Raw genomic sequence first — 57,671 nt, 5'->3', positions numbered from 1 at the left:
GACACTGCTTGTAACCACACCATCCTTCGCTTTTAACATGACAATGGTAGGGATAAAGAAAAACAGCATCACACCAATAACAATCGGATGATAGGAGATCCCCTCAAAAAAAACGGCAGAGAAGGGCATTGCTAATACACAAGCCAAAAAACGATCCCATGCTGTTCGAAGCGATCTCCTTTTGGTCACTTGGATACAAAGGATTGTTAGAATGCCTGCAGAAGCGAAATTATGTAATCCCAGCTGTTGAGCAATAAGAATGGCAATAGCCGTGCCAACAGCCGTTTTTAGTGTCCGATACCCAATGCGAAATTTCATTACAGTTCTCCTTAAAAAAAAATAAAAGATGATCTTTAAGATCATCTTTAACATATCCCTATTTAAGCATGTTTTGCAAGTAATCATCGTTTTAAGCACTAAAGTACTTTTTCTAAAAAGTCCTTTGCTCTGCCTGTGCGAGGACTAGTAAAGAACTCATCCGGCGTGCCTTCCTCTAAGAGCACCCCTTCATCAAGAAACATAATTCGATCAGAAACCTCTCTTGCAAATCCCATTTCGTGTGTGACGATTGCCATGGTCATTCCTGACTGTGCAAGGTCCTTCATTACATTTAGTACTTCCTTAACCATTTCAGGGTCAAGTGCTGACGTAGGCTCATCAAATAACATTAATTGCGGTTCCATTGCAAGAGCCCGCGCAATGGCAACCCGTTGCTTCTGTCCGCCAGAAAGGTTATTTGGATAAGCTGACTCTTTTTCACTAAGGCCCACTTTAGCAAGTAGTTCCCGAGCTTTTTTCTCTGCAGTCTCTCGACTTTCCCCTTTTACTTTCATCGGGGCATATGTTAAATTCTCTAATACTGTCTTATGAGGAAACAAGTAAAAGTGTTGAAAAACCATACCGATTTGCTCACGAACCTTCATGATGTTTGTTTTAGAATCGGTAATCTCTTGGCCATTGATCCATACTTTCCCTTGCGTTGGTGTTTCTAGCAAATTTAAGCAGCGAAGAAAAGTGGATTTACCAGAACCTGATGGACCAATAATGGACACCACTTCTCCACTATTAATACTAGTATTTATATTTTTTAATACTTCATTTTCCCCGAATTTTTTATGGAGGTTTTCAACTTTAATCACTATATTTCATCCTCCTTTCAACCCGCTTACCAATTAACGTTAGCACCATGACTAATACCCAATAAATTAATCCAACAAATATTAATGGTTCGAAGTTTCGATACGTATCCGCTCCCACAACTTGGGCACGTCGCATTAAATCTAAATAACCAATGGTTGAAACGATAGCAGATTCTTTTGTTAAAGTAATAAATTCATTCATAAGTGCTGGTAAGATATTTTTTAAGGCTTGCGGTAAAATAAGATCCTTCATCATCAGACTATATGGAACACCAAGTGCCTGGGCTGCTTCTGTTTGTCCTTTATCAACCGCTTGGATTCCTGCGCGAATGATTTCAGAGACATAGGCTGAAGAGTTTAATCCAAAGGCTAATATTGATGATAAAAATGGTGAAATATCATAGCCTGTTAATTGTGGAATCGCAAAATAAATCAACATTAATTGCAAAATCAAAGGTGTCCCACGGAAAATAGATGTATAAAAATCGCCGAACCAATTTAATACCTTTATACGTGAAATTTTAAGTAAAGCTATAATTGTCCCGAGGACAAATCCAAAAACAATAGATATAATAACAAATTTTAATGTAACCCATATTCCTTCTAAGATAAAAGGAATATAAGGCACAATTTGGCTAAAATCCAAATTCATGCCTTACACCTCACTTCAATATTTTGTTTATATTCCTGTTGTGAAAATTACTGCTGGTCTTTTAACCACTTATCCTTTAATTCTTGAAGTTTTCCGTTTTCTTCTAACTTTTTAAGAGCTTTATTAACATCCTCTTTCAGTTCACTGCCTTTTGGGAATGCAACAGCCATACCTGGAGAACTAGATGTTGGATCATCAAATCCTGCTAGTCCTTGTTCCTTAATATATCCAGTTGCAACTGATTTATCTAAATAAGCAACTTGAACGCGGTCTGATAATAGCTCTTGAATTAACGTAGTTGAGTTATCTAATGGCTTAAGAGTGAAATCAATTTTTTCTTGTATTTTTTTGGCACCTTCTTCTTGAATCGTACCAAGCTGTACGGCAACTGTTTTTCCTTTAAGGTCATCGACTGTTTTAACAGTAGAGTCTTTTTTTGTAATAAACATTTCCCCAGAGTGGTTATAAGCAGTAGAGAAATCTACATTCTTTTGGCGTTTTTCTGTAGCTGACATACCAGCAAGAACCATATCTACACGCTTTGCTTGTAATGCACCGATTAAACCATCAAATTTCATGTCTTTAATTTCAAGCTTATACCCTAATTCATCAGCAATCGCTTTAGCTAAATCGATATCGAAACCAATAATTTTTCCTGCTTTATCTCTTGATTCAAATGGTGCAAAGTCAGCAGATGTTGCCATTGTTAATACCTTTTTGTCTCCGCTTGTTGCCCCATCCTTATTGCTTTGTCCGCATGCAGACAAAACTACTAATGTAAAAATAATGGATAATAATAAAATAGACTTTTTCATGTTGTTTCCCCCTGTTTAGTTTACATATGTTTTTGATTCGTATTTGAATTTTTATTCAACAAAACGAATAATAACACATGCGTATGCATTTGAAAAGATATTATTTTAATATAAAAATATTCTAAAAATTTAGATATATTAAAAACAAGACTCTGTTAAACTTGCCTGTTGATTTCCGCTCCAGGCACAAGCGGTTCGTGGGTGTTTCGGCGAGCCTCCTCGGCGCATGCGCCTGCGGGGTCTCCCCTGAACCATACTCCCACAGGAGTCTTCGTGCCTTCCGCTCCAATCAACAGGGTGTAAAAATCAACACTGTTCTTTAACACAGTCAAAAACAAAAAGTACCTCTAAACGAACAGAGGTACTTTTTTGTCAGTCTTATCTTAATACATTTTGACGGAATTCATTCTTCATTTTTTCAAATTCCTCTTTATTGGTAATTAAATCATAGCCCGTCATAGCAAGGGCCAGTGCACCTCTTGCCAGAATCTGATGAGAGTTGTCTGTGATGGTTAAATCTGCAAACTCTCTTGTATGAGCAATTAACCCAGGTGAATCGAGACCAATATAAGGATGAATAGCTGGAACCACATGACTCACATTTCCCATGTCAATGGAACCGTAAGAATCTTTAGCTTTCTCAACCTTCTTAACACCGGTGGATAATAGATTATTTGAAAAAAGCTGGGATAAAGTATGATTCGTGACCATATTGTCATAGCTCAATTCATAATTTTCAATATGCACATCTGCACCAGTCATCATAGATGCACCTTTAGCGATACTGATTACCTTTTGAACAACTTCGTTTAAATAGGTACGGTCCTTTGCACGAACATAGAATTGAGCAACTGCTTTATCTGGGACAATATTGGCTGCAACCCCACCCTCCTTAATAATTCCATGAATTCTTACGTCAGATGTTACATGTTGACGAAGGGCATTGATCCCGTTAAATAATTGAATGACGGCATCCAGTGCATTGATCCCCTTTTCAGGAAACGCAGCAGCATGACTTGTTCTGCCACGGAAGTCAAATTGGATGGCATCCATAGCTAAAGAGTCCCCGCTCTCATACGATTCATCTGCCGGGTGCAAAATCATCGCAGCATCAATGTCATCAAAAATTCCTTGTTCAGCCATCGGAACCTTTGCTCCATTCGTTTCTTCTGCTGGTGTGCCTAAAACTACCACACGGCCTCCAATTTCATCTACTACTTTACTTAAGAGAACCCCTGCTCCCGCACTCATCGTTCCAATTAAATTATGCCCACATCCATGCCCAATCTCCGGCAACGCATCATATTCAGAAAGATATGCGATTGTTGGTCCCTCCTTCTTACTGTCATAAACAGCTTTAAAGGCTGTAGGTCGATCTACAATTCCTTTTTCAACAGTAAAATGGTGCCCCTCCAAAAACTCTACTAAGAGTTTCATTGATTCGTATTCTTGATCACCCAGTTCTGGGTGATGATATAGCTTGTCACTTATATCCCATAACTTGCTTTGAATAGTTTCTGAATAGTTATTTAAAAATTCTTTCATGGTCAAAACTCCCTTTAAAATGATTAAAGTTACGATTTAATTAATAAATATACACGAAATTCTGTGTTTCGACAATAAAAAAGAGCCAAATCATAATGAATTGGCCTCTTAACGAATGTATACTTTATAGTTCTTCACAATGCTTTTCAAATTCATTTTGAAGCTTTGCAACGACTGATGCAGGGTCAAAGCCCTCAATTTGGTGTCTCTCGACCATTGTAATAATTTCCCCATCCTTTAATAGGGCAAAAGATGGAGAGGAAGGAGGGTAGCCAGTGAAATAGCTTCTAGCTGTCTCAGTTGCTTCCTTATCTTGCCCGGCAAACACAGTAACTAAATGATCCGGACGTTTATCGTAATGAAGGGCATGTGCAGCAGCTGGACGAGCAACCCCACCTGCACAACCACAAACAGAATTAATCATCACTAAAGTTGTACCCTTTTGTGCAAATGCTTCTTCCACTTCAGTTGGGGATTTTAATTCCTTATATCCAGCTGACACAATTTCTTGTCGTGCCTGGTTAACAACATCATTCATAAAAAAGTTGAAATTCATACTCACTTACATTCACTCCTTCTTGTTTGTTCATAACTACATCATAACAGTTAAAATGTGTTTTTTCCAAGCGAACTGCAATAAAAAAGCTGCAAAAGGTCAGCAGCTATTTTTCTTTTCCTGATAAAAAAACATCAAACAAGGTTCCTACAGCGGAAGCAGCTGTCTTTGTCCCAGCCATTACTTCATTCTCTAATTGTGGGAGCTTTTGTTTTACAACTGGATGGTGAAAGAAGCTGTAATGAAGCTGGTCAGAAATTAATGAATAGATCCAGTCTCTTTGCTGTCCCTTTCTTCGTTCTGTAAAAACGCCTGTCCCTTTTCCAGTCTCTTCGAATTTTTGAATCAGGCCCCAAATCTCATTAATGCCTTCCCCGTTTACCGATGAACAGGTATAAGCTTTTGTTGTCCAACCTTTAGTAGCTGGCTGAAGAAAGTGCAGAATCCGGTTATATTCATGTTTGGTCTGTTCTGCTCTTCGTTTATTGTCTCCATCTGCTTTATGGACAATGACTGCATCCGCAAGCTCCATAATTCCCTTCTTCATTCCTTGAAGTTCATCTCCAGCACCTGTCAGGACGAGCAGCATAAAAAAATCTACCATATCTCTAATGATAACTTCACTTTGTCCCACACCAACGGTTTCAATTAAGATCACATCAAATCCGGCAGCCTCACACAGCAACATGGCTTCTCTCGTTTTTCGATGAACGCCGCCTAGCTTCCCTGCTGTGGGTGAAGGTCGGATAAAGGCTTTCGGGTTTTTGGATAGGTGTTCCATCCTCGTCTTATCTCCAAGGATGCTTCCACCACTTAACTTTGAACTTGGATCAATGGCTAAAACGGCAACACGATGTCCCAAATTACAAAGGTACATCCCGAAGGCCTCAATAAATGTGCTTTTTCCTGCCCCTGGGACACCTGTAATTCCGATCCTAATAGACTTACCGCTTTTGGGCAAGAGTTTTTGCAGAAGCTCCTGGGCTTTTTGAAAATGCTGGTCGGCATTACTTTCAACAAGTGTGATGGCTCTAGCTAATAGACTCCTGTCACCCTTTACTACACCCTCATAAAGTTCATCCGTTGAGAGATCTGAGATTTTGCGTTTCTGAAAGCGGATATTTTTTTGAATGGATGCTGGTTGACCTTCCTGCTCTTGACCTTTTCTTACAATACTTGAGCATTTATCAGGTTCGTTTGGATCGCTCCATTCCGGTTTTTTATCAGAAGTCATTATTGTGACACTTCCTCATAACCGAGTTGTGCATAAATCTCCTTTATAACCTTTTGAGCAGCCACTGGAATAATAGTTCCTGGACCAAAAATGGCTGAAGCACCGTGATCATATAGAAATTGGTAATCCTGAGCAGGAATGACTCCGCCAATTACCACCAAAATATCTTCTCTTCCTAATTTTTTTAACTCCTCCACTAATTGAGGAAGTAACGTTTTATGCCCTGCAGCAAGTGAACTCATTCCAACCACATGAACATCGTTTTCTACTGCCTGCATTGCCGTTTCTTCTGGTGTTTGGAATAACGGACTAATATCGACATCAAAACCAAGGTCAGCGAAGGCGGTCGCAATTACCTTGGCACCGCGATCATGTCCATCCTGACCCATTTTAGCAATGAGTATTCTGGGCCGTCTTCCTTCATTTTCAAGGAATTCATCTGTCATTTTTTGAACTTCTACAATCTCTTCCTCATTGCTAAAAGCAGTACTATACACTCCGCTAATTGAGCGAATCACTGCTTTATGTCGGCTAGCAACCTTTTCAATAGCATCAGAGATTTCTCCCAAGGTTGCTCTTACCCTTGCTGCTTTTACTGCCAGCTCTAATAGGTTTTGTTTACCAGTTTCCGCTGCGATTGTTAACGCATCTAGGGCTGCCTTCACTTTATGGTCATCGCGGCTTGCTTTTAATCCCTGTAATTTTTCAATTTGTTTTAGGCGGACTGCCGTATTATCAATATCTAAAATATCAATTGCTTCTTCCTTTTCAAGACGGTAACGATTGACGCCTATAATCGTTTCCTTACCTGAATCAATTTGAGCCTGTCTTCTAGCTGCCGCTTCTTCAATTCGCATTTTCGGCAAGCCCGTTTCAATCGCTTTGGCCATCCCGCCAAGTTGTTCAATCTCTTCAATATGTGTCCAAGCACGTTTAACTAATTCATCGGTAAGCTTTTCAACATAATAGGAGCCTGCCCATGGATCGATCACCTGTGTTATTCCTGTTTCTTCCTGTAAGAACAATTGGGTATTACGAGCGATACGTGCAGAAAAATCCGTTGGTAATGCAATGGCTTCGTCCAAGGCATTTGTATGCAGTGATTGAGTATGCCCCATTGCTGCCGCATGAGCTTCAACTAGAGTACGAGTAACATTATTAAACGGATCTTGCTCTGTTAAGCTCCAACCAGATGTTTGCGAATGTGTCCTTAATGCTAAAGATTTTTCATTTTTAGGATTGAATGATTTCATCATTTTTGCCCAAATTAATCTCGCTGCCCGCATTTTGGCCACTTCCATGAAATAATTCATCCCAACGGCCCAGAAAAAGGACAACCTTGGAGCAAATGAATCTATTTCAATACCTGATTTTAGGCCTGTTCGTACATATTCCAAACCATCTGCCAGTGTATAAGCTAACTCTAAATCTGCAGGCGCTCCTGCTTCTTGCATATGGTAACCTGAGATACTGATACTATTAAACTTTGGCATGTATTTTGATGTATATTCAAAAATATCAGCTATAATCTTCATTGACATTTCTGGCGGATATATATATGTATTTCGAACCATATATTCTTTTAAAATGTCATTTTGAATAGTTCCAGCGAGCTTCTCCTGACTTACACCTTGTTCTTCGGCTGTTACAATAAAAAAAGCGAGAATCGGCAAGACCGCCCCGTTCATGGTCATGGATACCGACATTTGGTCTAAAGGTATCCCATCAAAAAGTGTCTTCATATCAAGGATAGAATCAATAGCTACCCCTGCTTTTCCCACATCACCGACCACACGTGGATGGTCAGAATCGTAGCCACGGTGGGTGGCTAAATCAAATGCAACCGAAAGTCCCTTTTGACCCATTGCTAAGTTACGGCGGTAAAAAGCATTACTTTCCTCGGCGGTTGAAAATCCTGCATACTGTCTGACTGTCCATGGTCGATTGACATACATCGTTGGATAGGGACCCCTTGTGTAAGGGGGGAGCCCAGGCAGGTGGCCAATTTGTTCAAGATCTTTACGATCTTCTTTTGTATAAAGAGGCTTTAAACTAATTTGTTCATTTGTTTCAAAAAGTAAATCATCAATGGAAACATCCATTTCTGTCTGTGCGCTCTCCTGCCATTCTTCCTTGGTCATGAATGTTTGATTGCTAAATAAAGAAATGTTTTGAAAATCAGGCTTTTGTTTCTTCAACCGTGCTCACCTCCAACTCGTTAAAAATGGCATCGAGAGTTTCATAACAATTGCTTTTCATATGAATAAACTGCTTAATTCCTTCAGCCGTCCACTTGGACTGCTTGTCTTTTTCAGGGAGCCCAGCAAGGTAAAATACTCGATCGGGGAATTCCGTTCTTAGGCTAGTTAAAATCTCATGCCCGCCCCTTTCATACTGTTCATTTGTACCACAGATGCAAAAACATTTCGTAACAGGAAGAGTAGAAACAAATGATCTAGCATTCTCAAAAGAAACAATAGAATCACTTTCAACTGCTTTCACCCCACCCGCAGCTAGAAAACCTTTCATAAAATCCAGCCTTGCCTTATGCTCTTTTAACTCGCCAAGACAAATCATGCCTACAGATGGCTTATAGCCTGCTGTTTCTTCATAACTCCTTGCCTTATTTCGCAATTCTTCAAATGACTCTGACAGTCTTCGTTGAGGAATAGCAGTAATATTTATTAATGAATTTCCCTTTTTTAATACATATGATTCTTTATTTTGAGATTTAAGATTAGGAACGTTTTCATCAAGATTGGCATAAACATTCGTGCCAATCATACTTTGCTTCCTTGTCTGACAATCCTTATTTCTTTTATCATACACTGTCGCTATTTCTTTCTGCAGCCAGTTTGATTTTAATCCCTCAATGATGCCGTCATGGGCTTCAATTTGTTGAAAGAATTCCCAAGATTTCTCGGCAAGTTCATTGGTTAAGTGTTCGACATACCAAGAACCACCAGCAGGATCAATCACTTGTTTTAACTGAGCTTCTTCTTTAAGTAGGAGTTGTGTGTTCCTTGCCATTCTTTCCGAAGCGGAAGTGGAACCCGAAAGATTATTGAAAGGATCCACATGTAAATATTGTACGCCCCCAATAACTGCTGCAAAAGCCTCATTACCTGCCCGTAGGAGGTTGACATGGGGGTCCTGTATAGTTTTTGTGAATCTAGAAGTTTCCGCAGAGATATGCATCCCTTGATTATTCACTTTAGTTCCATAAACTTCAGCCACACGATTCCATAGAATTCTTGCTGCCCGGAGTTTGGCCATTTCCATAAAAAAGTGGCCGCCAATAGAGAATTGAAAAATCATTTTGGAAAAAATATCTTCCAGTTCCATTCCAGCTTCCTGAAGCTTTTCAAGATAATAGATTCCTTCAGCCAATGCAATACCAAGCTCTTGAACAGCATTTGCTCCACCATTATGATATGGCGATGTATTAATTAATATGGTTCTAAGATTAGGTAATTTCACACTTGATTGGACAATGGTCGCCATCCATTCATTGAAAAACTCTTCTGAAATACTGCCTTCTTCAGCAAAAAGAGCAACTGGATCAGAACCAATATAACCACAAATCGTGTCGCTGGTTCCTTTTTTCTCTCCAATTGTTTCTAGAGATGCAAGTAATTTAGGGTGGAGACCCTTGGCGTTAATGGAGAAGGGGTGTTGATGACTGTATTCTCCAAGAATAGTTTCAAGCGTTTCATTCTCTTCAAATAAAGACTTTGATACTTCAAAAGAAATGGCAGTTTGCCCTTTATCAAAGTTTTGCTTGAGCTTTTCTTTCAATTCATCCAATGTTTGATAGGTTAAACGCTGTGCTACTCTCCATTCATTAGTCAAATATCCGAGTGGATGAATCCCTCTTCTATAATCTGTGCCACCTGGATAATCTGGAACTGCCTGTTCATCTTCCTGAGAATAAAGCGGTTTCAAAATAATTCCTTCATATGTAGCCGTTTGTAAGGACTCAACGGTTCTTCCTTTTAACGATTTTTCTGCTTTTTCTTTCCATTCATCTTTCGACATAAATGGAAAAGACTGATTCTTTATTTTTTCCAAACTCCTCATCCCCCTTCCATAAACATAATTGAAATAAAATTCAATTAATTCTACTAAATACTATTTTATGGTACAAACAGAATTCAGGCAACTAAACAAATAACCGTCGCCATCAATTTGGCAACGGTTATTGTTATTAATAAATGGAAGTTGTAGATTTTGATGTATTTTCAAGAATTTCCTTCACACGTTGTAAGAAACGTCCGCAAACAAGGCCGTCAAGTACTCTGTGGTCAAGAGACATACATAGATTAACCATGTCACGCACAGCAATCATTCCATTATTCATCACTACAGGTCGCTTAACAATGGATTCCACTTGAAGAATGGCAGCTTGCGGATAATTGATAATTCCCATGGATTGAACAGATCCAAATGATCCTGTGTTATTCACTGTGAATGTTCCACCCTGCATATCTTCAGATCGTAATTTTCCGGTTCTTACCTTAACTGCAAGCTCCGAAATTTCACGGGCAATTCCTTTAATCGTTTTTTCATCTGCATTTTTAATGACAGGTACGAATAAGGCATCATCTGTTGCAACGGCAATCGAAATATTAATGTCTTTCTTCTGAATGATTTTTTCTCCCGCCCACATAGAATTTATTTGTGGGAACTCTTTTAATGCTTGGGCTACAGCTTTTACAAAGAAAGCAAAGAATGTTAGATTAAAGCCTTCTTTTTTCTTAAACTCATCTTTAAGAGAATTACGATAGTCAACCAAATTGGTTGCATCCACTTCCATCATAGTCCAAGCATGTGGCGCTTCATGCTTGCTGCGAAGCATATTGGCAGCAATTGCTTTTCGAATGCCAGTAACCGGGATTTCTATGTCACCAGCTTCCACTGGAATATGAACCGGTTGTGCAGATGGTGTCTTTGGTGTGGATGTAGATACAGGTTGTGAAACCTCTTGCTTTTGAGGTTCAGGCTGAACAACTGCTTCTACTTTTACAGCTTCCATCCTTTGGCCAGCAACAGGGATATTTCCAGATTCAATCAATTTCAGTAAATCTTTTCTTGTGATTCTTCCACCTGCACCGGTGCCTGACACTTGCGTTAGGTCAATTCCATGTTCTTGAGATATTTTTAAAACTGCTGGAGAATAACGCGCTTTGTTTCCTTGGTCATCTGGAGCTGTAGTTTCCGCACTGCCGGATGATGCTGGAGCTACGGCTTCTGTTTTAGCCTGAGGACTTTCGCCACCCTCAACTTCAATTGTACAAATGATTTCTCCAACCGCTAGGGTATCTTCTTCGTTAGCAATTAGTTCTTTAATCACACCTGTAAAGGAGGATGGGACTTCTGCATTTACTTTATCTGTCATAACCTCTGCAAGGGGATCGTATTTATTTACTTTATCACCAACAGATACTAACCACTTACTGATCGTACCCTCGGTTACACTCTCCCCTAGCTGAGGCATTTTAATTTGTTCAATTACCACTATTCCGTACCTCCTTAATACTCGGCTAGTTCTCTCATTGCTTTTTCGACTTTATCAGGGTTTACCATAAAGAATTTTTCCATTGTTGGAGCATATGGCATGGCTGGTACCTCAGGTCCAGCTAGACGCATTATTGGAGCATCTAATTCAAACAAGCAATTTTCGGCAATAATAGCTGATACTTCACTCATAATACTGCCTTCTTTTGTATCCTCGGTAACAAGCAAGACTTTACCTGTTTTTGAAGCTGCTTCAATAATAGCTTCTTTATCAAGAGGGTATACTGTTCTCAAATCAAGAATATGTGCAGAGATTCCATCCTTCGCTAATTTTTCAGCCGCTTGGAGGGCAAAATGTACACATAGACCGTAGGTAATAACGGTAATGTCATCTCCGTCACGCTTCACATCAGCTTTTCCGATTGGCAATGTGTAATCATTTGTAGGGACCTCTCCCTTAATTAAACGATAAGCCCTTTTGTGCTCGAAAAATAAAACCGGGTCATTATCACGAATGGCTGCCTTTAACAAGCCTTTCGCATCATATGGTGTAGACGGCATTACAATTTTCAATCCCGGTTGATTAGCAAATACAGCCTCAACTGATTGAGAATGGTACAACGCACCGTGAACGCCGCCGCCATAAGGAGCACGTATAACAATTGGACAGCTCCAATCATTATTCGAACGATAACGGACTTTCGCTGCTTCTGAAATAATTTGATTGACAGCAGGCATGATGAAATCAGCAAATTGCATTTCGGCAATTGGGCGCATTCCGTACATTGCTGCACCAATTCCAACCCCTGCAATGGCAGATTCAGCAAGAGGTGCATCGATGACGCGTTCCTCGCCAAATTGTTCATACAGGCCTTGTGTAGCTTTAAACACGCCGCCTTTTACCCCTACATCTTCGCCTAATACAAAAACCTTAGGATCCCGTTCCATTTCTTCCCGAATGGCCATAGTTATTGAATCAATATATGAAATAATCGCCATGTTATATCCCCCTTACTCCTGTGCATAAACATACTTCAACGCTTCTTCTGGTGCAGCATAAGGCGCATTTTCAGCATAATCTGTAGCTTCATTCACCAGCTTCATCACGCGGTCGTTTATTTCTTTTTCCAACTCATCATTCAAGATACCTGTTTCCTTTAAATACGCACCAAATGTAATAATCGGATCTTGCGTTTTTGCTTTTGCTACTTCATCAGGTGCCCGGTAAGAACGGTCATCATCATCAGATGAGTGTGGAGTAAGACGGTAAGAAACTGTTTCAACAAGCGTTGGCCCTTCTCCACGACGGCCACGATCGGCAGCCTCTTTCACTGCTTTATAAACTTCTAATGGATCATTTCCGTCAACAGTGATTCCTGGCATACCATAGCCGATTGCACGGTCAGATACCTTTTCACATGCTAATTGTTTCTCAATTGGCACAGAAATGGCATATTTATTATTTTCACACATGAAAATGACTGGAAGTTTATGCACGCCCGCAAAGTTAGCCCCTTCATGGAAGTCACCTTGGTTGGATGATCCTTCACCAAATGTTACAAACGTAACAAGATCTTTTCTTTCCATTTTCCCTGCAAGTGCAATTCCTACTGCATGTGGAACCTGAGTAGTAACTGGAGAAGATCCTGTTACAATTCGGTTCTTCTTTTGCCCAAAGTGACCTGGCATTTGTCGTCCGCCTGAATTTGGATCTTCCGCTTTCGCAAATCCTGAAAGCATTAGTTCTCTTGGTGTCATACCAAACGTTAACACTACACCCATATCACGATAATACGGAAGAACATAATCCTTTTCTCGATCGAGTGCAAATGCAGCTCCTACTTGTGCTGCTTCCTGTCCTTGACATGAGATGACAAATGGTATTTTACCAGCACGATTCAATAACCACATCCGTTCATCAATACGACGGGCTAGAAGCATTGTTTCATACATTTCTAAAACTTTTCCATCGCTTAATCCTAAAGCTTCATGACGATTTTCAGTCATTTATTTCTTACCTCCCATTTGTTCGCTAAATAACCTTAACTTACTTATGAATGTATTGCCTTCCCGTCAACCGCTAGTGCGGCTTCACCAATTGCCTCTGAAAGACTTGGATGTGGATGAATGGTATGAGCAATTTCCCACGGTGTCGCATCTAATACCATAGCGAGTCCTGCCTCCGAAATCATATCTGTCACATGTGGACCAATCATATGCACCCCTAGAATATCATTGGTCTCTTCATCAGCAACAATTTTTACAAATCCATCTGATTCTCCAAAAACAAGGGCCTTCCCAATCGCCTTAAAGGAAAACTTTCCAATTTTCACTTTATGCCCATTTTCCTTTGCTTGTTCCTCTGTTATTCCTACACTAGAAACTTCTGGATTACTGTAAATACATTTTGAAACTAGATTATAGTCAAATGGTGACGGATCCTTGCCAGCGATATGCTCAACAGCAACTATACCCTCGTGAGAAGCAACGTGTGCTAACTGTAAACCACCAATTACATCACCAATGGCATAAATATGTGATTCCTTCGTTTGGAAAAATTCATTTGTAACAACAAAGCCTTTTTCAACTTGAATTTCGGTATTCTCAAGTCCGATTCCTTCCGTATTCGCTTGACGTCCCACAGATACAAGAAGTTTTTCAGCCTTAAATTCCTTCTGTTCACCTTTCACTTCAGCGCTTATGCGCACACCATTATCCTTTACGAGTGTTTCTGGAAGTACTTTCGCACTAGTTACCAGTTTAACTCCTTTTTTCTTCATTAAACGTTGCATCTCTTTGGAGATTTCTTTATCTTCAGTCGGAATAATTCGATCAGCATACTCAATAACCGTCACTTCTACTCCGAAATCAGAAAGCATAGATGCCCATTCAATTCCGATGACACCACCGCCGACAATAACAATTGAACTTGGAAGTGCTTCAAGCTGTAGCGCTTCATCTGAAGACATTACATATTCTCCATCAATTTCAAGTCCTGGAAGTGTTCTAGGTCTTGAACCAGTTGCTACAATCACGTTTTTAGGAAGTAACATTTCATTGTCGTCACCATTGTTCATCTCAACCGAAATCGTTCCAGGCATTGGTGAAAAAATAGATGGACCTAAGATGCGGCCTATTCCATGAAAAACATCAACCTTGCCTTGTTTCATAAGATGTTGAACACCTTTATGAAGCTGGTCAATAATTTTATTTTTTCTTTCCTGTACTCTTCCAAAATCAACAGACACATCGCCAGTAACTACTCCAAAGTTTTCGCTATGTTTGGCTGTAGCAAAGACTTCTGCGCTACGAAGTAGTGCCTTACTTGGGATACACCCTTGATGCAGACAAGTCCCACCAAGCTTTCCTTTTTCTACTATAGCTGTTTTTAGTCCGAGCTGTGAGGCGCGAATGGCAGCAACATAACCGCCAGTTCCCCCGCCAAGAATGACTAAATCGTATTCTTGTGCCAATTGTATTTCCTCCCCATTTTCCCTAGATTTTTGCTGTTGAAAAATTTTCTGGGTACGTTTTCACTTCTTCTTCTCCGCGAAGGACTCGAAGGGCTCCTTCTGCAAGCGCTTGGAGTTCATTCTCACCTGGTTGGACAATGACGTCCGCAATCCAATTAATCCGATCGGTGATAGATTTCACAAAGCCTTTTCCATATGCAAGACCGCCCGTTAAAATAATTGCATCTACTTTTCCTGATAGTACTGCACTTGCGGCACCAATCTCTTTTGCCACTTGATAGGCCATAGCATCATAAACCAGCTTCGCCTCTTGGTCTCCAGCTTCAATTCGCTGTTCTACTTTTATGGCATCGTTTGTTCCAAGGTAACCTACTAAGCCACCCTGCCCAACAAGTTTTTTCATTATCTCTTCACGATAATGTTCTCCTGAGAAACAAAGGGCAACTAAATCACCTGCAGGCACTGTTCCGGCACGTTCAGGACTAAATGGCCCATCCCCGTGTAGACCGTTGTTCACATCAACTACTCTCCCCTGTTTATGTATACCAACGGTGATACCGCCTCCCATATGGGTAACTATTAAGTTCAAATCTGTGTACTTTTTCCCAAGATCCTTTGCTACTCTTCGAGCGACTGCTTTTTGATTTAACGCATGAAAAATACTCTTTCTTTCAATCAATGAGAAGCCGGAAATTCTAGCAATCTGATCGAGTTCATCTACAACGACAGGATCTACAATAAAGGATGGAATATTTAATCCTGATGCAATTTCATAGGCAATAATTCCACCCAAGTTTGATGCATGCTGACCTGAAAAACCAGCCCGCAGGTCTTCAAGCATTCGATCATTAACAGCATAGGTGCCCCCTTCAATAGGGCGAAGCAATCCACCACGACCGCAAACGGCGGATAATTTAGAGATATTTATTCCTTCTTTATCCAGTGTTTCCAAAATCGTATTTTTTCTAAATTCATATTGATCAATAATATTAGTATAGGAAATAATTTCTTCTGCATCATGACGAATGGTTTTTTCAAAAATTGAAACTTCGTTATCGAAGACTCCGATCTTAGTGGATGTTGAGCCTGGGTTGATGATGAGAATTCGATATTCTTTATCTAGCACGTTGTTACCTCCATTTTAGACATCTATCTAAAGGCAAAGACGCTGAATATCGTATTCAGCGTTCTGCCCCTAATCTTATTCCACGAATGTGTTTATCTTGAGATTCTGCGACTTAAAATGTGATGTCCGTTCTGAAGGAACTGGCTTCTTGAATTACGCATTCTTTCAATTCTCTCTTCAACCATACGATCGGCAGCCAGATAAGTTGGAATACCATCGCGTTTGGAAATTTCGATTACCTTTTCAATACTTGTATAAAGCTGCTCAACTTTCTTTAATGCCCGTTCACGGTTATATCCATAAAGTTCATCTGCAACGTTAATGACTCCACCCGCATTGATTACATAGTCAGGTGCATAAATAATGCCCAATTCATGAATAAGATCACCATGACGAGTTTCTTTTAATTGATTATTTGCAGCTCCAGCAATTACTTTCGCTTTTAATTGTGGAATTGTATCGTCATTGATTGTTGCACCTAATGCACATGGTGCATAGATATCACATTCAACACTATAAATTTCATTAGGATCAACTGCACGAGCTCCAAATTCTTCAACCGCACGTTGAACTGCTTCTTTGTTAATATCAGTTACAATTAACTTTGCCCCTTCTTCGTGCAAGTGGCGGCATAGGTTATAAGCGACATTCCCAACACCCTGTACGGCAATTACTTTTCCTTCAAGAGAATCTGAATCGAAAGCTGCTTTTGCTGCTGCCTTCATTCCTCTATATACACCATAAGCAGTTACAGGTGATGGGTTACCTGAAGAACCAAATGCTGGAGAGATACCTGTAACATAATCTGTCTCTTCATGAATTAAATCCATATCAGCAACAGTTGTACCAACATCTTCAGCAGTAATATATCTTCCATTTAGCCCTTGAATGTAACGTCCAAAAGCTCGGAACATTTCTTCGTTCTTATCTTTTCGAGGATCACCAATGATAACTGTTTTTCCTCCACCAAGATTTAATCCTGCTGCAGCATTTTTATAAGTCATCCCTTTTGCTAATCGAAGTGCATCTTCAATTGCTGCATCCTCTGACTCATATGTCCACATGCGTGTCCCACCCAAAGCAGGTCCAAGTGTAGTATCATGAATGGCAATAATTGCTTTTAACCCAGATTGTTTATCTTGGCAAAACACCACTTGCTCATAATCATAAGTCTCTAAATACTTGAAAATTTCCATGTTCGTATTCCTCCTCGAATTTTAAGAATCTCTATTTTGCAACACAACATAACGCTAATGCGAGTGAATAAAGCTTACTTTCTGCTGAGTCTGCTCGTGATGTTAAAACAATTGGCGCCTTAGCCCCAGCAATAACAGCCCCCACCTTCGCTTTAGCAAAATAAATTAATGATTTATATAATACATTACCAACCTCAATTGTCGGAACCAACAGAATATCAGCGTGGCCGGCAACTTCACTCTGGATTCCTTTATGTTCTGCCGCTGAAACCGAAACTGCATTATCTAAGGCAAGAGGGCCATCAACGATGCAGCCAGGAATTTGACCACGCTTATTCATCATGGTTAGTGAGGCTGCGTCAACTGTTGCCTGCATCGCTGGATTTACCACTTCTACAGCAGCTAATGGAGCAACCTTTGGTGTTTCAATTCCTATACATTTTGCTAAAGAAACAGCGTTATTAATAATTTGTGCTTTTTGTTGGAGATCAGGTGCAATATTCATAGCAGCATCGGTAACAATGGTAAACCGCTCATATCCTGGAATCTCAAAAAAAGCAACATGTGATAGCACATTTCCCGTTCTCAAACCAAATTCCTTATTTAAGACAGCTTTTAAAATGAAATTAGTAGGGAGATTCCCTTTCATCAAAACATCGGCTTCTTTTTGAAAGACAGCCTTAACAGCTAATGCAGCTGAATCCATTGTTGAATTTGTATGAACGATTTTTAACGAGTTATTTCCCCGATCATCATACTTTTTCATTTCTAGTAAAGATTTTATTTTATTTTGGTCGCCGAACAGGATAAAACGAGCGAGGTTTCGATTGACTGCATCTAAAATTGCTTCAATAACCTCTACATCCTCTGCGGCAGCAACTGCAACCGTATTAGTGCCTTCCCGGGTTGCTTTTTCAATTAATGAGTCTAGCAACAAGTTGTTATCAACCCTTTCTCCTTTTCCTGCAACTCCATTTTAATAATATGCAAGTTTCGTGCCAACTTTTAAATATGAAAACGCTTCATTTTACTTAAAATCACTCTGCAATAATTTTCATACTATGAAAATTATTGCATGCTATTTTTTTCAATATTGTATTTATCAAGCTTGTAATATAAATTCCTTACTGATAAACCTAACGTTTTTGCCGTTACGGTTTTATTGCCATTTAATCGGGTAAGTGTTTGTTGGATAATCTTCGCCTCATAATCCTCTAATAGATCCGATAAGGATTGTCCTAATGTGAAAGATTCTTTAGAATTTGTTTGGGAGTGGACCGTACCTTTTTTATTTTGTAATTCAGGTAAATGATGTACATCAATTAATGTCTCATTGTATTTCATAAAAATAATAGCTCTGCCAAGTATATTTTCTAATTCCCGAACATTCCCTGGCCAATCATATCCCATTAACTGAAATAACGCTGCAGGAGTAACTCCTTCAACATTCCTACCATAATCACGATTAATTTTTAAAATTAACCTCGCACAGAGAACAGGAATTTCTTTCTTTCGTTTTCTTAACGGCGGAATATGAATAGGCATTCGATTCAAACGATAGTATAAGTCTTCCCTAAAGGAACCACTGGCAATACCTTTTTCTAAATTAACATTGGTGGCCGCAATGACTCTGACATTAATAGAAATAGGCTTCGTTCCACCTACACGAGTAATTTCATTTTCCTGCAGTACCCTTAACAGCTTTGCTTGTGTATTGGCAGAAAGCTCACCAATTTCATCAAGAAAAATACTTCCATTATTCGCTTCTTCAAAAAAGCCTTTTTTTCCACCTCTTACCGCCCCAGAAAAAGCACCTTCTTCATAACCAAATAACTCGCTCTCCAATAACGTTTCAGAAATGGCAGCACAGTTCACACGAATAAACTTGTTGTATTTTCGATCACTCGCATTATGTATAGCATGGGCGAATAATTCTTTCCCTGTCCCTGACTCTCCTCTAAGGAGGACTGTTGCAGGTGTTTTCGCTCCAAGCTTCGCTTGCTCAATCGCCAGCATCATTTCTTCTGAATGACCGATAATATCCTCGAAGGTATATTTTGCCTCCAATTTACGAATCAACTGTCTAGCACGATTTAATTCCCGATTCAGAGATTTAATTTCAGACATGTCATGGATAACCCCAACGCTGCCCTTTAATTTTCCCTTAACAATAATTGGTGCAACGTTTACAATCACTTCTCGTTTATTTGGGCCAACTCTCATTGGGGTACCACGGACCGCTCTTCTGGTTTGAAGTACCTTCATATGCATACTTTCTCCTTCAGAAATATCTGCAGTCGCAGGTTTACCAATTACTTGCTCTTGTGTTAGTCCGGTAATACGAGTGTAAGCAGGATTGATCAGGATACCTCGTCCATTTTCATCAACAACGGAAATGGCATCGTCACTAGAGTGAATAATAGCTTGAAGCATTGTTTGAATTTCCTTTAAATCAGTGATTTCTTCCGCTAGATTAACCACCTCAGTTATATCTTTAAAAACAGCGAAAGCCCCTATTAATGTTCCATTTTCTTCAATAATTGGAATACGTGTCGTAATAATTTTTCTTTCATTACTTAACACCATTTCCTGGTTTGCCTCTATTCTCCTACTCTCAAGAATCAAAGGGAGGCGAGTTGTAGGGATTACATCCACTACGTTCTTGCCAATTGCCTGATCTTTCTTCACCCCCATTATTTCTTCAGCACGCTTGTTAAACAAAATGACTTTTCCATGATTATCAATTACAAGCATCCCATCGTTCGTTGCATTGAAAATCAATTCCTGTTGATAAGATTCATTTTGGTGTTTTTGCACCAATTCTTCTTTTTCTTCCATAAGCTGTGAAACTAGGAAAGCCACGCTCCCCGGAATCAATACTGTCTTCTTATTCTTTGTATCTCTTAACTCTTGAAAGACCGCGTCATTTCCCGTCACTTCGATAATTATATCTATATTCTCTGTTATAAAAGGCTTCCAGCTTGTCCCTGTTTGAATGCCCTCTTTTTTGGCTAATAAAATGCCCGGTGCATCCTCGTTACGGTCAATTACTACTGCAACCCTTAGCACCTCAGATTCTTTCAGAATTTTTAAGATTGCAGTACCGCCTTTTCCAGCGCCAACAATCATCACGTTTTGCATGATTAATACCCCTTTGAAAAAAGAAATTTTTTTCATTTAATTCTAACAAACCCATGCAATTTTCTTCATGTTTTATTTTATTACCAAACACATGCCTTGACAAATTTTATCTATGTACTAATATTTTGTTGAGGTAGAACATTAATTAAAATTAAACTTTGGAAGGATTTATGTATGAAACGGATTATCGCCCTTGCTATTTTAGTCATTCCAGGAATTTTTGCCGCTTTAGGGATTAAATTAATGCGTGATATGACATTTGGTATTCTCCAAGCCCCCTTTCCATTTTTACTCCTACAATTTATCGTGGGCTTACTTTTCTTTATCGGAGGTCTAGGATTTGTAGCTGGCTTTATCTTCCATAGAGATCGTAAAAGAAATAAAGTACAACCGAAATTTAAAAAATAAAAAAGAGGCCATTATGGTCTCTTTTCATATTGTTTCCTTATTCGAAGCGCCTTCACAGGATCATCAGTAATAATAGCCGTGCAATTAATATTAAAGAAACGGTGCATATCTACGTCCTTATTGACCGTATACGGTCTCACAGCAATCCCGTTATCCATAGTATTCATGATGATATTATCCGACATCGATGAGTGTTTAGGGTGAATCCCTCTTGCTCTAATCGATTGTGAATAAATCCATGGCATATAAATCCCTTCAATAAATAGAGGTGCTGTTTCAATTTCTGGGGCTATCCTGTAACTATAGACTATACTATAGTGATTAAAGGAGGAAATAATAATTCGATCAGCTAATCCATACCTTCGAACAAGCTGAACGACTTTTTCTTCCATTCCTTCATACGGAATCAACCCATTCTTTAGTTCAATGTTACATACAAGCTTGTTTGTCCGCATCCACTCCAGTACTTCAATTAGGGATGGAATCGGTTCTTTTTTAAGACCCTTATGATTAGCATTTAGATTTCTAATTTCTTTATATAAAAAATCTTTAACAAATCCAGTACCACTTGTGGTTCTATCCACTTTTTCATCGTGAATAACGACAATCTCGCCGTCTTTTGTTAATTGAACATCGAGTTCTATACCATCTGCTCCAGCCTTTTCTGCTTCATAAAAGGCGCCCATTGTATTCTCAGCAAAAGAAGCCGAATAACCACGATGCGCAAAAATTTGTGTCATATTTTCACTTCCCAACTTCAAAAAATGGAGGAACTTTATAATGAAACCGTTACAATTATCCCCAGAAACAGCCATTAAACTTTCTAAGCAGCTAAACGTTCCACTAGAACAGCTTATGCATATGCCACAGCATATTCTAATCCAAAAACTAATGGAATTGGAAAAGAAACAAGAAAATAAGTAGATACTTCCTTTATAGCATATTAATAAATAAATGCCTTCATTCATAGGATGAAGGCTTAAACTGGTATCGTTATAAGAAAAATAGTACCTCTCCCTTTCTCACTTTCCACCTCAATTTTCCCCTTCAGCTTATTAACGGTACTATATACCATTAACATTCCAAGACCAGTTCCTTCTTCCTTCGTAGAATAGTACGGTTTCCCTAACCGTAAAATTTCTTCCTTTGTCATTCCAATCCCAGTATCTGAAATTTCAAAAACTATATTTTGCTTTTGTTCAAAAATATCAATGATTAGCGTGCCACCTTTATCCTTCATAGCTTCAATTCCGTTTTTTAATAAATTTATTAAACATTGCTGTATTTGGTTTTTATCATATCTCTTTTTTAGTGTGTTATTAAAACAGAATTGGACTTCCACTTGATGCATGGTCGCATAAGGAATGATTAGATCCTTTATATAATCTGCCTCTTCTCTAAAGTCAGAGTAAACCATATTTTCTGATTGTGGCTTAGCAAGAGAGAGATAGTTACTAACAATCCTTTCGGCTCGATTTAATTCTTGCAATGATAATTCAACATATCTTCGTTCCTCATGATTGATTGTTTTGGATTCACTTAGAAGTTGGAGAAAACCACTTGTTACCGTAAGCGGGTTTCTTATTTCATGAGAAACACTAGCAGATAATTCACTGACAACATTTAATCGTTCTGATTGTAAAAATCTTTCTCGATTTTTTGAATTTGTAATTATTTGCTCTATTAAGACCATAATGATGATCATCATTCCTGTGTAGGTTGTCAGGGTATAAAATGTAAGAGTCCAAAATTCCCTATTTAAAGAATTAAAATAAAAACTTAAGCTTATGAGATACACCCCTACATTCAGGAATGAAACCAATGCTGCAGAAGAAATTCTCCTTTTAGAACTTAATTGAATAAACCGTTTACTAAAAGCAGGTAAAAGAATAAATACACCCGTAGAATATATAAATGATTGAAGGATTCCATCTCCACCTAAATAATAACGATATATATTTAATACTACATATAAAGGAAATACCTTTTTGTAACCTCCAAAAAGGGAGACAATAATAATTGGAATGTACCGCAAATCAACATTAAATCCAACTTTCAATTTAATTGGGATGGTCATACAAAGAACCATAGTTACTGTTGACAGAAAAATAAGGATTATTTTGTTGAAAGAATTGGGCCTATTTTCAAAGAAGATTAAAAAAATGACAACTGGTAAAAGTATAAATAGGAAATTCAACAGTAATGTTTCAAACAAGAGGTTTTACATCCTTTCAGCACCAAAAACGTATGTAATATGAAGGCTAGTTCATGCATTCTTTATATTATCAGATTTCCAAAAAATTAGGGAGTGCTTTCTAATCATAAATAAAAGACCAATGAACATTCATTGGTCTTTCTTATGGTTGGGCTTAGGTAAGGTTATTCCTCACCCCTTCAAGAAGCCTTATGCTCCAAACGAAGTTTATCTGCAACCATGGCAATAAATTCACTATTGGTCGGCTTTGCCTTTGACATACTGACTGTATAGCCAAACAATGAAGAAATGGAGTCGATATTGCCGCGACTCCAAGCCACTTCAATGGCATGACGAATGGCACGTTCAACACGACTTGCTGTTGTGTTATATTTTTTTGCGATGTCTGGGTACAATACTTTTGTAATGGATCCTAATAACTCGATATCGTTATATACCATGGAAATTGCTTCCCGCAAATATAAATATCCCTTAATATGCGCCGGAACACCAATTTCATGAATAATACTAGTAATACTTGCATCTAAATTTTTTGGCTTTTGCTCAGAGTGAGAACGATAACTGGTTGTTGGCATTTTACGGGTAAATGCACTTGCATTACCACTTACCTGACGAATATGGCTGCCTAAGTTCTCCATATCAAATGGTTTCAAAATAAAATAAGACGCTCCCAGTTCAACAGCTTTTTTTGTTACATCTTCCTGTCCAAAGGCAGTCAGCATGATTACATTTGGAAGTGATCCTTTTTTTAGTTCACGCAGGCGTTCAAGGACAGCCAAACCATCAAGATGCGGCATAATAATATCCAAAACAAGAACATCTGGATCAACAGAAGCTAACATCTCCAAGCATTCTTGTCCATTATGAGCAATCCCTTCAACTTCCATATCATCTTGGGACGAAATGTAGTCCTCTAATAATCCAACTAATTCCCTATTATCATCAACGACACAAACTTTGATTTTCTTCAATTCCAGTTCCTCCCTCAATCTGTTCAATTCTCTATTTCATTTTTCTTAATGTCTGTAGTCTCTAAATTCTATTCTAAATTACAAATTCGACAATGCAACAAAAATTCCTCTCATTTTTTTAATATTTCTTAAAATAGTGATAAAATCTTATCTTTTCTCTGTTTTTCTCGCCTATTCGACTAAATTCGCATATTTTCCAACAATTAACAGATTTTTGTCGAAAAATTTTTAAACAAGGCACTGTTAAACTTGTCTGTTGATTTCCGCTCCAGGCACGAGCGGTTCGTGGGTGTTTCGGCGAGCCTCCTCGGCGCTTGCGCCTGCGGGGTCTCCCCTGAACCACACTCCCACAGGAGTCTTCGTGCCTTCCACTCCAATCAACAGGGTGTAAATATCAACACAGTTCTTTAACACAGCCTGAACAAAAGAAGAAGCAAAATAGGAGGATTACCTATTTCGCTCAAGAAGGGTGACACTATATATAATCGCGGAAGAGAACGATTATTTTCTAATTTAACTTGCTTTATTCTTTGGTGTTTCGTATATGTTAATTCCAGCTTCATTTAGCATCCACTCAATATGAACACCATATCCAGAGGTAGGATCATTCACAAAGACATGTGTTACGGCACCAACAAGCTTTCCATCTTGAATAATCGGACTTCCACTCATTCCTTGCACGATTCCTCCGGTCTTTTCAAGAAGCTTAGGGTCCGTTACTTTTATCACCATGCCCTTAGTTGCTGGAAACTTTTGCGGAATTGTACTAACTATCTCTATGTTAAATTCTTCTACTCGGTCATCGTTGACCACTGTTAAGATTTTTGCAGGTCCTTCTTTCACCTGATGGGATAATGCTATTGGCAGCGGTTTATCCATGATTCCATTTTTTAAATCTTTATTTAGCTCTCCAAAAATACCAAAGGGACTGTTTTTTTGGATATTTCCAACAATTTCACGATCAGAAGAGAAACGTGCAAGTTTTTCTCCTGGATCCCCATTACTTCCCTTCTCAATAGAGGTAACGGTAGAACGGACAATTTGTCCATCTTCAACGACAATTGGCTTTTTTGTATCCATGTCTGAGATGACATGTCCTAGGGCACCATATTTTTTAGATTGTGGATGAACAAAGGTCATGGTCCCAATTCCTGCTGCTGAATCCCTGATATATAAACCAAGCTTATAAGTGTTTTCTCCTTTATCTTTTAAAGGAGTAAGTTTTGTCGTAAATTTCCCACTTTCTCTACTAATAACCATATCAAGAGCTTTTCCATCCTGTCCAGCTGTTTGAACAAAAGGTGCAACATCTGTCATTTTTTCAATTTTGTTCCCATTTATTTCTGTAATAATGTCTCCAACTTTGATTCCTGCAATATCACCAGGTGATTTTTTTCCATTTGCTGTATTGATTAAATGGTGTCCGACCACTAAGACACCTACTGTATTTAGTTTTACACCAATTGATTGACCACCGGGAATGACACGAAAATCCTTTAAAACATGTACATCGACCTTTTTTATAGGGATACCAGCAAATTCTAGAAGCATTTCGTTTTTCCCTTTTTCTGTTGCCTTTACCGATACTGCATGTTTTTCCTGAGCAAGTGTGATATTTGAGTTGCGAGATTGTATAGCGGCTGATACCGGGGCAGCCTTTTTAAACGTGTAATCTTGACCTTCAAAAACTGTAATGGTTTTTGGTATTGCAATGTACTGCTGTATAGGCTGAAAAAAGATAAGGCTAATTAATGAAACAAGGAGAATTCCACCAATAATCTTTCTAATTATGTCTAACTTCAAATTTTTCACTCTCCTCGCTTCTTTTCACAACTTTGAAGAAATGGCTACATCTTTAATTTTGCCTCCTTGACAAGCATTTATAACTCGGTTTAACATAAAAAAGCTACCCTTATTGGATAGCTTTTCAAGTTTTTTTATTTTCACCTGCTAAAAATATTAATTCTTCAGCGTGTTTCTTCGTAAGATCGGTAATTTCCGCTCCAGAAATCATTCTGCCAATTTCTTTAATCTTCTCTTCAACATTCAATGATGTTACATAAGTTTTTGTTCTTCCTCCAGTAATAACCTTTGAAATAAACAAATGAGTATCTGCCATGGCAGCTACTTGAGGTAAATGAGAAATACATAAAACTTGTGAACCAGATGCTACCTTGTAAATCTTTTCTGCGATGGATTGAGCTACTCTTCCGCTGACACCGGTATCTACCTCATCAAAAATAATAGAGGTAACACCTTGGTGTTGAGAAAAAATACTCTTGAGGGCCAACATAATCCTTGATAATTCTCCCCCTGAAGCAACCCGTGACAAAGGCTTCAGTGGCTCACCAGGGTTAGTCGAAATATAAAATTCCACATGGTCCACTCCTGTTTTAGAGAAATGCTCAAAATCCGTTTCAAACCGCATTTCAAATATAGTCTTGGCCATGTATAATTCCTTCAATTCCTTATGAATAAGCTTCGTAAGTTTATCTGCCCACTTATGACGGATTTCAGATAACTGCTTAGCCTCAAGAATCAGATCTTTTTTGATGGAAGATAATTCTTTTTCTAATTCAGAAATATGAGTTTCTTTGTTCTGTAAGGTTTCAATTTCTTCTTCAATCTTTGCTGCATATTCAACAATATCATTAATCGTTTTACCATATTTACGTTTTAACTGGTTAATTTCATTTAGTCGATCCTCAATTTCATTTAACCTTTGCGGATCGTATTCTAACCCATCCAGTTCATTTCGTAAAGTTCTCGCAGCATCTTCTAGCTGGTAATAGCTATTCGAAACAGCTTCAAATATATCTTTATACGTTGTGTCTAGCGCCGCAGCATCTTCTAGGTATCCCATGACCATACTTAGCCAGTCTAGTCCTCGCTGCTCCCCATGCAAGGCCGTATAACTCGATTGGATGGCCTCAAACGTCCTTTCAAAATTCCCTAACTTTCTTCTTTCTTCTGAAAGCTCTTCATCTTCATGAAGTTTTAGATTGGCTTTTTGAATTTCGTCTAATTGAAATTGAATCAAATCTAGTCGGTGTGCAGTTTGTTGATCATTCTCACTTAATGACTTTAGCTTTTGAAGTGTTTGCTCGTACCTTCGAAAGACATCTAGATATTCTGCATGTGAACCTGCAATTTCCTCGGAACCAAACTGATCGAGCAATGATAAATGTATCGTTTCATCCATTAACTCTTGATGTTCATGTTGCCCATGAATATCTACAAGAGTGGAACCTATTTCACGAAGGGTTGATATGGTAACAAGCTTTCCATTGATTCGACAAACACTTTTTCCGGTTCGTGATATGTCTCGTCTTAGAACCACCATACCTTCTTCAATTTCTATACCAAATTCTAATGATTTCGAAATAATTGGATGATTTGGATCATCTAGTTGAAAAAGCCCCTCTATTTCAGCCTTCTCCTCACCATGACGCACAAATTCAGCGGATCCTCTGCCGCCCACCAATAAATGGATGGCATCAATGATTATAGATTTTCCTGCGCCTGTTTCTCCGGTTAATACAGTTAATCCCTTTTCAAAGGAAATGGAAAGGGATTCGATTATCGCAAAGTTTTTTATTGATAGTTCTGCTAACAACGAACTCTCCCCCAATTAAAGCATGTCAAGGAACCGATTTGTAATGACTTCTGTATCTTCTGGTGTTCGACAAATAATTAACATTGTATCGTCACCACAGATCGTTCCTAATATTTCTTCCCAATCCAGATTGTCAATGAGGGCACCAATTGCCATAGCATTACCTGGCAAACATTTCATAACCAGTAAATGCCCCGCAGGATCGATTCTTACAAAAGCATCAATTAAAGATCTTTTTAACTTTTGCAATGGATTAAAACGCTGATCCGCTGGAAGGCTGTATTTATAACGCCCATCAATCAATGGAACCTTTACTAAATGAAGTTCTTTAATATCACGTGAAACGGTGGCTTGTGTCACATTGTAACCAGCATTTTTCAGCTCATCGACCAAATCATCCTGAGTCTCAATATCGTTGCTGGCAATAATTTCTCTAATTTTAATATGACGTTGACCTTTATTCATTCTTTCACCCCATAGTCTTTAAAAACATCAGAGTATTCTGTACTAAAATGTCGTATATATTTCATATGTTAGCCCATTTTCCTAAAGTTGTACATGAAAATCCTTTATAAAAATACATTCATATACATAAAAGGATAAGCAATTGCCTATCCTTCTGGTGTCTGTTTCGTTTTAAATTCTAGATGAGCCTGTTTTACGATATCCATTGGTCCGATAGGGAGATTACTTTCACCGAGTTCCCGCTCACCTTCCCATTTTAAGTGTAGTAAAAATTCAATATTCCCATCGCCACCTGTAATTGGTGAATAGGAAAGATTAGTTACTATATATCCTTCTTTAACGGAAAAATGAATGATTTTTTCAATGACTTGTAAATGAACCTTCTCGTCACGAACAATTCCTTTTTTACCGACCTGATCACGGCCTGCTTCAAATTGAGGCTTAATAAGCGCAATAATATCACTACCTGGGATCAGTAGTGTTTTTAATACTGGTAAAATTAGAGTTAAGGAAATAAAAGACACGTCAATAGAAGCAAAATTCGGCATTTCCCCAGCGAGATCTGAGGGAGTTACATAACGAAAGTTTGTCCGTTCCATAACCACAACACGTTCATCCTGTCTAAGCTTCCAAGCAAGCTGATTGTAGCCTACGTCAAGCGCATATGACATTTTTGCCCCATTTTGTAAAGCGCAATCTGTAAAACCGCCTGTAGAAGCACCGATATCAAGCAGAACCTTTCCTGTTACACTTACATCGAATACTTTTAGTGCCTTTTCAAGTTTCAACCCGCCTCGACTGACGTATGGCATCGTATTTCCTTTGATATTTAGAGGAATGTCCACCTTCACTTTTTCACCAGGTTTATCCAACCGCTCTTCATTTGTGTATACAAGCCCTGCCATAATCGCTCTTTTTGCTTTTTCTCGTGTCTCAATTAAACCTCGCTCCACGAGTAATACATCTAATCGTTCTTTATTTTTCATTATTTATGCCCTTTGCTGTTTTTTCCTTGCCATTGTAGACACTTTTTTGACCACTTCTTCAGTAGTTAATCCTATTTCTTCCAATAGTAACCCTACATCCCCATGTTCAATAAATTGGTCTGGAATACCGATTCGGTCTATTAATGCCTGAGCAAAGCCTTGGTCATGCGCAAATTCAAGAACGGAACTTCCAAATCCACCTTGTAATACCGCTTCTTCCACGGTAAGGAGAGGGATATTTTTTTCTAACAAACCTAGTAGCATCTTTTCATCAAGAGGTTTTATGAACCGAGCATTAATGACTTTTACAAAGATTCCTCGCTTTTCAAGAATCTTAGCCGCTTCCATCGCCATTGGAATCGTTGTTCCGAAGGTTAAAATAGCCGCATCATCACCTTCTTTTAAGACCTCCCAAGTGCCAATAGGGATCTTCTTGAATTCCTCATCCATTGGTACCCCTACACCATTTCCACGTGGAAATCTCATCGCAATAGGTCCATCATCATAATTTAACGCTGTATAAACCATATGTTGACCTTCGTTTTCGTCCTTCGGCATCATTAAAACGATATTAGGTACATGCCTTAGAAAAGCAATATCAAATACGCCCTGGTGTGTTTCACCATCTGCGCCTACTAAACCTGCCCGGTCTATTCCAATAAATACGTTTAAGTTTTGGCGGCAAATATCATGTACAACCTGGTCGTATGCTCGCTGTAAGAAAGTGGAATAAATAGCTAGAAAAGGCTTCATATTTTGCGTAGCCAATCCTGCAGCAACCGTAGCAGCATGTTGCTCAGCAATCCCTACATCAAACATTCGATCAGGAAACTCACTAGCAAAACCTTCAAGCTTTGATCCAACAGGCATTGCGGGGGTAATGGCCACAATTCTATCGTCCACTCGAGCGAGTTTTCGAACGGTCTCACTAACCAAACTGCTCCATGCTGGTGGCTGTGCTTTCGCCGGCTTTACAAAATCACCTGTATCCATTTTATATGGGCCTGTACCATGCCAAGTACCCGTCTTATCGCTTTCTGCAGGCTTATATCCCTTCCCCTTCTTCGTAATCACATGAAGGAGTACAGGGCCTTCTGTTTTTTTCGCATAGGCAAGGTTTTCAAATAAGTCATCAAAGTTATGACCATCAATTGGTCCTAAATAAGTAAAACCAAGTTCTTCAAAAAACATACCAGAAACAAATAAATATTTAAGACTATCTTTTACGCGTTCAGCAGTGGCTGCAAGAACACCACCAACAGCGGGAACTTTTTTCAATATCACTTCTAGTTCGTCTTTCACCCATTGATATTTCCCTGCTGTTCTCAATTGACCAAGGATATTATGCAATGCCCCAACATTAGGCGCAATGGACATTTCGTTATCATTCAATATAACGATCATATCCTTTTTTTCATGGCCAATGTGGTTTAAAGCTTCTAATGCCATTCCACCAGTTAAGGCACCATCACCAATCACAGGAATAACAAAGGAGTTTTCCTTTTTTATATCCCTGGCAATCGCCATTCCCATAGCTGCAGATAGTGAGGTTGAACTATGTCCTGTCTCCCAAACGTCATGTTCACTTTCAATCCGTTTTGGAAACCCACATAGGCCTTTATATTGACGTAAAGTATCAAATTCACATGCTCTGCCGGTTAAGATTTTATGAACATAGGACTGATGTCCTACATCCCAAATAATCTTATCCCTTGGACTGTCAAAACATTTATGTAAAGCAATTGTTAGTTCAACTACACCTAAATTTGGTCCAATATGGCCTCCAGTCACAGACAGCTTTTCGACCAAGAATTGACGAATATCCTGACTTAAAGCCTCCAACTCTTTATTTGTCAATCCTTTTAAAAAGGATGGGTCTTTTATTGATAACAGATCCATTTTTGGACCACTCACTTTCATACTTTTTCTATCTATACATCAGTTTTAATATCTTATTATTTATCATAACACTTTTCCTGAAAAAATAGCCGCTAACACTAAGTGATAACGGCATTGTCAACGTTTTCTACATTGAAAATAATTATAACACACTTAGTTCATTGCCTCAAATAGCCTTTGTTAGTGATCCCTAGATGCTACTAAATCAGTGATTTCTCTTAGCAGTTGGGTATTTAAGCCTGTCCTCTCCAGATTTTCCTTCGCTGAGGTGATTTGGTCTTTCAGCGCTGTTCTTGCACCTTCCATGGTTAACAATTGAGGATATGTACTTTTTAGATTGGTAGTATCACTTCCTACAGGTTTACCAATTATTTCTTCATTCCCAACTAAATCGAGGATATCGTCTTGAATTTGAAAGGCAAGTCCCAGATGATGGGCAAACCTTGATAGGTTATGAAGCTGTTCTTGATTAGCACCTGCCATAATCCCTCCAGCCAAGACACTAAATCCAAGCAGCTTACCTGTTTTATGAATATGTATGTACTCCAGCTCTTGAAGGGTAAGTGATTTGGCTTCCCCTTCCATGTCTGCCACTTGTCCACCGACCATCCCTTCCGTTCCAGATGCTTTTGCCAATTCAACAACTAATTTAAGCTTTGTAGCGGCTGAGAAAACGTCGGTTGGAAGCTGACTTATTACTTCAAAACTATAAGTTAATAAGGCATCTCCAGCTAAAATCGCGATGGCGTCGCCGAAGACCTTATGATTGGTCGGTTTTCCTCTTCTTAAGTCATCATTATCCATACTTGGTAGATCATCGTGGATTAAGGAATAGGTATGAATCATTTCAATTGCAGCGGCAGCTAACAGCCCTTTTTTAGGATTCATTCCAAACGCGTCTAAGGTAGCAAACAATAATAAAGGGCGAATTCTTTTGCCTCCTGCTTCTAGAGAATAAATCATTGATTCCTTAATAATAGGAGGAGCCTTAAGCTTTTCAACCAGCCTTCGAAGCTCATCTTCAAGTAGTTGTTTATACTCTTGCGCAAATGTTTCTAAAGCCCTAGTTTCCAAGTCTTATTCCTCCCCTTCAATAGAAAAATTCTCTTTACGTCCATCCTCCGTAATGATTTGAGTAAGTTGCTCTTCCACACTTTTCAATTTATCATGACAAAGCTTAGATAATTCCATCCCCTCTTTATAAAAAAGAATCGCCTCTTCCAAAGGTACATCTCCTTCTTCAAGTTTATCTACGATTTGTTCTAACTTTGTCATTGCATCTTCAAAGGATAACTTTTTTTCATTTGTCACTTTTTTCGCTCCCCTTTATATTCTCCACTTTACAGAAAAGACTACCATCAGTTAATTGGATTTGTACCAGTTCATTCACACTTACCTGTTTTACACTTTTCACCAAACGGTTATCCTCCGAATAAGCCAAACTATACCCACGTTCCATGATTTTTAATGGACTTAATGCTTGTAAGGTCGATAACACCCGGTTAAAATCATTTTTTTTCGTTGTTAATATTTGCATCATAGAGCGGTCCATTTCTTTTTGAGAACGCTCCAAACGGCTCGTTGATTCAAGAATCATTTCTCTTGGATGGTTTCGTTGTAGCCGTTTATGTAGAAGTTCATACTGACCTTTTTTTATTAATGATAATCTCGAGGTCCCACGAACAAGCATCTCTGTTAATTTGTCAACCTGTTCCAATTTCTGTTCATATAAACGATGTGGGTAACGAAAAGCATAGGATTTTTTTGCACGATGTAATCGTTCATTTTCAAATTGAAATTTCCCCTTCATGGCACGAAGCAGTCGGGTTTGCCGCTGAAGTATTCTGTCCATTAATTCATCAATATGTGGAACCGCAAGCTCCGCAGCACCTGTAGGAGTAGGAGCCCGCAAATCAGCAACAAAATCGGCAATGGTGAAGTCTGTTTCATGACCAACAGCAGATATAATTGGGATTTTAGATAAAAAAATCGCACGTGCTGTTATTTCTTCATTGAATGCCCATAACTCCTCAATTGAGCCTCCGCCACGTCCAACAATTAATACATCAATTTCGTTCATGGTATTTGCCTTTTCAATTGCCTTAACAATGGAAGGAGCCGCATTTTCACCTTGCACAAGTGCTGGGAAAACGAGAATATTTGCAATGGGATAGCGTCGTTTAATGGTTGTAATGACATCTCTAATTGCAGCACCTGTTGGGGAAGTAATTACACCAACTGTTCTTGGATACATCGGTATAGGCTTTTTGGTTTCAGCTGCGAATAAGCCTTCTGCATCAAGACGCTGTTTTAACTGCTCATAGGCTAAAAACAATTCCCCAATACCTTCTGGGCGCATTTCCTTAATATAAATTTGATATTGTCCGCTTGGTTCGTATACAGAAATATCTCCCTTTACGATTACCTTCATCCCGTTTTCAGGAGCAAATTTCATAAGACGGGATTGACTGGAGAACATCACCGCAAGAATCCGAGCTTTCTCATCCTTTAATGTAAAATACATATGTCCACTCGAATGTTGTTTAAAATTTGAAATCTCCCCTCTTACATGAATATCTCGCAAATGGGGATCTGCATCAAATTTTCTTTTTATGTATTTGGTTAAAGCATTCACAGATAAATATCTTTGTTCCTGCATTTCTAATCCTCTTTTCGGCTGATTAGCTGAAATTGTCCTTATCCATTATACATTTTGCTCTTTTTTTTGTCAGAAAGATTGACTTAAAAAGAACAAAAGGAATAAAAGATAAGGACAAACACCTACTTATTTCGGTTTAGACTTTCAGCGGCTGACTTTAAGGTATTGTACATTAGCATGGTAATCGTCATGGGGCCTACTCCCTTTGGAACTGGAGTAATATATCCTGCTTTTTTACTTACTTCATCAAAAGCAACATCTCCACAAAGCTTACCTGCCTCATTCCTGTTAATCCCTACATCGATAACAACTGCATTATCTTTAACATGTTCAGCCTTTATGAAGTTTGGAATGCCAACTGCAGCAACAAGGATATCTGCTTGATTGGTATGTAACTTTAAGTCCCTGGTCTTTGAATGACAGTATGTGACTGTTGCATGCTGATTTAAGAATAATTGACCTACAGGCTTACCTACGATATTACTCCGCCCTACAACCACAACATGTTTTCCTGGAATGGATATGCCCGCCTCTTCAAGTAAAACCATAATCCCATATGGTGTACAAGGGAGGAAAGCATTCTGTCCTGTCATCATCCTGCCAATATTTATAGGATGAAACCCATCCACATCTTTTAATGGAGAAATGGATTCAATCACCTTTTTTTCATCGATATGTTTAGGAAGAGGCAATTGAACTAAGATTCCATGTACTTCAGGATCTTCGTTTAACTCACTAATCTTTAGAAGAAGTTCTTCTTCTGAAACCTCCTCATGCATTTCAATTAATAGTGATTTCATCCCTAGCTGTTTACAAGCCTTTTCTTTATTTGTTACATATGTTCGAGAAGCATGGTCATTACCGACAAGGATAACCGCTAACCCGGGTGTGACCCCTTGCCTTTTTATCCATTTAACCTCTTCAGCAATTTCTACTCTTTTTTTCTCGGCGATCTCTTTTCCATTAATAATTGTGGCTGTCATTTTCAACTCTCCCTATGCTAGGAGTGAAACCAATCAATTAATTGGCAAGAAGCGTTTGTTTCACCTTTGAAAGAACTCCATTAATAAATTTGCTTGATTGGTCATCCCCGTAAATTTTAGCTATCTCAATGGCTTCATCTAAAATAACATTTTCAGGAACTTCATTTCGATAAAACTTTAATTCATACGTAGCAATTCTCAATAAGTTTCGATCCACTGTTGCCAAACGGTCCATAGACCACTTTTCTAGGTTTTCGATTATTAGCTTGTCAATTTCTTCTTTGTGTTCTACTACTCCTATAACTAGGTTTGATAAGTATTCGTCTCCCATTTCCCCCTCTAATACATGTTCAATCGCTAATGATGGATCAGTATTGCTTACATCGATTTGAAACAGAGCCTGTAGCGCTTTTTCCCTTGCTGTTCTTCTTTTCATTATAACGTTAACTCCTTTAGATATATTAAATAATTTTTGTCTATTTTTCATACATAGTACAGGAATTCAACTTCAAGATAGTTTTCACATAAAAAGATAATAGCATAACTAAATTGGATTCGCACTGTAAGGATTATATTTTTCAAATTCCCACATTTTTTTAGAATAGTTAGATAAATAGAAAAACCAAAGGAATCTCTCCTTTGGTTTTTGTAGGTTATACTTCTTGATCTACTTCTGGCTCATGCTTTTGGTTTTCAAATTGAATCCCAACTACATGAATGTTCACTTCTTCAGCATCTAAAGCAGTCATATTTAGTAATGCTTGACGAATATTGTCTTGGACTTTACCAGCAACAGAAGGGATGGATACCCCAAACTTCATCATGCAGTATACATCTACTTTAATCCCTGTTTCGGTCAGTTCGACCTTAACACCTTTACCGTGATTTTTCTTGCCTAATCGTTCTACAACCCCTGTTGCAAAGTTGCCTCTCATGCCCGCAACACCTTCTACTTCAGCAGCAGCAATACCGGCAATTACTTCAATCACTTCAGGAGCAATTTCAATTTTACCATGACCGTTATTTCCTTGGTCCATTTCTAAAACACTAAATTCGCTCATTCGTAACACCTCCAGATATTAGATAGTCTTCATCACATCATGCAATTCTAGGAATTTCGTATTGAATTGTCCGTCAACGAATGTTTCATGATCAAGTAACTTTAAGTGGAATGGAATCGTTGTATGGATTCCCTCTACAACAAACTCACTCAATGCACGTTTCATTCTGGAAATTGCCTCTTCCCTAGTGCTGCCATATGTGATAACTTTCGCAATCATGGAATCATAATAAGGCGGAATAGTATACCCTGGATATGCCGCTGAATCAATACGAACACCTAATCCGCCAGGCGGTAGGTACATATTAATTTTACCAGCAGAAGGCATAAAGTTCTTTTCCGGATTTTCTGCATTAATCCGGCACTCAATTGCCCAGCCAGTAAATGTAACATCCTGTTGATTTACTGTTAGCTTCTCGCCTTGTGCCACACGAATTTGTTCTTTAATGAGGTCTATTCCAGTGACCATTTCTGTTACGGGATGCTCAACCTGAATCCTCGTGTTCATTTCCATAAAATAAAACTTACGATTGCGGTAGTCATATATAAATTCTACCGTGCCAGCACCGGAATAATCAACTGCTTTCGCAGCTTTTACTGCTGCATTACCCATTTCTTCACGAATTTCACCATCAAGTGCTGGTGAAGGTGATTCTTCAAGAAGTTTTTGCAGTCGGCGTTGGATCGTGCAGTCACGTTCTCCTAAATGAATCGTGTTGCCGTAGGTATCAGCTAGGACTTGAATTTCTACATGCCGGAAATCCTCAATATATTTTTCAATATAAACACCTGGATTACCGAAAGCTGTCATTGCTTCCTGTTGGGTAATCGAAATGCCCTTAATTAACTCTTGTTCGTTTTTGGCGACGCGGATTCCTTTACCGCCTCCACCGGCTGTTGCTTTAATAATAACTGGATATTGAATTCTCTCGACAAGTTCCAGAGCTTCCTCGATTTCATTAATTATTCCAGTTGAACCTGGAACGATTGGTACTCCAGCTTCTCGCATAGTTTCCCTTGCAATATCCTTCGTTCCCATTTTAGTAATTGCCTCTGGACTTGGCCCGACAAAAATGATATTACATTCTCTGCAAAGCTCTGCAAAATCGGCATTTTCCGCCAAGAATCCATACCCTGGGTGGATCGCATCGCAGGCAGTCAGTTTTGCTACACTGATAAGATTTGTTACGTTCAAATAACTATCTTTTGATGTTTTAGGTCCAATACAATAGGCTTCATCTGCCAATTGAACATGTAATGCTTCACGGTCTGCTTCTGAGAAAACAGCAACTGATTCAATACCCATTTCTCGGCAGGCCCGAATAATTCTTACTGCAATTTCTCCTCTGTTTGCAATTAACAGTTTTTTTATCATCCTGTTATCGCTCCTTATTCAGGCTTTACTAAAAATAAAGGCTGTCCGTATTCTACTAATTGACCATTTTTAACTAGTATTTCAACAATTTCGCCATTTACTTCAGCTTCAATTTCATTAAATAATTTCATTGCTTCAACAATACATACAATTGAATCCTTTGAAACCTTATCTCCTGCTTTTACATAAATATCTGCATCTGGTGTTGGAGAAGCATAAAAAGTACCTACCATAGGTGATGTAATTTTATGTAGATTGGATGTATCAGCTTGGTTTGTCGCTTCCACTTTCGGTGCTTCTTGTTTTGTTTCTGTTACGGCAGCAGGTACAGCAACTGGTGCTGGTGCTGTTTGAACAGGTGCAGTCGCAGCTTGTAGAACTGGTTGAACTGTCGTTACCACCGTTGCAGCATTTTTCTTCATTTGAATTTTTGAGCCTTCATTTTCATATACAAATTCATCAATGCTGGACTGGTCTACCAATTTAATTAATTCACGAATTTCTTGTACTTTTAACATTTGAGTAACACCCCTTGTAACACTTTAATTAGGACTAGCTACTAATACTATACGATAATACTTAGTAAAAGTTCAATAAGCTAAATCATTTCCTCGAAACATTTCTCTTAGTCCCATTCATCTTTTATCTTAATCTTTTTAGATGAAAAAGGGAATTTTAACAATTTGATTAACCTCAAATGAGTATTTTTCCCTAATTAATTTATAATTAAACATAACCCATCTTAAACTTGCCTGTTGATTTCCGCTCCAGGCACTTCGCTTTCCGCGGGGTGGTCCGGGAGCCTCCTCGTCGCGCACTCCTGCGGGGTCTCCCGTGACCAACTACTCCCGCAGGAGTCTTCGTGCCTTCCGCTCCAATCAACAGAGTGTAAAAAATTACATAATTAACTTTTACATAGTCAAACAATAAAAAAGGAAAGCCATGGACTTTCCTTTTAAAGTCTATCTACTATTTTGATGGCTGGAATTCCACCGCTACGTAATTGGTCTCTCCAATTTCTTTCTTTACCTGTTGAATAATTTTATTTGCTTCAGATGCTGAAGGCTTTTTCTTAGATTTTACTGTTACTCTTACTTGCTCTCCATCGGCTCTAACTAAAGCATCTTCATAACCCATCGTTCTAATTAATGTTTCAAGAATTTCTTCTTTTTGAGCAGTTTGGTTTAATCTATCCATTTGATCTTTCACCTTACTACGCTCATCTGCTGGAAGATCAGTGGAAGCTAATTGAGTAGTTAAATCTTCTTGCATTTGGCTTCTTAGGTCATCAAGCTTCATGCGAAGTTCCTCAAATGCATCATCACCTGCAACAGTTGATACAATTGTTTTTCCATCCTTAGCTTCAGTTTTTGAATTAGCCTGCTTTTGATCCATTTGATCTTTGGCATTTTGCTGCACAGCCGCAAGATCATTAGATTTTTGCTCTGGTGAAGTAATGTAATACACCGAAAGGACAACCACTAAGCTTAACATTGTTAATAACCATACTGTTTGTTTCTTTAATAACATTTAAAATCCCCCTCTTATTTTTTAGGCATAACGGCGACACGGTGGCTTGGCACTCCTAACGCCCTTGTGACTGCTTCTACAATCCATTTTTTCACCTGAATATTGTCAGCACCCTTTGCAACAACAAGTACACCGCGAATTTCAGGTTTTTTCGTTTCTACTACAATTGGTCCTTCATTTTCCCCATCGCGTATAATAACAAGTTGCTCATCCGTTGAGGATTCCTGTACTTTCCGTTGTCCACCTTCACGATCAGTTTCATCCGTTGTTTGTGATTTTGAGACTCTATTTTTCTCTAAAACCTTCTTATCAGTTGAATCAATATTCACCACGACAGTAACATCATTCACGCCTAACATTTCTTGAATTGCCTTCTTTAGCTGATCCTCATACTTTTCTTCATATTCAGCTATGGCCTTATTACCGGAGCTCTTTTTCAAGCCAAATGTAGGGACATCCTCCGTCTCTGCCTTTGTATTTGTTGATGCTGGAATATCTGTAGGACTTGTATCGGTTTTGAAGACTATGTTCCCCACAAGCATAAACGCTGCACCAATACAAAGAACGAGAAGCATATATTGGTATTTACTTGGTTTCTTTTCTGTTTTTTCATCTAATTTAAGTATTTTTTTGAGCCATGAAAATGGTCCTTGTTTGTTATCCATTCTTCTTTTTAATCCCCCCTTCAATCGAAACTTCCACTGTTTCTTCAGTTACATTCCATTTTTGCGAAAGAAATGAGGCAATCTTTTCTGTTTCTTCATTTGATCCTTTTGATGGAAGAGGTTTTTCTGTGTTTATTTCGATTTGTTTTATCGCTTCGACTGTCTGTACGCCATTTTCCGGTTGTCTCAGAAGAACCATAACCTTTTGGAGGTTTTCAGGGAATGCTTGGTCGCTTTCTTCATTTATTGCTATATCAACTTTTGCTATCTCCAATCCGTATTGTTCCATCAACTCCTCCTTAACGTCCTTTTTTAGCTGGACAGCCATTTCTTCTAAAATATATGCATGTTGGGAAGCTTGTATTTCTTTTTTCTTTAAATCTATTAAATTTTTCATATTTTTTTCACCCGGTGCTTGATATGAAGGGATCGATGCCAATGTTGTCTCAAAGTCTTTGGAGATTAGTTTAAAGATGGGGGTGAGAATAATAGCAATTAAGAGTAAACCTGTAACCATCTTCGTATACTTTTGCAGACCTGAATTAGGAAGGAGCATATCAATTACCGTTGCTAACAGGATAAATAAAATAATATTCGTTACCCACTCTGTTAAAAACTCCATTTTTGCTCCCCCCTATCTCATCATCATTGTTAGATTTCCAGCCGCGACAATGACTGTAATACTTAAAAAGAACATCAGTGAAACAATCCCTAATGCAGCAAAAACATAAATGACACTTTTACTGATAATATCCAAACATTTAATGATTGGACCCCCGCCTAATGGTTGAAGAATGGCAGCTGCGAATTTATAAATGAAAGCAATCATTAATATTTTTATCGCTGGGAAAGCAACGATAATGAGCAAAATAGCTACTCCTGCAATCCCAACAGTATTTTTTAAAAGAACAGAAGCACTTACAACCGTATCTGTTGCGTCCGTAAACATTCTGCCAATAACGGGAATGAAATTACCGGTAACAAATTTTGCCGTCCTTATTGTTACTCCATCCGTTACTGCAGCAGATGCACCTTGAACCGAGATCACACCCAAAAACACGGTTAAGAACAGACCCATTAATCCGATACTCCAATTTCTCAGTAACTGAGCTAACTGCGAAACTTTGTATTGTTCGGACATTGTACTTACGATACTTAACAATGTTGCTAAGAATAAAAGTGGAAGAATGATATATTGCATGAATAAACCACTCATATTCATTAGAAATAGAATCACAGGATGAAAAAATGCTGCCGATATAAGTCCTCCAGAAGCAGCAATTAATGCTAGCAAAAGAGGAACAAGTGCCAGGATAAACGACGTCATAGTCCCAATCGCTTCATTTGTGTAGCTGATAGCAATATGAAAACTATTAAGCGCAAGGATGACAAGTACCATATAAACAATGGAATAGGCAACCTTACTAATCGCACTTTTCTCAAACGCGTTTTGCATAGATTGCAGGAACATACTAAATATGGTTAACATAATTAACGAACCGAGCAATTTCCCATTTGCTACAAATTCTTGAAAAGCGAATTTCAAGATCCCCTGACCCCATTGCTTAAAGGAAAATTTCTTATCTCCTTTTATGAAATCATATAAGCTTCCCTTCTGACTTTCTGGGAGAAACCCACCATACTTATCAGTAATGTCCTCCCAAAATTGTTTTAACTCCTCTAAATCTAAGGTTTCCAGTTGAGCATCAACAAGCTCCTGTGGAGAAAGAGAGGACGTGTTAGCTTTCGGTTCTTCAGCAGCTTGGACACTTGGAGTGAGTAAAAAAAAGAATACAATAATGATAATAGGAATAATCTGCAGCCTCTGCTTCATTTTATAAACACCTCATTAAAAGACTGTGATTAGCTCGGAATTAATTTAATAATGGTTTCAATTAAAACGGTTAATATAGGAATCGCCATCGCGAGAATGATTACTTTTCCTGCTAATTCAATCTTAGAGGCGATTGCTCCTTGACCCGCATCCTTTGTTATTTGAGTAGCAAATTCTGCAATATAAGCAATACCAATGATTTTGAGAATGGTTTCAACATAAACGAGATTTACATGTGCATTCACTGCTAATTTTTCAAGCATATGAATGATTTCATAGATTTTATCAACTAAAAAAAGAAAAATGACACAGCCGACAAACACAATTAAAAGGAAGGCAAAGTTTGGCTTTTGCTCCTTAATGATGAGAGCAAGAAAGGTCGCAATGAGAGCTACACCGACAATTTTAATGATTTCAATAGCAAAGCCCCCCTCTCTATTGAAACAAGAAAACCGATTTTATTTTCTGGAACAGGTCATCAACAATAGATGCAACCTGAAATAAAATATAAATAAAACCAAATAAGGTAACCCATTGTGCGTACTCTTTTTTGCCCACCTGATCAAGTACGGTATGCAAGAAGGCCACTACTATCCCCACACCAGCTATTTTAAAAATAATATCCACTTCTAAACCCATTGCTTTTCCCCCTAAAATAATAAAATAATTAGTAACAATCCCGACAAAAATCCTAGGCTCTTTACCATTTTTTCATATTTAGCTTGCCGGTCGATGGCATCCGCTTCTTCTCTTTCAAGATGGGAAAGAGTTAGCATAATATGTTTTTGTTGGGAAAAGCGATCATGACGACCAAGGGTCTCCCCAAACTGCTTCATAATTTCAAATTCTCCCTGTTTTAAGGCTGTTGCCTTCCAAACCTCTTTTAAACTTGTTTCCCAAGCTTCTTTAACAGTTGTTTCTGTGTCTGTAAGTTTCTTTGCAAATGAGTCAAAAAAGGTGGAAAGTGGGTTAGTAAGTTGTTCAGCTAATCTCCTTGATGCTTCATGCAATGGTGTGTGTCCATACATGATTTCTGCTTCAAGTGACTGCAACGCCGACCTTAGTGCTCTAAGCTGTCTCGGCCGCTCACTTAAATGCTTTGCAGCCTCAAATCCTGTCCAAGTAGTAGCAACAATTATGATAATAGCCCCTAATAGCTTAATCATTTATGTCACTCTCACTTTTTGCGTTAGTTCTTTCCCGCTAGAATCTAAAATATGGGTAATCGTACCTGGTCCTGATGCCCTGCTAAGGACGATAAATCGTTGAAATATGTCCTGATCAATAATCTCCTTTAAAGAGGGACGTTTTCTAATCTCCTCAATGCTCGTCCCGTGTGTGGTCATGATTAATTTGATTCCAGCATGTACTGCCTCCTGGATCGCTTCGGCATCCTCTTTACGGCCAATTTCGTCAACGATTAAGACATCTGGACTCATTGAACGAATGAGCATCATCATTCCTTCAGCCTTTGGACAGGCATCCAGAACATCAAGCCGGTGACCAAACGTTAATTGCGGCACTCCATTTACACATCCAGCGATCTCACTACGTTCATCAACAATTCCAACCTTACAAGCCTCTATTCCCTTTGACCAATTACCAGATGATATGATTCTTGCTATATCACGAAGCAGTGTCGTTTTCCCTGTTTGCGGCGGTCCTATAATCATGGTATGCATCCAGCTGTTTTTAAAAATAAAAGGCACAATAGGCTCAGCAATACCTACCTTTTCTCTTGCAATCCTAATGTTAAAAGAGGAAATATCCCTAATCGCCTTTACTTTTCCCTCCTCAAGAATCACCTTTCCAGCCAACCCAATTCGGTGTCCTCCAGAAACAGTTATATAACCCCGCTTAAGTTCTTCCTCAAGTGTATAAATTGAAAAATGGCTTATTTTATTCATCAGGTGAAACGCATCCTCAGGTTGTATAATGTAGGTTAGAAATTTGGGTGCTCCCTTTAAGGTCATTTCAATTGGACGATTTATACGAATGCGAATTTCTTCAAGTTCTTCTTTTTGCTCAGGAGGGATTTGGTTAATTAGATCTGCAATATTTTTGGGTAAAAAATTTAGGATTCCTTCCATGACTGGTTCCTCCTTGATTTGCCTTTCTCATTATTTAAAATGTATGCCTGCTTGGACACATTATGACTTTCAAATCTGTCATTTCATTCTATTTTTTTACTAGGTTTACTAGAACAGGTGGAATTAAAAGGATTGCCCTACTAAATAGGAACATTTCAGAAGAGGAAGGAGTATTTTATAGGAAAGCGTAATGTTGAGGAGGAAATTAATGTGTATCACTATCAGCAGCCTAACCGGGGTGGAGGCCACCATAAAGGGCAGCATTTAATAAAAGTTACTGGGGAGGGAGAATTGGTGGTTCAGCCCGACTTAGCTTCTGTTAACTTAGGCGTTATTACGGAAGGCAAGGATTTAATACCCGCACAGCAGCAAAATGCCATTCAAAGTACAAAGGTCATTCAATCTTTAGTGGAACTTGGAATTCCCCAAACACATATACAAACATTTGATTACCGAATCGAATCTGATTACGACTATGAACAAGGGAAACAAATTTTTAAAGGATACAAGGTAACACATATTTTACAGGTGAAAATAGAAGATTTAACCATGATCGGAAAGGTGGTAGACAACGCTGTACAAAATGGGGTTAATTATGTATCAAACATTCAATTTACAGTAAATAATAAAGATCCTTATTATCAACGCGCCTTAGTTATGGCAGTCAACAATGCGATTGGGAAAGCAAAGACAATTGCCGACTCGATTAACGTTACATTAATACCCACCCCTATTTTAATCGTGGAAGGCAGCAGTCCTATTCACCCTTATTCTTATCAACCGGAAACAATGGTGAAAGCTATGAGTACCACTCCTTTGGAACCTGGACAAATTAAAATAAAAGCAATCATATCAGCAGAGTTTCACTATCGAACTATATAAAAAAAGAGGTTGACACCATCATATGATGGGTCAATCCTCTCTTTAGTTATTATATTTCTTTGCCCAATTATACAATTGCATTTCTGTAACGGGTCCATTAAAGTGCTCTCTGATTACTCCTTGTTTATCAATAACAAACGTCTCAGGCTGCCCAGTTACATTATATAATTTTGACACCTTAGCATTATAATCAAATAGGTAATTCATTCCTGCTTTATTGTTTTCTGTTACTTTCTTAATCTTATCCTGTGTCTCTCCACGATTAATCATAAGAAGATTATATTGATCACCATAATCTTTTTGGAAAGCTTCTAACTCTGGGAATTCGTCTTTACAAGGAGCACACCAGCTGGCAAAATAATTCAAAATAACTACTTCACCCTTATAATCCGCTAGCTTGGTATTGCTGCCATCTAGGTTTGGAAGTTCAAAATTATAAGCCTTATCGCCTACATCGGTGTGTTTCCCTTTTGTTACCAGACTATAAGCAAAGAAAGCAAACATCCCGATAATTAGAATCATGACGAGCAATTTGATGACTCGTTTGTTCATCTTGTTTCCTCCTGCTCCCCTTGCTTATTTTTCTAGTTGTTTTAAGAACTCTATTTCCTTCTTCAGCTTCGTATGTCTTTTACCAACAATAAGCATATACGCAAAAATTACAACCCATGCTACGGAATAGGCACCCAACATATATTCATAGTTCATTTTAGATTCCTCCTAGTTTTCTAATTGTTCTCTTAATTTTTCTTTATAACGTTCTACTTTAATTTTCATATTTTCAAAGGAAACACCTTTATGAAGAAGGTAGGCATAAAAAATAGTGAACGCAGTAATTGTGATAAGTAACGCTACAAGCATACTGTCCTCAATTCCGCCACCTTTTTGGGAAGGCCCCTCACCAAAAACAATTGGGTGAAATTTCGTTTGCCACCAGCGAATAGCAAAGAATACGATCGGAACATCGGCGAACCCTATGATTCCAAATACAGATGCTAGTCGTGCTTTTTTATCCCACACTCCATCCATTTGTCGAATCATAATGTAGGCAATATAGATAAAAAATAGGATTAAAGTTGTAATTAATCTTGGTTCCCACACCCACCAGGTGTTCCAGGCTGATCTTGCCCAAATAGGTCCTGTTGTCAAAACAATAATGGTGAAAACAACACCAATCTCTGCGGATACATAGGCGTAAGTATCAAAAATTCTTTTCCGCTTGATTAAAAACAAAATACTGAACACGAATGTCACAAAAAACGCCATAAAGGCTAGCCACGCTGAACTTACATGAAAATAAAAGATTTTTTGCGCTGCATGCATGGTTGTTTCTTCTGCTGCAAAAATAAAAATAAAATATAGGGAAACTAACATGGAGATCACTGTGCCGACAAACAAAATACGGGATACATTACGTTTTTTAGTATCAGCCAACTGAGCCTCAGGAAGTATCGCTTTCTCTCGTTCGAGATTCATACTCATCATTTAAACCTCCAAAACATAATCAATTAATAATATACAAATCACAAAGAATATCACATCATACGCGGTAACCAATTGGATCCACGCTAAAGCACTAGAAAACTTCTCCATATTCGTTAAGATAATTCGAGTTGCTTGAACCACACCAATTAATATCGGAGTAGTAATCGGGAATAATAGTAACGGCAGTAGCATTTCACTGCTTTTTGAATTGGCAGAAAGCGCAGCCAAGAATGTGCCGATTGCTATAAATCCGAAGCTTCCTAGGAAAACTACTAAAATGAAATATGGAATACTTCCAAAAAATTTAAAATCAAATAATAAAAATAGAAACGGTATCGAAACTAGTTCAACCACAAGGATCATGATAAAATTCGCAAGAAATTTTCCTAAATAAATACTTGCTGCCTCCATCGGTGCAACAAATAATCCTTGAATCGTATCATTTCGCTGCTCCGAGATAAAGGACCGGTTAAGGCCTAAAATGCCGGCAAATACGATAATGACCCAAACCACCCCTGGGATGACAGCCTTTGTTGTATTATTAGCAGGATCAAAGGCAAAGCTGAAAACGACAATCACAAGTCCCGCAAATATTATTTGTGTTACTAGAATTTGCTTTGTTTTTAATTCAGAATACAGATCTTTTTTTGCTAGTAAGAGGGCTGTACGAAATAAGTTCATGAGACTCCCTCCACTTGAAGCTCGTATTTTTCGGAAACGTACCCTAAATTATGTCTCTCCATTTTAAAGTCATCGACGATCTTCCCATTTTTAACAATAATAATTCGATCACAAATCTCGGCTGCTTGTTTAAAATCATGCGTAACCATTAATGTGGTCGCACCTTTATCCTTCATAGAAAGGATTACATTATTAAGAATTGTTATAGCACCTTGATCTAACCCTGTGTGTGGTTCATCTAACAGGAGAACTTCTGGGTCATGAACAATGGCTCGTGCAATGGCAATCCTTTGTAACATACCGCGGGAAAAGTTCTTAACCGGCTCATTCAAAAAGAAGGATAATCCTACTTCTTTAACCAGTTGAATGGCTTTCTCCTCCACATTCTTAACTCCGTAAATATTCCCAAAGAAAACTAAATTTTCAAGTGGAGAATAATGATCGTATAGCAGACTGGAATGGGGTAAATAACCCAATGTTTTTTTTATCTCGATATGGTCCTTTTTGAGATCTAAACCATTTATTTTAACCAATCCAGATGTTGGTTTTATTAATGTTGCTAGCACCTTTAAAAGCGTACTTTTACCAGCACCGTTAGGTCCTAGTATGGCAACTGTTTCCCCTTTTTTTATCGAGAGGTCTATCCCACGTAAGATCAGTTTATTGTCAGCTTGCTTCGTTAGCTTCTTTATGTCAATCAATTGCGGTCCCTCCCATTCCAGCTGCTATTCAACATAGTTACGTAAATTTAATTTCACTTGGACTAAATGCTGTTTATAAGCAGCAAGCTTTGCGTGATAGTCGTTCTCTGATAGCTTTCCATCACCAAAGGTCTCTTCTAACTCGATAATCTTATCTAGAATAGCCTTTTGCTTAGCCATTAGCTGCTTAAAGGCTTTTTCTTCTTTATCAGCGCCTAGTCGTTCTTCTTCTAATCTCGCTTTTCTTCTAAAGTAAGCATAGTAAGAAATGCCCGCAATTAAAATAGCACCAATAATGATTAGAAAGACGTGAGGATTAAAACGATGTAATGGAGACTGTGCCCACATCCTTAAATGACCTGGATTATGAAAAGCAGGTGCAGTGTGTGTGACTGAACTATTGTTTGCATTTTCACTTGCATTTTGACTCTTAGCCGTTTTATCCGATGGTGGCTGAACATCTTTGTTGTACACCATTGTGAATGTTTGGTTTGCTTTAATACCTTCTATGCTATAGCCAAAATAATTTTGGTCATCAAATTTGAAGAGCCCTTGGCTCGTTGCCTCTATGCCCTTTACTTCAATGCTTCCCATACCTTCTGGCACAAGAATCTGCATCATTTGAACAGAGTAATCTGCTGTTATATTGATTTCTTCTCCCTTTGGCATTCTATAGCTATATGGAAGGACCATTGTTTGATTTGCTGGAACCGGTGTGGTTGTAATAAAGCCTTTATCAACTTCTTTAAAAGCAATCTTGTTATCTAGAAAATTTAGATCTTTGGCTCCTTTTGGAATGGAGACATTTAATACTGACTCACCTTGCCCAATCCCTTTATACTCCTCACCAGACGTATTAGAATAGTTCACCATATTCATCATATTGGTTGATCCATCTTCAGCTGGACTGACCACAATATAATGCATATCAACGGTAACCTTTGAATCAGATGCCGCCAAACCGTGGAACGGTAGTAGCAGCATCAGTCCAAGGAAGAAGACTGTGATTTTCTTGATCACTTTCCTTCCCCCTTTTTATTTTTATAGCTTTGCATTTGTTCCTCGATTTCTTTTTCTACTTCTGCCATTAAATCAACATCAACACTTTTATCAATCAATTGTTCTTCTTCCTTCATGATACTTGCAACTTCTGTTTCGTATTGTCTCTTTAAAACCTTATAATCAGTGTGCGATATTTTATCCATCTTGTATTCAAATTCTATCTCGTTAAGAGTGGTCAAAAGAGCTTCTTTGGTTGTCCCTATATCCTGAGTTTTTGTGCTAATAGCTATATACGCATCCCACTTAAATAATGGTGACAATATTAAAAATAGACAAGTCAGCGCTATTGCTGCTGTAAAAATCATCGAGATGATTGAAATATCCTGCATTTTGTTCACATCCTAAAGATACTTTTTGCGTTCTTCATCGATCATGGAAGAAAGGATTTCTCCTTCAACTTCATCACTTGTGTCCTCGTATTCAGAGACAACTTCTTCAGTTCCTCTTTTTTTCACCCATTTACGAATGATCATAAATACTGCGATTGCTGCTGCTCCTAACACAACAAAGGGTAGAATCCAAGCAGTTAAACTAAATCCGCTTTTTTCCGGTGACGTCAAGATCTCTTCACCGTAAATATTGACATAATATTCACGGATTTTATCTTTATCCCAGCCCTTGTTCATCATCTCTACTAAATCCTTTTTAAAATCGGTAGTGAGACTGCAAGTATTGGGGTCACATTCATAATGATCCTGCCCACAGCCGCATGTACAGGCAAATTGCTGGGCAACTGCTTTAAACTCTGCAGATTTATAGTCAATTTGTTTTGCTGCTTCCACTCGGATGAATGAACCTTGAAAGATAAACGCAAGGATGAGGAGCCCTATATAAAGTTTGTTTCTCATATTAAGACACCTCTCTTCGTACTCCTGTGTATCTTGGAGTGACATTTTGATATTTTCCATTCCAAATGGCGAAAAGTGCACCAATAACAATCATAAAGGAACCAAACCATAACCAGTTCATCATTGGGTTTACTTTTACAACAAATGTAGCCTTTCCATCATCTTCCCATGCACTAAGGACGATATATAAATCTTCCTTAACCGATGAAATAATAGCTACCTCAGATGATGGCTGCTCCCAGTTACCATAAAATACTTTTTCCGGTTGGAATGTGCCAAGCTTCTTACCATTCCTAAACACGGTAACATCTGCATAGACAATATCGTTAATTCCTTCTTTTTTCTGGTCCAGGCGATCATAGTTAATGCGATAGTCCTTTAACTCAATAGACTGACCTAGTGCTACTGTTTTCATTGTCTCTAAATCATAGTTTTGTGAACCGATAATCCCCATCGTAATGAATGCGATGCCAAGGTGAACAATATATCCTCCATAGCGGCGGCGATTACGTATCATTAATCTATAAAGTGCTACAAGAGGTGCTTCTTTCGTCATTTTCCGTCTAGCTTTCACACCTCTATAAAACTCTAAGTAATGAGTAACTAGTAATAGAATAATAACCCCATATCCTATGACAGCCCATGCCTTTTGGATCCCTAAAACAACCATTAGAATCATACCAACAACAGCAAGTATGGATGGAATTAAGAAGTTTTTCCTAAGGTTTTTTACAGTAGAACGCTGCCAAGCAAGCATTGGACAAACAGCCATAACAAACATCATGGATAATAATATTGGTGCCTCTACTTTATTAAAGAATGGTAGGCCCACTGTCACCTTTGTTCCGCGAATTGCTTCTGATACTAATGGGAAAATGGTTCCCCAGAATACAGCAAAAGCTGCACCAACAAGTAAAAGATTGTTAACTAGGAAACTACTTTCTTTTGAAACAAAAGAATTAAATTCACCTGCACTACGTTTTAACAGGTTGTAACGACTCATTAACACATAAAGGGCTAGAATAACAGCAATCCCCATGAAAATTAAAAAGTATAATCCTAGGTTTGAATTGGCAAATGCATGAACAGATGTTAGGACACCGCTTCGGACTAGGAATGTACCAAATAATGTTAGTGCATATGAAACAATGATTAAGCTGATATTCCATATTTTCAGCATGTTTTTTCGTTCTTGAATCATCACGGAATGAAGGAAGGCAGTGGCCGTTAACCATGGCATAAAGGAGGCATTTTCTACTGGATCCCATGCCCAGTAACCACCCCATCCAAGCTCAACATACGCCCATTGTCCCCCGAAAATATTCCCAAGACTTAAAAATAACCAGGCAATAATCGTCCAACGTCTTGTCATCTTAATCCAAAAATCATCAACATTCTTTAAAATCAATGCTGCCATTGCAAAAGCGAATGGGATAGCAAGACCAACATACCCAAGATAAAGCGTAACTGGATGAATAATCATCCCAGGGTTCTGAAGCATTGGATTTAAGCCCTTACCTTCAATCGGAACTTCATTTAATAATACGAATGGTTTTGCTACAAATCCAAGGATAAAGAAGAAGAATACCGCATTTGCCATAAGAATGGCTGAAATATAGGGTACCATCGGATTTCCTCTCATTTTCCTTGAAAAGACAATCATCACAGTGTAAAGCGTTAAGAAAAATGTCCAAAGTAATAATGAACCAGCATTACCTGCCCATAAGGCAGTAAGCTTGTAAATAATCGGAAGCTCACTACTTGTATAATCATGAACATATTCATACTGGAACTGTGATGATGCTAAAAGGTAGAACAAGGAGATCATTGCTAGTGATGAACAAACTAGTAATGCAATCACTCCACCTTTACCACTATTTATGAACCTTTGATTTTTTGTACTAATCCCCAATGTTAGAATGAGGAGTGTATAAATGGCAATGGCTAAACCTATATAAATTGTTGCATTAGCAAATAAATACATTTCGTCACCTTCTTACGTTAGCCTATTATTTTTCTTTCGGTGGTTGATTTAACTTATCTTTATGTGATTCAGGATCATAATCCTTCATATCTTTTCCTTCGTATTTAGAAGGACATCTTGTTTTTACTGTTTCTGCTTCAAAAGTGTCTTTTTTTGTTGGAGCTCCCTGAAGAATAGTTATCACACCTTCAGAAAAGTTATCTGGTTTAGGTCCGTTATGAATCACATGCATAACATTACCGTCATTGTCTTTTACATCAAACTTAAGTTCAATTTTGTCTGGATTCCACTTAATGGTGTCTTCCATTAATAGCCCTTCTACCGTTACAAAATCATCTTTATGTTGATTCTGGGTAGCCAGCAGTTCCTTCAGCGTTAATTCGACTCCACTTGACCCAGGTGTTGCAGCCATAAGCAAGAAAACGATGGCAGCAGCGATAACAAAGCCGCCAAGCATAACAATCGTATTTTTCTTCATTCACTCTCACCTCATTAGATAAGTTTTTTCATTTCTTCTTCGTACATTTCTTGGTCTATCTTTCCGGTTAAAAGCTTTTTACGCAGTTCTTTCTTTTCTTCAGCATTTGTTGACTTATCTTCTTTTTTGACAGACGTTTTCTTCGGCTGTTGTTTAGTATGTTTTGAACTCTTAGCTGCTGCTTTGGACGATTGTGTATGTCCCTTTAACCCCAAGAAAACAAAGAGACCAGCAATAATGATCGCAATCCCAATGATTGATGCTCCTCCAACTCCAATGATTGGACGTGTTGTGTTTTTAGATCCTCCACTTTTCACTTGGTCTGTCGCAGTCACACCACTGTGGTTTTCATCATTTGGGGGCTGTTGTTTGTTAATCGCCTCCATGGTAGATTCTGTCCCGTCTTTCTTATATGAGAAGGAATACTTCAAATTATCTCCGGCTTTTACATTTTTATATTGGTAGTAATAGAGTTCCTCACCATATTCACTTTTTGAATTATTATCTGCTTTCGGCTCAAGTTGGATATCCTTCGCATTCATTGGAGCATAAAAGATGACATCTAATAGTTCAATATCAGCCTTATGAATAAGTTCATATGTAAAACTTTTTTTGTTTTTAACTTCAACGGATTTGGTATAGTATTCGATGACAAATTTGTATGTTTCGTTATTTTTTATTGCTTTTGCTGGTTTCCAAGAAATAATTCCTTTTTCTTTATCCACATCATAAGGCCGCTGTACTTCCGGCTTATTTTCTTCTGGAAATTCTGCTACTAGATTGGCCTCAAATCCTTTTTCCATTGCTGGTACTGGAATTTCTATTTTTCCGTCATAATCTTGGCCGCTCTTATTTGTAATTGTTCCGTACTGGCCTACTAATAAGGAAGGAATATCTCTTGACCATCCCTCAGGGTAATCAAATTCAGGCATTACTTGAATTTGCATTTCTTTAAATGGGAACTTCTCCGCTTGAAATGTCATTTCCGCACTTGCCTTTGGGATCATGTAACTAGATACAAATAATACAATAACGAAAAATGCGAATAATTTTTTCTTAAGCATATTTATCCTCCTTGAGTGGAATTCTTATCACGATGTAGCATTAATTTCCACTATAGTCCTCTTTGAAATAAATATAATCGTTATCAGCCCCTCGTTGTTGAACCACTTTTGTACATTTTGTTAAAGGGTTAAAATCGTTGCGATTTCGTCAAAAAACCACCACAAAATGTTCACATTTATTAGATTCTCAATAATTTAGATTGGTAGACTAAAATTTCTAGTCCCTATTTCACAGATAGACTCTCTATTGAGTACTATAAACCTAATCCTTTTTTACTATCCGGTTGGAAAATGAACTTTTTGTTAAACCTTGTTATTTTTACAATTTATCGTAGGAAATTCTATTTTAAAAAAAGTAAAACCCTGGATCCAGTCGGATTCAGGGTTTTACTTTTCTTATTTCTGTTCAAGGGACCGAATATATGTCACGATATCCGTAATGTCGTCTTTTTTAAGCTGACGAGCCCCTTCAAGTCCCTTTAATGACGGACCCATACGCGTTTCCTTTCTGCCGTAAGCCGTGCTAATCCAAATTTGCTTATCGCTTGTATACTTTAAATACTGTGGACTAGCTAATGTTGTTCCCATTTTTAATTTTCCAGCACCCGCTTCACCGTGACAATTAAGACAATATAAATTATATTGTGTTTTTCCACGTTCTAGGTCCCCTGCAATGGTTTTAGGAACATCAAACTTCATTTCTTCTGTTTGCCAATCTCTCATAAAAGCAACCAGATTAGTTAACTGTTTTTCTGACAATCTTGGTCCATACGCAGGCATGCCTGTACCTTCGCGTCCATATTTAACATAATTATACAAGTCTTTATCAGAAACGGAACTTAAAAATTTCTGACTGTTAATGGCTGTCCCTGCGTTTGCCCCTTCACCTCTACCGGTTTCTCCATGACAAACAAGACAGTTTTTTTTATACAGTTTTTCACCCGCCGTAACAGCTTTGGAGCTATTCCCTTCAAACAAGTGACTATTATTTATGCAGACAATAATTCCAATAATAATCAAAATATAACTTCCGATTAATATCTTTTTCATGGGTTACTCCTTACTTTGGCTCAGGTGTTGGAGTTGGTTCCCCAAAGTCTTTATATTTTTCTGTAATCAACTGATAAATCTTCTTAGGACTTTTACCGTCAAGATGCATTTCGATCGCCTCCCGGGCGATATCTATACAGACGTCTCACGATATACTCATGGAGTCCCATTCTTTTACAGCATTATCTGGACCCATTTCATCAATATAACAATCTAGATTACTTTTATGACCATCTTGGGCAAAACATCCGCAATAGCATGGTACCTGTGCTATTACCTCCGGATACGTTGCAGCCAAAACATATGTCTCTTGAATCTTTTCTGAAGAATTCAATACATAATCAGGTAATGGTTTATGCTTTTTATCGAGGGTAACGTCTTCCATTTTTGAACTACAACCCGCTGCTACGATCGCAATTAAAATGAAGAGGAACAAAAAAGATGTGATTCGTTTCATAATCAGTTCACCCCTTCCATGAATATATTTACTAGTTTATTTTAGCAAAAACTAATTTGCCTAACGGTTGTAAATTCTTACTATTTAGTGAAGTTTTTATGATAGTAAAAGTAAAAATAATATATTCAAATGGTAGAGAGGCTCCGCTTTGATAACAGACTACATATTCATCATGTCATGCCCGGAATGGCTGCTTGATCCAATAGAGGGATCAACCATCCCGAAAATCATCGCTACGTGTGCAACAACAAGGAACATGCCCACAAAAAACGAATGGATTTTCAGTTTTTGTTCATCGGTTCTATTTTTGTAAATGATCCCCATATCAAGGAGTGCCATACCTAGTAATGGTACGATTCCTAAAAGGTAAAAGGTAACCGCAACTACATCAATCCAGCCCTTCCATTCACCATTTATTGTTAATGGGATATAGGCTGTCTTCATTAAGTAAAGGAAAATTCCTGTGAAATATAAACCTGCAAATATACTAACTACCTTATTTACTTTTCTTAAGGTACCACCTAAATTTCTTGTAAATAGTATACCGAGTTCTGTGATGGCTATAGTTTCAGCACATATAACCGGAATGGCCATAAAGATAATTAAATTCCACGGCTGATTGTCTGCTAATAATCCCATATAATGCGTCATGTTCATGTTCATCTTCTCCTTTATATTGTCTACACCATTAATGTAAAAAATAAATGTGCAGAAACTTAGCAGAAACTATGGAGAAATTGTTAAAGATTGTTTGAATCCCAGTAAAAAAGCCTTAATCCGATATTTCGGACTAAGGCTTACGAGTTTTACGTTTATTATGCTCTTGAAACATAAGATGCTTCAGTTGTATTGATAATTAATTTATCCCCTTGGTTAATAAAGAATGGAACTTGAACGCTTAGTCCTGTTTCAAGGATAGCAGGCTTCGTTCCGCCTGAAGCTGTGTCACCTTTAATTCCTGGTTCAGTTTCAGTAACTTCTAAAACAACTGTGTTTGGCAATTCCACTCCAAGTGTTTCATGACCAAACATCATGATGTGAACTTCCATGTTTTCTTTTAAGAACTTTAATTCATACTCAATGTTGTTAGCAGGTAGTTCCACTTGTTCGTAGGATTCCATATCCATAAATACGTGTTGGTCGCCGCTAGCATAAAGGTATTGCATTTTGCGGTTATCAATCTGCGCTTTTTCTACTTTCTCACCAGCACGGAATGTTTTTTCTTGAATTGCTCCATTACGAAGGTTACGTAGTTTAGAACGGACAAAAGCGGCACCTTTACCTGGCTTTACGTGTTGGAAATCAATAACTCTCCATAGACCGTTATCTACTTCAATTGTTAACCCTGTTTTAAAATCGTTAACAGAAATCATGTAAGTTCCTCCTAAAATTCATTACAATATAATTAGTTCTTTTGTAGAATGAGTAAGTGCCTCATTGTGAGTAGCAGTAATCAATGTATCGTCCTCGATCCGAACACCGCCAAGGCCTGGGATATAAATACCCGGTTCACAGGTTACAACCATACCTGGTTCTAAAATAATATCTGATTTCGTTGAAAGACCAGGGCCTTCATGTACCTCAAGACCTATACCGTGCCCAGTTGAATGCCCAAAATATTCCCCATAACCTTTTTCTGTTATGTAGTCTCTTGTTAGTGCATCTGCTTGCTTACCCGTCATTCCAGGCTTAATTCCAGCCATACCTCGAGCCTGTGCTTCAAAAACAATTTCATAAATTTCTTTTAGCTTTGCATCAGGTTCTCCAACAGCAACTGTCCTAGTTATATCAGAAACATATCCATTGTAATACGCACCATAGTCTAGTGTAACAACATCTCCCGCCTCAATCACTTTGTTGCTAGCAACACCATGTGGAAGCGCTGAACGATGCCCGGAAGCAACAATCGTATCAAATGATGATGAAGTTGCACCAGCTCTTCTCATAAAGAACTCTAGTTCATTCGATACCTCTAATTCAGTTTTTCCAGGACGAATGAAGTCTAAAATATGTTTAAAAGCCGCATCAGCAATATCTGCTGCTACCTTTAATATCTTAATCTCTGCATCAGTCTTAATCAAGCGTAACTTTTCAATTACACCAGAAATCGGGACAAGTTCAGCTTCGATTTCTTTCTCATATAATTTAAAGGAAGAGTAAGTTAGAAAATCCTCTTCAAATCCAAGCTTTTGAATACCTAAGTTCTTTGCTTGCTGTGCGACTTCCTCTGGAATGGATCCAGAGAATTTAATAATCTCGAAACCTTCGCATTGCTTAGAAGCCTGCTCGGTATAGCGGAAATCAGTAATAAACAAAGCTTTATCCGCACTAATTAAAACTACACCAGCTGAGCCTGTAAAATTTGATATGTAGCGGCGATTAAATGGGCTGGTTATTACTAACCCATCAATCCCATGTGTTGAAAAATAAGATCTTAGTTTTTCTATTTTTTCCATTACTCTCCACTCTCCTTTTGTTCAATGAGGACAAAAATATTTTATCACAACCTACCCAATCCGACTAATCGAAACTTACGTTGTGGCCTCTTTCTCTTGTACTTTACTAAGTTCATACTCATAATTGATGGAATATCCAATAAAAATCCCATATATGCTGAATAAACATACTGAAGTAATAATCGTGTCCCTGCTTAATTCAAAAAGTGGTTTAATACTTGGAATTAATGGATTAAGAACAAAAAATATCAATAAGAATAAAACAATCCCGTAACCCCATCCAAACCATATACCTTTAACTTTTCTCAGGGTAAAATAATAAACATATGCAACAATGACTGATAACACACCCATGAGAAAAATAGAAATAACAGTTCCTAGCCATCCTTTTTTCCAATCTCCCAATGTCCAAGGTTCCAGTATGGCATTAGGGGCTACATCTGTAAAATTAAAAAAATAGCTAATATAACCAATTGTACCCCAAAAAATTCCTCCAAATAAACCTGTCCAAAAAACCAGTGCAACAAAAGACATGGGTTTTGGATAATCTGACTTCTTTATTTCTTTAACCATTGTGTCATAACCCCCGTACATTTTTTGTTAATTGGAACTGAATTCTCATCAAATTACTCACTTCTTCATATTCCTTTATAAATAGAAAGCTGAAATTCCTTCATTATTATGTCCTTTAGAATTCCAATCCTTGCATGAAAATAATTTTTTACGGATTTTAAATGTAAAAATTATGTCATTCCTAGAGGTTTTTTCATTTTTCTAGTAGAATACATTTAAGTACAAACAGATTTATCTTTTTCTGCTATTGTGCAACTTTGTTATAGGTTGGTGTTAATAACCATGTCTAAATCTCAAAAACCGGTTTATGGCGGCCAAGCGGTCGTGGAAGGCGTAATGTTTGGCGGTAAACATCATTATGTTACCGCGATTCGCAGGAAAGATCGTTCTGTAGAATATTTTCATTTACCTCGTAAGGAAAACCCTTACCTAACAAGCTTAAAAAAGATTCCATTTATTCGTGGAATAATCGCAATTATTGAAGCAAGTGCAAATGGGTCAAAGCACTTAAACTTTTCCACAGAGAGATTTGATGTCGATCCAAAGGATGATGAGACCATAAAGGAAAAAGAAGTCTCAAAGTTATCTATGTATCTTGGGGTAGCGGTTATTGGGGTCCTCTCATTCTTATTTGGAAAATTTGCTTTTACATTAATACCTGTATTTTTGGCTGTACTAACCAAGCCAATTTTTCCATCCGATTTTGCCCAAGTCCTTGTAGAAGGGTTCTTTAAGCTATTGTTGCTACTTTGTTATATATATTTTGTTTCCCTTACACCTCTTATCAAGAGGGTGTTTCA

At 38.1% G+C, this 57,671-nt stretch carries 61 protein-coding genes and 2 pseudogenes (2 of these 63 only partly in view); 5 read left to right on the top strand and 58 right to left on the bottom strand.

The window, feature by feature from the left end:
- From RCG25_RS08670 to RCG25_RS08590, 17 genes are all read right to left on the bottom strand, one after another.
- Window positions 1-318, bottom strand: partial view of an aromatic acid exporter family protein gene (locus RCG25_RS08670; protein WP_308083269.1) — the beginning only. It extends 672 nt beyond the left edge of the window; only the first 318 of its 990 coding nucleotides appear in the window; the start codon lies at window positions 316-318; its stop codon lies beyond the left edge, outside the window.
- Between the two features lie 98 nt (window positions 319-416).
- On the bottom strand, window positions 417-1,139 hold the full coding sequence (locus RCG25_RS08665) for an amino acid ABC transporter ATP-binding protein (RefSeq protein WP_308083268.1): 723 nt from the start codon (window positions 1,137-1,139) through the stop codon (window positions 417-419).
- Entirely contained in the window at window positions 1,132-1,791 is a 660-nt protein-coding gene (locus RCG25_RS08660; protein ID WP_308083267.1) for an amino acid ABC transporter permease, read from the bottom strand. Before RCG25_RS08660 ends, RCG25_RS08665 begins: the two co-directional genes overlap by 8 nt.
- A 47-nt stretch (window positions 1,792-1,838) precedes the next feature.
- Window positions 1,839-2,606, bottom strand: a complete 768-nt coding sequence (locus RCG25_RS08655) for an ABC transporter substrate-binding protein (RefSeq protein WP_308083266.1) — start codon at window positions 2,604-2,606, stop codon at window positions 1,839-1,841.
- A gap of 378 nt (window positions 2,607-2,984) precedes the next feature.
- Window positions 2,985-4,151, bottom strand: coding sequence for a M20 family metallopeptidase (locus RCG25_RS08650; RefSeq protein WP_308083265.1), 1,167 nt, complete (start codon window positions 4,149-4,151; stop codon window positions 2,985-2,987).
- A 124-nt stretch (window positions 4,152-4,275) separates the two neighbouring features.
- A complete protein-coding gene (locus tag RCG25_RS08645; RefSeq protein WP_308084133.1) occupies window positions 4,276-4,707 on the bottom strand; it encodes a BrxA/BrxB family bacilliredoxin in 432 nt (143 codons plus the stop codon).
- Between the two features lie 106 nt (window positions 4,708-4,813).
- The gene (gene meaB / locus RCG25_RS08640) at window positions 4,814-5,941 is read right to left on the bottom strand and encodes a methylmalonyl Co-A mutase-associated GTPase MeaB (RefSeq protein WP_308083264.1); all 1,128 of its coding nucleotides are present in this window, start codon (window positions 5,939-5,941) and stop codon (window positions 4,814-4,816) included.
- A complete protein-coding gene (scpA, locus tag RCG25_RS08635) occupies window positions 5,941-8,139 on the bottom strand; it encodes a methylmalonyl-CoA mutase (protein ID WP_308083263.1) in 2,199 nt (732 codons plus the stop codon). The genes meaB and scpA overlap by 1 nt, the downstream gene beginning before the upstream one ends.
- Complete coding sequence (locus RCG25_RS08630) at window positions 8,120-10,021, bottom strand: methylmalonyl-CoA mutase subunit beta (protein ID WP_308083262.1); 1,902 nt, start codon at window positions 10,019-10,021, stop codon at window positions 8,120-8,122. The genes scpA and RCG25_RS08630 overlap by 20 nt, the downstream gene beginning before the upstream one ends.
- Window positions 10,022-10,148: 127 nt before the next feature.
- Window positions 10,149-11,459, bottom strand: a complete 1,311-nt coding sequence (locus RCG25_RS08625) for a dihydrolipoamide acetyltransferase family protein (RefSeq protein WP_308083260.1) — start codon at window positions 11,457-11,459, stop codon at window positions 10,149-10,151.
- 14 nt (window positions 11,460-11,473) lie between these two features.
- Complete coding sequence (locus RCG25_RS08620) at window positions 11,474-12,457, bottom strand: alpha-ketoacid dehydrogenase subunit beta (protein WP_308083258.1); 984 nt, start codon at window positions 12,455-12,457, stop codon at window positions 11,474-11,476.
- Window positions 12,458-12,469: 12 nt separating this feature from the next.
- Entirely contained in the window at window positions 12,470-13,465 is a 996-nt protein-coding gene (locus RCG25_RS08615; RefSeq protein WP_308083257.1) for a thiamine pyrophosphate-dependent dehydrogenase E1 component subunit alpha, read from the bottom strand.
- 44 nt (window positions 13,466-13,509) lie between these two features.
- Complete coding sequence (lpdA, locus tag RCG25_RS08610; protein ID WP_308083256.1) at window positions 13,510-14,931, bottom strand: dihydrolipoyl dehydrogenase; 1,422 nt, start codon at window positions 14,929-14,931, stop codon at window positions 13,510-13,512.
- 22 nt (window positions 14,932-14,953) lie between these two features.
- A complete protein-coding gene (buk, locus tag RCG25_RS08605) occupies window positions 14,954-16,057 on the bottom strand; it encodes a butyrate kinase (protein ID WP_308083255.1) in 1,104 nt (367 codons plus the stop codon).
- 92 nt (window positions 16,058-16,149) lie between these two features.
- Window positions 16,150-17,253, bottom strand: a complete 1,104-nt coding sequence (bcd, locus tag RCG25_RS08600; RefSeq protein WP_308083254.1) for a branched-chain amino acid dehydrogenase — start codon at window positions 17,251-17,253, stop codon at window positions 16,150-16,152.
- 31 nt (window positions 17,254-17,284) lie between these two features.
- Window positions 17,285-18,190 (bottom strand): phosphate butyryltransferase, encoded by a 906-nt coding sequence (yqiS, locus tag RCG25_RS08595; protein WP_308083253.1) that lies wholly within the window; start codon window positions 18,188-18,190, stop codon window positions 17,285-17,287.
- 131 nt (window positions 18,191-18,321) lie between these two features.
- On the bottom strand, window positions 18,322-20,394 hold the full coding sequence (locus RCG25_RS08590) for a sigma 54-interacting transcriptional regulator (protein ID WP_308083252.1): 2,073 nt from the start codon (window positions 20,392-20,394) through the stop codon (window positions 18,322-18,324).
- 174 nt (window positions 20,395-20,568) lie between these two features.
- On the opposite strand from RCG25_RS08590, the gene RCG25_RS08585 reads away from it, so the two are divergent.
- The gene (locus tag RCG25_RS08585) at window positions 20,569-20,802 is read left to right on the top strand and encodes a DUF2627 domain-containing protein (protein WP_308083251.1); all 234 of its coding nucleotides are present in this window, start codon (window positions 20,569-20,571) and stop codon (window positions 20,800-20,802) included.
- Between the two features lie 11 nt (window positions 20,803-20,813).
- On the opposite strand, the gene RCG25_RS08580 is transcribed toward RCG25_RS08585, so the two are convergent.
- Window positions 20,814-21,542, bottom strand: coding sequence for a glycerophosphodiester phosphodiesterase (locus tag RCG25_RS08580; RefSeq protein WP_308083250.1), 729 nt, complete (start codon window positions 21,540-21,542; stop codon window positions 20,814-20,816).
- A gap of 40 nt (window positions 21,543-21,582) precedes the next feature.
- On the opposite strand from RCG25_RS08580, the gene RCG25_RS08575 reads away from it, so the two are divergent.
- Window positions 21,583-21,726: a YycC family protein gene (locus RCG25_RS08575; protein ID WP_308083249.1), complete on the top strand. Its 144-nt coding sequence runs from the start codon at window positions 21,583-21,585 to the stop codon at window positions 21,724-21,726.
- 55 nt (window positions 21,727-21,781) lie between these two features.
- On the opposite strand, the gene RCG25_RS08570 is transcribed toward RCG25_RS08575, so the two are convergent.
- From RCG25_RS08570 to spoIIIAA, 23 genes are all read right to left on the bottom strand, one after another.
- Window positions 21,782-23,017 carry an ATP-binding protein gene (locus tag RCG25_RS08570; protein WP_308083248.1) on the bottom strand — a complete coding sequence of 412 codons (1,236 nt, stop codon included), beginning with the start codon at window positions 23,015-23,017 and terminating at the stop codon, window positions 21,782-21,784.
- 179 nt (window positions 23,018-23,196) lie between these two features.
- The gene (gene spo0A, locus RCG25_RS08565; RefSeq protein ID WP_308083247.1) at window positions 23,197-23,988 is read right to left on the bottom strand and encodes a sporulation transcription factor Spo0A; all 792 of its coding nucleotides are present in this window, start codon (window positions 23,986-23,988) and stop codon (window positions 23,197-23,199) included.
- 513 nt (window positions 23,989-24,501) lie between these two features.
- A complete protein-coding gene (gene spoIVB, locus RCG25_RS08560; protein ID WP_308083246.1) occupies window positions 24,502-25,791 on the bottom strand; it encodes a SpoIVB peptidase in 1,290 nt (429 codons plus the stop codon).
- 124 nt (window positions 25,792-25,915) lie between these two features.
- Entirely contained in the window at window positions 25,916-27,604 is a 1,689-nt protein-coding gene (gene recN, locus RCG25_RS08555) for a DNA repair protein RecN (RefSeq protein ID WP_308083245.1), read from the bottom strand.
- A gap of 15 nt (window positions 27,605-27,619) precedes the next feature.
- Complete coding sequence (gene ahrC / locus RCG25_RS08550; protein ID WP_308083244.1) at window positions 27,620-28,069, bottom strand: transcriptional regulator AhrC/ArgR; 450 nt, start codon at window positions 28,067-28,069, stop codon at window positions 27,620-27,622.
- Window positions 28,070-28,215: 146 nt separating this feature from the next.
- Complete coding sequence (locus tag RCG25_RS08545) at window positions 28,216-29,055, bottom strand: TlyA family RNA methyltransferase (RefSeq protein ID WP_308083243.1); 840 nt, start codon at window positions 29,053-29,055, stop codon at window positions 28,216-28,218.
- Between the two features lie 3 nt (window positions 29,056-29,058).
- Entirely contained in the window at window positions 29,059-30,954 is a 1,896-nt protein-coding gene (dxs, locus tag RCG25_RS08540; protein ID WP_308083242.1) for a 1-deoxy-D-xylulose-5-phosphate synthase, read from the bottom strand.
- Between the two features lie 180 nt (window positions 30,955-31,134).
- Complete coding sequence (locus tag RCG25_RS08535; protein WP_308083241.1) at window positions 31,135-32,028, bottom strand: polyprenyl synthetase family protein; 894 nt, start codon at window positions 32,026-32,028, stop codon at window positions 31,135-31,137.
- A 3-nt stretch (window positions 32,029-32,031) separates the two neighbouring features.
- Window positions 32,032-32,265, bottom strand: coding sequence for an exodeoxyribonuclease VII small subunit (locus tag RCG25_RS08530; protein WP_308083240.1), 234 nt, complete (start codon window positions 32,263-32,265; stop codon window positions 32,032-32,034).
- Entirely contained in the window at window positions 32,255-33,613 is a 1,359-nt protein-coding gene (gene xseA / locus RCG25_RS08525; RefSeq protein ID WP_308083239.1) for an exodeoxyribonuclease VII large subunit, read from the bottom strand. The genes RCG25_RS08530 and xseA overlap by 11 nt, the downstream gene beginning before the upstream one ends.
- A 122-nt stretch (window positions 33,614-33,735) precedes the next feature.
- Window positions 33,736-34,596 carry a bifunctional methylenetetrahydrofolate dehydrogenase/methenyltetrahydrofolate cyclohydrolase FolD gene (folD, locus tag RCG25_RS08520; RefSeq protein ID WP_308083238.1) on the bottom strand — a complete coding sequence of 287 codons (861 nt, stop codon included), beginning with the start codon at window positions 34,594-34,596 and terminating at the stop codon, window positions 33,736-33,738.
- Window positions 34,597-34,633: 37 nt separating this feature from the next.
- Window positions 34,634-35,032, bottom strand: coding sequence for a transcription antitermination factor NusB (gene nusB / locus RCG25_RS08515; RefSeq protein WP_308083237.1), 399 nt, complete (start codon window positions 35,030-35,032; stop codon window positions 34,634-34,636).
- Window positions 35,033-35,249: 217 nt separating this feature from the next.
- A complete protein-coding gene (locus RCG25_RS08510) occupies window positions 35,250-35,657 on the bottom strand; it encodes an Asp23/Gls24 family envelope stress response protein (RefSeq protein WP_308083236.1) in 408 nt (135 codons plus the stop codon).
- 18 nt (window positions 35,658-35,675) lie between these two features.
- Window positions 35,676-37,031: an acetyl-CoA carboxylase biotin carboxylase subunit gene (gene accC / locus RCG25_RS08505; RefSeq protein WP_308083235.1), complete on the bottom strand. Its 1,356-nt coding sequence runs from the start codon at window positions 37,029-37,031 to the stop codon at window positions 35,676-35,678.
- Window positions 37,032-37,045: 14 nt separating this feature from the next.
- The gene (gene accB / locus RCG25_RS08500) at window positions 37,046-37,549 is read right to left on the bottom strand and encodes an acetyl-CoA carboxylase biotin carboxyl carrier protein (protein WP_308083234.1); all 504 of its coding nucleotides are present in this window, start codon (window positions 37,547-37,549) and stop codon (window positions 37,046-37,048) included.
- Between the two features lie 451 nt (window positions 37,550-38,000).
- The gene (locus RCG25_RS08495; protein ID WP_308083233.1) at window positions 38,001-38,561 is read right to left on the bottom strand and encodes a SpoIIIAH-like family protein; all 561 of its coding nucleotides are present in this window, start codon (window positions 38,559-38,561) and stop codon (window positions 38,001-38,003) included.
- Window positions 38,562-38,575: 14 nt separating this feature from the next.
- Entirely contained in the window at window positions 38,576-39,226 is a 651-nt protein-coding gene (gene spoIIIAG / locus RCG25_RS08490; protein WP_308083232.1) for a stage III sporulation protein AG, read from the bottom strand.
- A complete protein-coding gene (gene spoIIIAF / locus RCG25_RS08485; protein WP_308083231.1) occupies window positions 39,219-39,848 on the bottom strand; it encodes a stage III sporulation protein AF in 630 nt (209 codons plus the stop codon). The genes spoIIIAG and spoIIIAF overlap by 8 nt, the downstream gene beginning before the upstream one ends.
- A gap of 12 nt (window positions 39,849-39,860) precedes the next feature.
- Window positions 39,861-41,060, bottom strand: a complete 1,200-nt coding sequence (gene spoIIIAE, locus RCG25_RS08480; protein ID WP_308083230.1) for a stage III sporulation protein AE — start codon at window positions 41,058-41,060, stop codon at window positions 39,861-39,863.
- Between the two features lie 29 nt (window positions 41,061-41,089).
- On the bottom strand, window positions 41,090-41,479 hold the full coding sequence (gene spoIIIAD, locus RCG25_RS08475) for a stage III sporulation protein AD (RefSeq protein WP_308084132.1): 390 nt from the start codon (window positions 41,477-41,479) through the stop codon (window positions 41,090-41,092).
- Window positions 41,480-41,495: 16 nt separating this feature from the next.
- The gene (spoIIIAC, locus tag RCG25_RS08470) at window positions 41,496-41,699 is read right to left on the bottom strand and encodes a stage III sporulation protein AC (protein WP_007084610.1); all 204 of its coding nucleotides are present in this window, start codon (window positions 41,697-41,699) and stop codon (window positions 41,496-41,498) included.
- 11 nt (window positions 41,700-41,710) lie between these two features.
- Window positions 41,711-42,226 carry a stage III sporulation protein SpoIIIAB gene (gene spoIIIAB / locus RCG25_RS08465; protein ID WP_308083229.1) on the bottom strand — a complete coding sequence of 172 codons (516 nt, stop codon included), beginning with the start codon at window positions 42,224-42,226 and terminating at the stop codon, window positions 41,711-41,713.
- Window positions 42,227-43,150: a stage III sporulation protein AA gene (spoIIIAA, locus tag RCG25_RS08460; RefSeq protein WP_308083228.1), complete on the bottom strand. Its 924-nt coding sequence runs from the start codon at window positions 43,148-43,150 to the stop codon at window positions 42,227-42,229.
- Window positions 43,151-43,360: 210 nt separating this feature from the next.
- On the opposite strand from spoIIIAA, the gene RCG25_RS08455 reads away from it, so the two are divergent.
- Complete coding sequence (locus RCG25_RS08455) at window positions 43,361-44,032, top strand: SIMPL domain-containing protein (RefSeq protein WP_308083227.1); 672 nt, start codon at window positions 43,361-43,363, stop codon at window positions 44,030-44,032.
- A gap of 42 nt (window positions 44,033-44,074) precedes the next feature.
- Here RCG25_RS08455 and RCG25_RS08450 read toward each other — a convergent pair whose 3' ends face one another.
- The 12 genes from RCG25_RS08450 to RCG25_RS08395 form a co-directional block, all read right to left on the bottom strand.
- A complete protein-coding gene (locus RCG25_RS08450) occupies window positions 44,075-44,584 on the bottom strand; it encodes a TlpA family protein disulfide reductase (RefSeq protein WP_308083226.1) in 510 nt (169 codons plus the stop codon).
- A gap of 24 nt (window positions 44,585-44,608) precedes the next feature.
- Window positions 44,609-44,740, bottom strand: coding sequence for a CcmD family protein (locus RCG25_RS08445; RefSeq protein ID WP_308083225.1), 132 nt, complete (start codon window positions 44,738-44,740; stop codon window positions 44,609-44,611).
- A gap of 12 nt (window positions 44,741-44,752) precedes the next feature.
- The gene (locus RCG25_RS08440) at window positions 44,753-45,517 is read right to left on the bottom strand and encodes a cytochrome c biogenesis protein (RefSeq protein WP_374121038.1); all 765 of its coding nucleotides are present in this window, start codon (window positions 45,515-45,517) and stop codon (window positions 44,753-44,755) included.
- Window positions 45,518-46,198 carry a heme exporter protein CcmB gene (locus RCG25_RS08435; protein ID WP_308083224.1) on the bottom strand — a complete coding sequence of 227 codons (681 nt, stop codon included), beginning with the start codon at window positions 46,196-46,198 and terminating at the stop codon, window positions 45,518-45,520. It abuts the gene before it with no gap.
- Window positions 46,195-46,899: a heme ABC exporter ATP-binding protein CcmA gene (gene ccmA / locus RCG25_RS08430; protein WP_308083223.1), complete on the bottom strand. Its 705-nt coding sequence runs from the start codon at window positions 46,897-46,899 to the stop codon at window positions 46,195-46,197. The genes RCG25_RS08435 and ccmA overlap by 4 nt, the downstream gene beginning before the upstream one ends.
- A gap of 24 nt (window positions 46,900-46,923) precedes the next feature.
- The gene (locus tag RCG25_RS08425) at window positions 46,924-47,919 is read right to left on the bottom strand and encodes a hypothetical protein (protein WP_308083222.1); all 996 of its coding nucleotides are present in this window, start codon (window positions 47,917-47,919) and stop codon (window positions 46,924-46,926) included.
- Complete coding sequence (locus RCG25_RS08420; RefSeq protein WP_308083221.1) at window positions 47,916-48,290, bottom strand: hypothetical protein; 375 nt, start codon at window positions 48,288-48,290, stop codon at window positions 47,916-47,918. Before RCG25_RS08420 ends, RCG25_RS08425 begins: the two co-directional genes overlap by 4 nt.
- Window positions 48,291-48,302: 12 nt before the next feature.
- Window positions 48,303-48,809: a cytochrome c-type biogenesis protein gene (locus RCG25_RS08415; RefSeq protein ID WP_308083220.1), complete on the bottom strand. Its 507-nt coding sequence runs from the start codon at window positions 48,807-48,809 to the stop codon at window positions 48,303-48,305.
- A 1-nt stretch (window position 48,810) separates the two neighbouring features.
- The gene (locus tag RCG25_RS08410; protein ID WP_308083219.1) at window positions 48,811-50,793 is read right to left on the bottom strand and encodes a heme lyase CcmF/NrfE family subunit; all 1,983 of its coding nucleotides are present in this window, start codon (window positions 50,791-50,793) and stop codon (window positions 48,811-48,813) included.
- 25 nt (window positions 50,794-50,818) lie between these two features.
- Window positions 50,819-51,271, bottom strand: coding sequence for a cytochrome c maturation protein CcmE (locus RCG25_RS08405; protein ID WP_308083218.1), 453 nt, complete (start codon window positions 51,269-51,271; stop codon window positions 50,819-50,821).
- 14 nt (window positions 51,272-51,285) lie between these two features.
- A complete protein-coding gene (locus RCG25_RS08400) occupies window positions 51,286-52,335 on the bottom strand; it encodes a hypothetical protein (protein ID WP_308083217.1) in 1,050 nt (349 codons plus the stop codon).
- 396 nt (window positions 52,336-52,731) lie between these two features.
- Window positions 52,732-53,385: a c-type cytochrome gene (locus tag RCG25_RS08395; protein WP_308083216.1), complete on the bottom strand. Its 654-nt coding sequence runs from the start codon at window positions 53,383-53,385 to the stop codon at window positions 52,732-52,734.
- Here RCG25_RS08395 and RCG25_RS26060 point away from each other — a divergent pair.
- Window positions 53,384-53,524: pseudogene (locus RCG25_RS26060) on the top strand (hypothetical protein); the annotation flags it as partial. The gene RCG25_RS08395 and the pseudogene RCG25_RS26060 sit on opposite strands and share 2 nt — an antisense overlap.
- On the opposite strand, the pseudogene RCG25_RS08390 reads toward RCG25_RS26060, so the two are convergent.
- From RCG25_RS08390 to RCG25_RS08370, 5 genes and pseudogenes are all read right to left on the bottom strand, one after another.
- A pseudogene (locus tag RCG25_RS08390) lies at window positions 53,462-53,770 on the bottom strand (PCYCGC motif-containing (lipo)protein); the annotation flags it as partial. The pseudogenes RCG25_RS26060 and RCG25_RS08390 sit on opposite strands and share 63 nt — an antisense overlap.
- Before the next feature lie 231 nt (window positions 53,771-54,001).
- A complete protein-coding gene (locus RCG25_RS08385) occupies window positions 54,002-54,499 on the bottom strand; it encodes a DUF6803 family protein (RefSeq protein WP_308083215.1) in 498 nt (165 codons plus the stop codon).
- 158 nt (window positions 54,500-54,657) lie between these two features.
- Window positions 54,658-55,215 carry an elongation factor P gene (gene efp, locus RCG25_RS08380; RefSeq protein WP_308083214.1) on the bottom strand — a complete coding sequence of 186 codons (558 nt, stop codon included), beginning with the start codon at window positions 55,213-55,215 and terminating at the stop codon, window positions 54,658-54,660.
- A gap of 21 nt (window positions 55,216-55,236) precedes the next feature.
- Window positions 55,237-56,298: a M24 family metallopeptidase gene (locus tag RCG25_RS08375; protein ID WP_308083213.1), complete on the bottom strand. Its 1,062-nt coding sequence runs from the start codon at window positions 56,296-56,298 to the stop codon at window positions 55,237-55,239.
- A 75-nt stretch (window positions 56,299-56,373) separates the two neighbouring features.
- Window positions 56,374-56,871 carry a YqhR family membrane protein gene (locus RCG25_RS08370; protein ID WP_308083212.1) on the bottom strand — a complete coding sequence of 166 codons (498 nt, stop codon included), beginning with the start codon at window positions 56,869-56,871 and terminating at the stop codon, window positions 56,374-56,376.
- Between the two features lie 282 nt (window positions 56,872-57,153).
- On the opposite strand from RCG25_RS08370, the gene RCG25_RS08365 reads away from it, so the two are divergent.
- Window positions 57,154-57,671: the 5' portion of a DUF1385 domain-containing protein gene (locus RCG25_RS08365; RefSeq protein ID WP_308083210.1), read on the top strand. It continues 427 nt past the right edge of the window; only the first 518 of its 945 coding nucleotides appear in the window; its start codon is at window positions 57,154-57,156; the stop codon falls past the right edge of the window.

The sequence above is a fragment of the Neobacillus sp. PS2-9 genome (assembly GCF_030915525.1).
Lineage (GTDB): Bacteria > Bacillota > Bacilli > Bacillales > Cytobacillaceae > Neobacillus.
The sequence above is the reverse complement of the archived record's forward strand: the minus strand, read 5'-3'. Positions and strand labels throughout refer to the sequence as shown.

What these genes read in the sequence shown, in the direction of transcription:
- spoIIIAE (WP_308083230.1), bottom strand. Translation starts at nt 41,060, where the DNA reads ATGAAGCAGAGGCTGCAGATTATTCCTATTATCATTATTGTATTCTTT.
- RCG25_RS08510 (WP_308083236.1), bottom strand. Translation starts at nt 35,657, where the DNA reads ATGAGCGAATTTAGTGTTTTAGAAATGGACCAAGGAAATAACGGTCAT.
- nusB (WP_308083237.1), bottom strand. Translation starts at nt 35,032, where the DNA reads ATGAAAAGAAGAACAGCAAGGGAAAAAGCGCTACAGGCTCTGTTTCAA.
- meaB (WP_308083264.1), bottom strand. Translation starts at nt 5,941, where the DNA reads ATGACTTCTGATAAAAAACCGGAATGGAGCGATCCAAACGAACCTGAT.
- RCG25_RS08615 (WP_308083257.1), bottom strand. Translation starts at nt 13,465, where the DNA reads ATGACTGAAAATCGTCATGAAGCTTTAGGATTAAGCGATGGAAAAGTT.
- spoIIIAB (WP_308083229.1), bottom strand. Translation starts at nt 42,226, where the DNA reads ATGATTAAGCTATTAGGGGCTATTATCATAATTGTTGCTACTACTTGG.
- accC (WP_308083235.1), bottom strand. Translation starts at nt 37,031, where the DNA reads ATGATAAAAAAACTGTTAATTGCAAACAGAGGAGAAATTGCAGTAAGA.
- RCG25_RS08630 (WP_308083262.1), bottom strand. Translation starts at nt 10,021, where the DNA reads ATGAGGAGTTTGGAAAAAATAAAGAATCAGTCTTTTCCATTTATGTCG.
- RCG25_RS08450 (WP_308083226.1), bottom strand. Translation starts at nt 44,584, where the DNA reads ATGAACAAACGAGTCATCAAATTGCTCGTCATGATTCTAATTATCGGG.
- RCG25_RS08580 (WP_308083250.1), bottom strand. Translation starts at nt 21,542, where the DNA reads ATGACACAAATTTTTGCGCATCGTGGTTATTCGGCTTCTTTTGCTGAG.
- spoIIIAC (WP_007084610.1), bottom strand. Translation starts at nt 41,699, where the DNA reads ATGGGTTTAGAAGTGGATATTATTTTTAAAATAGCTGGTGTGGGGATA.
- RCG25_RS08575 (WP_308083249.1), top strand. Translation starts at nt 21,583, where the DNA reads ATGAAACCGTTACAATTATCCCCAGAAACAGCCATTAAACTTTCTAAG.
- ahrC (WP_308083244.1), bottom strand. Translation starts at nt 28,069, where the DNA reads ATGAATAAAGGTCAACGTCATATTAAAATTAGAGAAATTATTGCCAGC.
- dxs (WP_308083242.1), bottom strand. Translation starts at nt 30,954, where the DNA reads ATGGATCTGTTATCAATAAAAGACCCATCCTTTTTAAAAGGATTGACA.
- RCG25_RS08495 (WP_308083233.1), bottom strand. Translation starts at nt 38,561, where the DNA reads ATGTTATTAAAGAAACAAACAGTATGGTTATTAACAATGTTAAGCTTA.
- efp (WP_308083214.1), bottom strand. Translation starts at nt 55,215, where the DNA reads ATGATTTCTGTTAACGATTTTAAAACAGGGTTAACAATTGAAGTAGAT.
- RCG25_RS08385 (WP_308083215.1), bottom strand. Translation starts at nt 54,499, where the DNA reads ATGAACATGACGCATTATATGGGATTATTAGCAGACAATCAGCCGTGG.
- RCG25_RS08645 (WP_308084133.1), bottom strand. Translation starts at nt 4,707, where the DNA reads ATGAATTTCAACTTTTTTATGAATGATGTTGTTAACCAGGCACGACAA.
- bcd (WP_308083254.1), bottom strand. Translation starts at nt 17,253, where the DNA reads ATGGAAATTTTCAAGTATTTAGAGACTTATGATTATGAGCAAGTGGTG.
- RCG25_RS08370 (WP_308083212.1), bottom strand. Translation starts at nt 56,871, where the DNA reads ATGGTTAAAGAAATAAAGAAGTCAGATTATCCAAAACCCATGTCTTTT.
- RCG25_RS08585 (WP_308083251.1), top strand. Translation starts at nt 20,569, where the DNA reads ATGAAACGGATTATCGCCCTTGCTATTTTAGTCATTCCAGGAATTTTT.
- RCG25_RS08660 (WP_308083267.1), bottom strand. Translation starts at nt 1,791, where the DNA reads ATGAATTTGGATTTTAGCCAAATTGTGCCTTATATTCCTTTTATCTTA.
- RCG25_RS08650 (WP_308083265.1), bottom strand. Translation starts at nt 4,151, where the DNA reads ATGAAAGAATTTTTAAATAACTATTCAGAAACTATTCAAAGCAAGTTA.
- RCG25_RS08395 (WP_308083216.1), bottom strand. Translation starts at nt 53,385, where the DNA reads ATGAAAAAGATATTAATCGGAAGTTATATTTTGATTATTATTGGAATT.
- RCG25_RS08420 (WP_308083221.1), bottom strand. Translation starts at nt 48,290, where the DNA reads ATGCAGGATATTTCAATCATCTCGATGATTTTTACAGCAGCAATAGCG.
- RCG25_RS08435 (WP_308083224.1), bottom strand. Translation starts at nt 46,198, where the DNA reads ATGAACTTATTTCGTACAGCCCTCTTACTAGCAAAAAAAGATCTGTAT.
- RCG25_RS08440 (WP_374121038.1), bottom strand. Translation starts at nt 45,517, where the DNA reads ATGATGAGTATGAATCTCGAACGAGAGAAAGCGATACTTCCTGAGGCT.
- RCG25_RS08415 (WP_308083220.1), bottom strand. Translation starts at nt 48,809, where the DNA reads ATGAGAAACAAACTTTATATAGGGCTCCTCATCCTTGCGTTTATCTTT.
- spoIIIAF (WP_308083231.1), bottom strand. Translation starts at nt 39,848, where the DNA reads ATGGAGTTTTTAACAGAGTGGGTAACGAATATTATTTTATTTATCCTG.
- RCG25_RS08620 (WP_308083258.1), bottom strand. Translation starts at nt 12,457, where the DNA reads ATGGCGATTATTTCATATATTGATTCAATAACTATGGCCATTCGGGAA.
- RCG25_RS08655 (WP_308083266.1), bottom strand. Translation starts at nt 2,606, where the DNA reads ATGAAAAAGTCTATTTTATTATTATCCATTATTTTTACATTAGTAGTT.
- spoIIIAA (WP_308083228.1), bottom strand. Translation starts at nt 43,150, where the DNA reads ATGGAAGGAATCCTAAATTTTTTACCCAAAAATATTGCAGATCTAATT.
- xseA (WP_308083239.1), bottom strand. Translation starts at nt 33,613, where the DNA reads ATGCAGGAACAAAGATATTTATCTGTGAATGCTTTAACCAAATACATA.
- spoIIIAG (WP_308083232.1), bottom strand. Translation starts at nt 39,226, where the DNA reads ATGGATAACAAACAAGGACCATTTTCATGGCTCAAAAAAATACTTAAA.
- RCG25_RS08410 (WP_308083219.1), bottom strand. Translation starts at nt 50,793, where the DNA reads ATGTATTTATTTGCTAATGCAACAATTTATATAGGTTTAGCCATTGCC.
- RCG25_RS08545 (WP_308083243.1), bottom strand. Translation starts at nt 29,055, where the DNA reads ATGAAAAATAAAGAACGATTAGATGTATTACTCGTGGAGCGAGGTTTA.
- RCG25_RS08400 (WP_308083217.1), bottom strand. Translation starts at nt 52,335, where the DNA reads ATGCTTAAGAAAAAATTATTCGCATTTTTCGTTATTGTATTATTTGTA.
- RCG25_RS08375 (WP_308083213.1), bottom strand. Translation starts at nt 56,298, where the DNA reads ATGGAAAAAATAGAAAAACTAAGATCTTATTTTTCAACACATGGGATT.
- folD (WP_308083238.1), bottom strand. Translation starts at nt 34,596, where the DNA reads ATGACAGCCACAATTATTAATGGAAAAGAGATCGCCGAGAAAAAAAGA.
- accB (WP_308083234.1), bottom strand. Translation starts at nt 37,549, where the DNA reads ATGTTAAAAGTACAAGAAATTCGTGAATTAATTAAATTGGTAGACCAG.
- RCG25_RS08590 (WP_308083252.1), bottom strand. Translation starts at nt 20,394, where the DNA reads ATGCAAAACGTGATGATTGTTGGCGCTGGAAAAGGCGGTACTGCAATC.
- RCG25_RS08445 (WP_308083225.1), bottom strand. Translation starts at nt 44,740, where the DNA reads ATGAACTATGAATATATGTTGGGTGCCTATTCCGTAGCATGGGTTGTA.
- RCG25_RS08405 (WP_308083218.1), bottom strand. Translation starts at nt 51,271, where the DNA reads ATGAAGAAAAATACGATTGTTATGCTTGGCGGCTTTGTTATCGCTGCT.